Origin of the sequence: Funiculus sociatus GB2-C1, assembly GCF_039962115.1 — a bacterium.
Classification (GTDB): domain Bacteria; phylum Cyanobacteriota; class Cyanobacteriia; order Cyanobacteriales; family FACHB-T130; genus Funiculus; species Funiculus sociatus.
Map to the genome: position 1 here is coordinate 57672 of NZ_JAMPKJ010000011.1, position 57671 is coordinate 115342.

At 44.2% G+C, this 57671-nt stretch carries 41 protein-coding genes (2 of these 41 cut by a window edge); 11 read left to right on the forward strand and 30 right to left on the reverse strand.

What is annotated here, in order from left to right:
• Together NDI42_RS07985 and NDI42_RS07990 are read left to right on the forward strand one after the other, a co-directional pair.
• Positions 1–1199, forward strand: the 3' portion of a protein-coding gene (locus NDI42_RS07985; RefSeq protein ID WP_190456798.1) for a DUF2330 domain-containing protein. The gene continues 157 nt to the left of window position 1, outside the view; 1199 of the gene's 1356 nt are visible here — the last part of the coding sequence; its start codon lies off the left edge, out of view; its stop codon occupies positions 1197–1199.
• A gap of 322 nt (positions 1200–1521) precedes the next feature.
• On the forward strand, positions 1522–2856 hold the full coding sequence (locus NDI42_RS07990; RefSeq protein ID WP_190456800.1) for an endonuclease/exonuclease/phosphatase family protein: 1335 nt from the start codon (positions 1522–1524) through the stop codon (positions 2854–2856).
• Between the two features lie 114 nt (positions 2857–2970).
• On the opposite strand, the gene dtd is transcribed toward NDI42_RS07990, so the two are convergent.
• Positions 2971–3423: a D-aminoacyl-tRNA deacylase gene (gene dtd / locus NDI42_RS07995; RefSeq protein ID WP_190456802.1), complete on the reverse strand. Its 453-nt coding sequence runs from the start codon at positions 3421–3423 to the stop codon at positions 2971–2973.
• Positions 3424–3546: 123 nt separating this feature from the next.
• Positions 3547–4668 carry a CobW family GTP-binding protein gene (locus NDI42_RS08000; protein ID WP_190456804.1) on the reverse strand — a complete coding sequence of 374 codons (1122 nt, stop codon included), beginning with the start codon at positions 4666–4668 and terminating at the stop codon, positions 3547–3549.
• Between the two features lie 271 nt (positions 4669–4939).
• On the opposite strand from NDI42_RS08000, the gene cysS reads away from it, so the two are divergent.
• Complete coding sequence (cysS, locus tag NDI42_RS08005; RefSeq protein ID WP_190456806.1) at positions 4940–6424, forward strand: cysteine--tRNA ligase; 1485 nt, start codon at positions 4940–4942, stop codon at positions 6422–6424.
• 120 nt (positions 6425–6544) lie between these two features.
• Here cysS and NDI42_RS08010 read toward each other — a convergent pair whose 3' ends face one another.
• From NDI42_RS08010 to NDI42_RS08020, 3 genes are read right to left on the reverse strand one after another with little or no spacing between them, the layout of a single operon-like run.
• Positions 6545–7588 (reverse strand): glutathione S-transferase family protein, encoded by a 1044-nt coding sequence (locus tag NDI42_RS08010; protein ID WP_190456808.1) that lies wholly within the window; start codon positions 7586–7588, stop codon positions 6545–6547.
• A 36-nt stretch (positions 7589–7624) separates the two neighbouring features.
• Complete coding sequence (locus NDI42_RS08015) at positions 7625–9034, reverse strand: cytochrome P450 (protein ID WP_190456810.1); 1410 nt, start codon at positions 9032–9034, stop codon at positions 7625–7627.
• Positions 9035–9093: 59 nt separating this feature from the next.
• Positions 9094–10242, reverse strand: coding sequence for an aminotransferase class V-fold PLP-dependent enzyme (locus NDI42_RS08020; protein ID WP_190456881.1), 1149 nt, complete (start codon positions 10240–10242; stop codon positions 9094–9096).
• 181 nt (positions 10243–10423) lie between these two features.
• Here NDI42_RS08020 and NDI42_RS08025 point away from each other — a divergent pair, with 181 nt between their 5' ends.
• A complete protein-coding gene (locus NDI42_RS08025) occupies positions 10424–10555 on the forward strand; it encodes a hypothetical protein (RefSeq protein WP_277876854.1) in 132 nt (43 codons plus the stop codon).
• Here the strand turns inward: NDI42_RS08025 and NDI42_RS08030 are convergent, their stop codons facing one another.
• From NDI42_RS08030 to NDI42_RS08040, 3 genes are read right to left on the reverse strand one after another with little or no spacing between them, the layout of a single operon-like run.
• Entirely contained in the window at positions 10556–11488 is a 933-nt protein-coding gene (locus NDI42_RS08030; RefSeq protein ID WP_348231392.1) for an alpha/beta hydrolase family protein, read from the reverse strand.
• A gap of 52 nt (positions 11489–11540) precedes the next feature.
• Positions 11541–14426, reverse strand: coding sequence for a pentapeptide repeat-containing protein (locus NDI42_RS08035; RefSeq protein WP_190456814.1), 2886 nt, complete (start codon positions 14424–14426; stop codon positions 11541–11543).
• Between the two features lie 55 nt (positions 14427–14481).
• Entirely contained in the window at positions 14482–17043 is a 2562-nt protein-coding gene (locus NDI42_RS08040; RefSeq protein ID WP_190456817.1) for an HlyD family secretion protein, read from the reverse strand.
• 379 nt (positions 17044–17422) lie between these two features.
• Between NDI42_RS08040 and NDI42_RS08045 the strand changes: the two genes are divergently transcribed.
• Positions 17423–17551, forward strand: coding sequence for a hypothetical protein (locus tag NDI42_RS08045; protein ID WP_277876855.1), 129 nt, complete (start codon positions 17423–17425; stop codon positions 17549–17551).
• A gap of 42 nt (positions 17552–17593) precedes the next feature.
• Here the strand turns inward: NDI42_RS08045 and NDI42_RS08050 are convergent, their stop codons facing one another.
• The 18 genes from NDI42_RS08050 to NDI42_RS08135 form a co-directional block, all read right to left on the reverse strand.
• Positions 17594–18733 carry an aminotransferase class I/II-fold pyridoxal phosphate-dependent enzyme gene (locus tag NDI42_RS08050; protein ID WP_190456819.1) on the reverse strand — a complete coding sequence of 380 codons (1140 nt, stop codon included), beginning with the start codon at positions 18731–18733 and terminating at the stop codon, positions 17594–17596.
• A 6-nt stretch (positions 18734–18739) separates the two neighbouring features.
• Positions 18740–19375 carry an acetyltransferase gene (locus NDI42_RS08055; protein WP_190456821.1) on the reverse strand — a complete coding sequence of 212 codons (636 nt, stop codon included), beginning with the start codon at positions 19373–19375 and terminating at the stop codon, positions 18740–18742.
• A gap of 12 nt (positions 19376–19387) precedes the next feature.
• A complete protein-coding gene (locus NDI42_RS08060; RefSeq protein ID WP_190456823.1) occupies positions 19388–20041 on the reverse strand; it encodes a sugar transferase in 654 nt (217 codons plus the stop codon).
• Entirely contained in the window at positions 20038–21258 is a 1221-nt protein-coding gene (locus NDI42_RS08065) for a glycosyltransferase family 4 protein (RefSeq protein ID WP_190456826.1), read from the reverse strand. Before NDI42_RS08065 ends, NDI42_RS08060 begins: the two co-directional genes overlap by 4 nt.
• 66 nt (positions 21259–21324) lie before the next feature.
• Positions 21325–22200, reverse strand: a complete 876-nt coding sequence (locus NDI42_RS08070) for a class I SAM-dependent methyltransferase (RefSeq protein WP_190456827.1) — start codon at positions 22198–22200, stop codon at positions 21325–21327.
• Between the two features lie 136 nt (positions 22201–22336).
• Positions 22337–23554, reverse strand: a complete 1218-nt coding sequence (gene wecC / locus NDI42_RS08075; protein WP_190456830.1) for a UDP-N-acetyl-D-mannosamine dehydrogenase — start codon at positions 23552–23554, stop codon at positions 22337–22339.
• Positions 23555–23590: 36 nt separating this feature from the next.
• Positions 23591–24709, reverse strand: coding sequence for a non-hydrolyzing UDP-N-acetylglucosamine 2-epimerase (wecB, locus tag NDI42_RS08080; RefSeq protein WP_190456831.1), 1119 nt, complete (start codon positions 24707–24709; stop codon positions 23591–23593).
• The gene (asnB, locus tag NDI42_RS08085; protein WP_190456833.1) at positions 24706–26577 is read right to left on the reverse strand and encodes an asparagine synthase (glutamine-hydrolyzing); all 1872 of its coding nucleotides are present in this window, start codon (positions 26575–26577) and stop codon (positions 24706–24708) included. Before asnB (NDI42_RS08085) ends, wecB begins: the two co-directional genes overlap by 4 nt.
• Positions 26578–26580: 3 nt before the next feature.
• Entirely contained in the window at positions 26581–27684 is a 1104-nt protein-coding gene (locus NDI42_RS08090) for a glycosyltransferase family 4 protein (protein ID WP_190456834.1), read from the reverse strand.
• Positions 27685–27723: 39 nt separating this feature from the next.
• On the reverse strand, positions 27724–29148 hold the full coding sequence (locus NDI42_RS08095) for an oligosaccharide repeat unit polymerase (protein WP_190456836.1): 1425 nt from the start codon (positions 29146–29148) through the stop codon (positions 27724–27726).
• Positions 29149–29237: 89 nt separating this feature from the next.
• A complete protein-coding gene (locus NDI42_RS08100; protein ID WP_190456838.1) occupies positions 29238–30482 on the reverse strand; it encodes a glycosyltransferase family 4 protein in 1245 nt (414 codons plus the stop codon).
• 27 nt (positions 30483–30509) lie between these two features.
• Positions 30510–31955: a lipopolysaccharide biosynthesis protein gene (locus NDI42_RS08105; protein ID WP_190456840.1), complete on the reverse strand. Its 1446-nt coding sequence runs from the start codon at positions 31953–31955 to the stop codon at positions 30510–30512.
• Positions 31955–33859 carry an asparagine synthase (glutamine-hydrolyzing) gene (gene asnB / locus NDI42_RS08110; RefSeq protein ID WP_190456841.1) on the reverse strand — a complete coding sequence of 635 codons (1905 nt, stop codon included), beginning with the start codon at positions 33857–33859 and terminating at the stop codon, positions 31955–31957. Before asnB (NDI42_RS08110) ends, NDI42_RS08105 begins: the two co-directional genes overlap by 1 nt.
• A gap of 50 nt (positions 33860–33909) precedes the next feature.
• A complete protein-coding gene (locus NDI42_RS08115; protein ID WP_190456842.1) occupies positions 33910–35088 on the reverse strand; it encodes an aminotransferase class I/II-fold pyridoxal phosphate-dependent enzyme in 1179 nt (392 codons plus the stop codon).
• Positions 35085–36419, reverse strand: coding sequence for a hypothetical protein (locus NDI42_RS08120; RefSeq protein ID WP_190456844.1), 1335 nt, complete (start codon positions 36417–36419; stop codon positions 35085–35087). The genes NDI42_RS08115 and NDI42_RS08120 overlap by 4 nt, the downstream gene beginning before the upstream one ends.
• Complete coding sequence (locus tag NDI42_RS08125) at positions 36416–37000, reverse strand: acyltransferase (RefSeq protein ID WP_313931257.1); 585 nt, start codon at positions 36998–37000, stop codon at positions 36416–36418. Before NDI42_RS08125 ends, NDI42_RS08120 begins: the two co-directional genes overlap by 4 nt.
• On the reverse strand, positions 36993–37937 hold the full coding sequence (locus NDI42_RS08130; protein ID WP_190456849.1) for a Gfo/Idh/MocA family oxidoreductase: 945 nt from the start codon (positions 37935–37937) through the stop codon (positions 36993–36995). Before NDI42_RS08130 ends, NDI42_RS08125 begins: the two co-directional genes overlap by 8 nt.
• On the reverse strand, positions 37934–39262 hold the full coding sequence (locus tag NDI42_RS08135; RefSeq protein WP_190456851.1) for a nucleotide sugar dehydrogenase: 1329 nt from the start codon (positions 39260–39262) through the stop codon (positions 37934–37936). The genes NDI42_RS08130 and NDI42_RS08135 overlap by 4 nt, the downstream gene beginning before the upstream one ends.
• 74 nt (positions 39263–39336) lie before the next feature.
• On the opposite strand from NDI42_RS08135, the gene NDI42_RS08140 reads away from it, so the two are divergent.
• The 6 genes from NDI42_RS08140 (at position 39337) to NDI42_RS08165 (ending at position 45779) form a co-directional block, all read left to right on the forward strand.
• Positions 39337–40209 (forward strand): hypothetical protein, encoded by an 873-nt coding sequence (locus tag NDI42_RS08140; protein ID WP_190456853.1) that lies wholly within the window; start codon positions 39337–39339, stop codon positions 40207–40209.
• A gap of 52 nt (positions 40210–40261) precedes the next feature.
• Entirely contained in the window at positions 40262–42175 is a 1914-nt protein-coding gene (locus NDI42_RS08145) for a polysaccharide biosynthesis protein (RefSeq protein ID WP_190456855.1), read from the forward strand.
• Positions 42176–42420: 245 nt separating this feature from the next.
• Positions 42421–43425 carry a tetratricopeptide repeat protein gene (locus tag NDI42_RS08150; RefSeq protein ID WP_190456857.1) on the forward strand — a complete coding sequence of 335 codons (1005 nt, stop codon included), beginning with the start codon at positions 42421–42423 and terminating at the stop codon, positions 43423–43425.
• Between the two features lie 296 nt (positions 43426–43721).
• A complete protein-coding gene (locus tag NDI42_RS08155; protein WP_190456859.1) occupies positions 43722–44189 on the forward strand; it encodes an ABA4-like family protein in 468 nt (155 codons plus the stop codon).
• Positions 44190–44335: 146 nt separating this feature from the next.
• Complete coding sequence (locus tag NDI42_RS08160; protein ID WP_190421712.1) at positions 44336–45022, forward strand: ROK family protein; 687 nt, start codon at positions 44336–44338, stop codon at positions 45020–45022.
• Between the two features lie 49 nt (positions 45023–45071).
• Positions 45072–45779 (forward strand): Uma2 family endonuclease, encoded by a 708-nt coding sequence (locus NDI42_RS08165; RefSeq protein ID WP_190456861.1) that lies wholly within the window; start codon positions 45072–45074, stop codon positions 45777–45779.
• A 134-nt stretch (positions 45780–45913) separates the two neighbouring features.
• On the opposite strand, the gene NDI42_RS08170 is transcribed toward NDI42_RS08165, so the two are convergent.
• From NDI42_RS08170 to NDI42_RS08185, 4 genes are all read right to left on the reverse strand, one after another.
• Entirely contained in the window at positions 45914–47473 is a 1560-nt protein-coding gene (locus NDI42_RS08170) for a sensor histidine kinase (protein WP_190456863.1), read from the reverse strand.
• Between the two features lie 75 nt (positions 47474–47548).
• Entirely contained in the window at positions 47549–50716 is a 3168-nt protein-coding gene (locus NDI42_RS08175; protein ID WP_190456865.1) for a PAS domain-containing protein, read from the reverse strand.
• Positions 50717–51311: 595 nt separating this feature from the next.
• A complete protein-coding gene (locus NDI42_RS08180) occupies positions 51312–53144 on the reverse strand; it encodes a two-component system response regulator (protein ID WP_190456867.1) in 1833 nt (610 codons plus the stop codon).
• Between the two features lie 4 nt (positions 53145–53148).
• Positions 53149–57671, reverse strand: partial view of a PAS domain S-box protein gene (locus NDI42_RS08185; RefSeq protein WP_190456869.1) — the 3' portion only. The gene runs 2146 nt beyond the window's last position; 4523 of the gene's 6669 nt are visible here — the last part of the coding sequence; its start codon lies off the right edge, out of view; it ends in the stop codon at positions 53149–53151.

Genomic DNA, 57671 nt, shown 5'->3' on the forward strand with positions numbered 1-57671 from the left:
ATCGCACTGTTCTAACTATGGCGAATGACTATCAAGGAGATGTCAAAGACTTCGCCTTAGTTGTCCCCGTTCCCACGGTACTTAAAAAAGACCAAGTTCGCGTTGGCGAACCCAAAATTATCGAACGTTTAGATGCTTTTAGTGCGCCGCGACTCGTCGAATATTTTGACGAAGATCCGTGTAATCCTGTCATGTACTCTCCAAGACCTGTATCCAGAGCAGCGATGGAACCTGGCGCAGCAAGAGGAAATAGAGACGAAAGCACTTTAGGTGTCACCGTAGAAGAACGTTTTACAGTCGGAGAATATGACATTGTAATCCTCAGCGCCAGAGAATCTAATGGTTTAGAAACTTGGCTAAATCGCAACGGCTATCGCATTCCCAGAGGTGCCAAACAACTGCTGCAACCATACATCCGGCAAAACATGAAATTCTTCGTTGCTAAAGTCAACTTAGGAGAATTTGAAAAGTCTGGGACTCAATTCCTGCGACCTTTGATGATGGCTTATGAATCTCCTAAATTCATGTTGCCGATTCGTCTAGGCATGATTAATTCTACCAGCGAACAAGACTTAATTGTTTATCTCTTATCGCCAAAAGGTCAGGCAGAAGTTACCAACTACCGCACAGTCAAAGTTCCCTCGGATGCTGAAATACCAGTATACGTTAAAAACGACTTTGGCAATTTCTACAAATCGATGTTCAAAAACGCCTATAATAGAGAAAATCAAAAAGTTGCATTTCTCGAATATGCGTGGGATATGGGTAGCTGCGATCCGTGTTCTGCGGAACCATTAAATCCAGAAGAACTGAAGAAAGCTGGTGTATTTTGGCTAGATAATTACCCTTCGGATATCCAGCAGTCAGCGCCCTTCAGGAGAGGCATTGTTCCCTCCAGTAATGTTTTTATCACTCGTCTTCATGTCCGCTATACCCGCGATAAGTTTCCGGAAGATTTGATGTTCCAAGAAACATCAAACCGTCAAAACTTCCAGGGTCGCTATATCCTGCGCCATGCTTTTACAGGGGAAGTTAAATGTCAAGCAGGACAACAATATAAAAAGTCTTTGCCGGGACGATTTGAACAAGAAGCGCAGACTTTAGCGAAGCTTACAGGGTGGAATATTCAGGATATTCGGAAAAAAATGCCTGTGGCACAAAGCAATTCTAGACCTTGGTGGCAAAATATTTTCCCTTGACACCATGACTTACGCACTTGCCGTGAACTAAAGTTCCGGCTCAAAGCTCAAACCCATTAAAATGGGTTGGTTTGAGGTTTTTTAGTCAGTTTCAACTGACTTGGGCTTTTAGCCAGGAAATAAATTTCCTGGTTCCAAGTGCGTAAGTCCTAAACACTTAAAGTGTCATAAGTTTACATTTCTGTTAAATAAGCAGGTTTTTTATGAAGCTTCCGTGAAGATGAGGCATCTTAAAACCTGCTTATTACCTTCATAGGGTTGTCTTAACGTGCGATCGCTACTGTGTGAGGAATAACGAAAGCTAAGTACAAACACGGTTGCTATGAAGATCCAGAAAGCTCTAATTTCCCGGTTCGATCGCCTTGTATCCGGAGGATTACTGACAGCAGGGATATTGGGAGCGATCGCGTCTGGGTCAGCCCAAGCCACCACCCTCCGCTTTGCCACATTCAACGCCTCACTAAACCGCAACGCTGAGGGTCAACTAATTACCGATTTGTCAACCCCCGACAACGTACAGGCCAAGACCGTTGCCGAAATCATCCAACGAGTCAACCCTGACGTACTGTTAATCAACGAATTCGACTATGTAGAAGGCGGTAAAGCAGCCCAACTATTTCAAAATAACTACCTTTCAGTTAGCCAGAATGGTGCTTCCCCCGCTGAATATCAATATCGCTACGTTGCACCATCCAACACTGGCATACCTTCCGGATTTGACCTAGACAACAATGGCACAGTCGGCGGCCCAAACGATGCCTATGGCTTCGGATTCTTCCCCGGACAGTTTGGCATGGCACTGTACTCCAAGTACCCAATTTTAGAAGAAAGCATCCGCACCTTCCAAACCTTCCTGTGGAAAGATATGCCGGGAGCCTTACTTCCCAACAACCCAGCGACACCCGAACCCAATGACTGGTACTCGGAAGCAGAACTTGAGGTAGTTCGTCTCTCCTCTAAAAGTCATTGGGATATCCCAATTAACGTTAACGGAGAGATTGTTCACGCCCTCCTTAGCCATCCTACCCCGCCAGTATTTGACGGCCCCGAAGACCGCAACGGTAGGCGGAATTTTGACGAAATTCGCTTTTGGGCAGACTATATCACGCCCGGAGAAGGCGATTACATCTACGACGATCAGCGCACCTTTGGAGGACTGAGTGCTGATTCAAGCTTTGTTATCATGGGCGACCAAAATTCAGATCCCTTTGATGGCGATAGCTTACCCGGTGCGATACAGCAATTGCTGGATAATCCCCTTGTCAATACCAGTGTCACTCCCACCAGCGAAGGCGGCCCAGAACAGGCAATTTTGCAAGGCGGTGCTAATCTAACCCATAAAAGCAACCCAGCATTTGATACAGCTGACTTTGCTGATGGTACACCCGGTAATTTGCGCGTAGATTACGTTTTGCCATCGCAGGATTTAGAGATTGTTGATGCAGCTGTATTCTGGCCTAAGAGCAGCGATCGCCTGTTTCCTCTAGTGGGGACGTTCCCATTCCCCAGTTCCGATCATCGCTTGGTGTGGACTGATGTTAAGGTGGCTGATGATAGCGCTAGCATACCTGAACCTTCCGCTACTCTGGGGATTTTCAGCCTTGGCATTCTGGGGATAATTGGCAAATCCCGCCGTCGCCGCAAACCGATTGTTTGAGTTAGCGTAGCGTAGGTTGGCTTGTGCAACGAAATCCAACACTCATAACCATTGGTTAGGTTTCCACACGGTAATCCCAATCTACAAATATTCTTAAGTGAACCGTATTGTTCTCTAAGATGCTTCTCTTTCCAGCAGCAAAGTAACAGGGCCATCATTCTCAATTTCTACCTGCATCATCGCCCCAAATTCACCCGTTTCAACTCGCACACTTTGGCGCAACTTCTCAACAAACTGTTCGTAAAGCTTTTTGGCAACATCTGGTGCAGCTGAACGGTCGAAGGAAGGGCGGCGACCTTTGCGACAATCTCCGTAGAGGGTGAACTGGCTAATTACTAACAGTTCGCCCCCGATTTCTTGAATCGATTTTTCCCAGCGTCCCGTCCCATTTTGCTCATCTGGAAATAAGCGTAATTCCAAACATTTTCGCGCTATCCAATCAAGTTCTGCTTCGGTATCCGTATCGGCAATGGCTACGAGTAAGTTAAGCCCTCGCCCAATTTTGCCGATGACTTTACCTGCAACCTCAACTTGAGATGATTTAACTCGCTGAACGACAACGCGCATAATTAGTCATTAGTCATTACATCTGTAGGGACATGGCATTGCCATGTCCCTACCAAACGTTAGAACCGCAATGTATTCGACCCAAGAGAGAAACGCTATAAACTATTAGCAATTAGCTAATTACTATTTCCCGAACCCTTTGCCACGACTTGCAGAGGGGAGACAGACACATTTCTGGATTTGGTCGCGCAGGGTTTCTTTATCTAAATCCTGACCAATCAGCACCATCTGGGTTTTCGGTTGACCTTTCCAATCTTCATCGTCAATACTAAACCGCTTGCCACAGAGGTGGAAAATATGCCGTCTGGGGCTTTCGTCAAACCAAAGAATCCCTTTGGCACGGAAGACGGTAGAAGGTAATTGATTATCTAAGAAATTTTGAAACTTCTTGATAGCAAAAGGCTTGTCGCTTTCAAAAGAAATTGAGGTAAACCCGTCATTTTCCAGGTGGTGCGAGTGGTGGTGATGGTCGTGGTCGTGGTCATGAGTGCAAACATCATGTTCATGATCGCAAGCACTATGGTCGTGATGGTCGTGATGGTCGTGATGGTCATGGTGGTCGTGGTCGTGTTCCGATTCAACCTCTAAATACCTGTCAGACTCAAACAAACCGACGCTGAGAATCAAAGGCAATGACACCTGTGCGCGTGCGGTTCGCAGAATTCTGGCATCAGTTTTCATGTCCCGAATTCTAACTTCCAGCGAATCCAAGTCAGCTTCATCTACCAAATCTGCTTTGTTTAGTAGAATAATGTCACCATAGGTAATCTGGCTGGTGGCGGCTTCGCTGTTGAACAAATCGAGACTGAAATTTTCTGAATCTACCACCGTGATAATAGAATCCAGGCGGGTCATGTCTCGCAGTTCCGTCCCTAAAAAGGTGAGTGCAACTGGCAAAGGATCTGCGAGTCCGGTTGTTTCCACTACCAGATAATCTATTTTGTCTTCGCGTTCCAGAACTTTGTAAACTGCCTCAACCAAATCGTTATTAATGGTGCAGCAGATACAACCGTTACTCAACTCCACCATGTCTTCTCCGGTGGTGACAATCAGTTCATTGTCAATGCCGATTTCACCAAATTCATTGACCAGAACAGCGGTTTTCACGCCTTCCTGATTGCTTAAGATGTGGTTGAGGAGCGTGGTCTTGCCGCTGCCAAGGAAACCTGTAATGATCGTGACAGGCAAGCCGTGTTTCGGGGAATCGATTGCTGGGGATTGGTCAGGTTTAACTGCTGGTTGCATAACGCGACTGTCGAAAAGGTCAGAAAATGGAACTATGTAAAGATCGGCAGGGCATTAAATGCAGATATTTGCATCCCTGCTACCCACCTTTATTATGGCTTGTTACACGGCATGGAAAAGAACGAAGCTGATAAGATGCCGATGCCGTTTAACATGGAGGCAAGCGATCGCTGGTGTTAACCCTCCGATTTTACAGATGCGATGATATATTGCGTCTCTACGGCTACACAAACAAAGCTTGTCTGCGCTGACTATAATCAATCCAAAGTTTATGACCCTATCACTCTACAACACCCTAACCCGTCGTAAGGAATCCTTTGAACCCCTCAATCCCGGTAAAGTCGGGATGTACTACTGCGGCGTAACGGTGTACGATTACTGCCACTTGGGTCATGCTAGAGCTTGCATAGTTTGGGATGTGACGCGCCGCTATCTGCAATTTCTCGGCTATGATGTGCGCTACGTACAGAATTTTACTGATATTGATGACAAAATCCTCAATCGAGCCAGGCTTGAGGGTTCAACGATGGAGGAAGTCGCAGAACGCTATATCCAAGCTTATTTTGAGGATATGGCACGGCTGAATATCCAAGAAGCTGATGAATATCCCCGCGCTACTCACACAATAGATGGAATTAAGCGGCTGATTCACGAGTTGGAACAGAAAGATTTTGCTTATCCTTCGGCTGGCGATGTCTACTATGCAGTTCGTGAATTTCCGGAGTATGGGAAGCTTTCGGGACGCAAGTTAGAAGATATGCAGGCTGGCGCAAGTAATCGGGTTGAGGTGGAACCGGAAGCGTCTAAGAAAAAAGATCCGTTTGATTTTGCTTTGTGGAAGGCTGCTAAACCAGGGGAACCTGCGTGGGAGTCGCCTTGGGGTGATGGTCGTCCGGGATGGCATATTGAATGCTCGGCTATGGTGCGCGATCGCTTGGGCGAAACTATAGATATCCACGCTGGCGGTGCTGACTTAATTTTCCCCCACCACGAAAATGAAATTGCTCAATCAGAAGCAGTAACAGGCAAGCCTTTATCTCGTTACTGGTTGCACAATGGTATGGTAACGGTGAATGGCGAGAAGATGTCTAAGTCTCTGGGCAACTTTATCACCATTCGGGAGTTACTTGATCGTCCAGTTGACCCGATGGCAGTGCGGTTATTTGTTCTTACAGCACAGTACCGCAAACCTATCGACTTTACCGATGAAGCCATACAAGCTGCTACCAACGGTTGGAATACCTTAAAAGAAGGTCTGCTGTTTGGCTACCAGTACGGTAAACAGTTAGGTTGGAGAGTGGAACAACAAGAAAATCTTCCAATCCCCAGTCCCCAATCCCCAACCCCCAATCCCTTTGTTGAGAGATTCCAAACAGCAGTCGATGATGACTTAAATTTTCCTGGCGGTTTAACAGTATTGTTTGAACTGGCAAAGGAATTAGGCAAGCAAGGGCATATTTTAGTTCACCAGGGTAAAACTGAGACACCACCGGAAGAGTTACAAGTTCGGTGGCATACTTTGGTTGATTTGTCAACAGTTTTAGGCTTAGAAGTGGGGGCGCAAGACATAGCTTCGCTAGAGGATGAAACTGCTGGTGATATAAGCGATGCGGAGATTGAGGCGGAGATTGAAAAGCGACAGGAAGCGCGGAAAGCGAAGAATTTTGCTGAAAGCGATCGCATTCGCAACGAACTAGCTGCCCAAGGCATTACCCTAATTGATAGCCAAGAGGGTACGCGCTGGCATCGCAACTAAAGATTGGGAATTGGGGATTGGGGATTGGGGATTGGGGAAGAGGAAAAAATCTTACCTAGTCCCTAGTCCCTAGTCCCCTTGTCAATGTGTGATCAAAATAGTAAGTTTTAGTGACAATCCTCAAGTTGAAACAAATTGTGTTTTGGTTTTGCGATCGCGATCGTGTGGTTCAAAAAGACTTTTCATATCAGGCCCAGAGGGGATAATCCCGCCTGGATTGAGTGGAAATAGATTGCCGTAGTAATCCCGCTTCACAGCGTCTATATCACAGGTGTCAGCAACACCGGGAAGTTGATATAAATCACAAAGGTAGGCACCGAGATTTTCATAGTCTTTGATTCTCTTGCGGTTGCACTTGAACAGCCCGTAATACACAGCATCAAAGCGGAACAGCGTAGTAAATAAACGCACATCTGCTAGTGTCACGTTGTCGCCGCACACATATCGACTTGTCGCCAGCACTGCGTCAATCTCATTCAGGGCAACAAATAGCTCATCACAGGCTTTTTCATAAGCCGCCTGTGACTGAGCAAAGCCGCAACGGTACACGCCATTATTCACAGCATCGTAAATTTTGTCGTTCCAAAGGTCAATGGTTTCTTTGAGTTCTTCTGGGTAGAGATCCAGTTCGGGATGTTTACTAAACTCATTAAAGGCTGAGTTCAGCATCACGATAATCTCTGCACTCTCGTTGTTGACGATAGTTTTTGTTTGTTCGTCCCAGAGAACCGGAACCGTGCAACGTCCGCTATAGCCTGGTTGCGCCAACTGATACAACTCCGGTAAGGTGTGGCAACCCTCGTAGGGGTCGTCTAATACCCAAATGCCCGCATCAGAGGAAGGGGAAGCGATGGACACGCTGATCACATCTTCCAGTTTCTTAAGCGATCGCGCAACTAATGTACGATGCGCCCAAGGACAGCCCAACCCCACAAAAAGGCGGTAACGTCCTGCGGCTGGCTGGTATAAATTCCCTTCCTCAGTCCCGACAAAATTCCGAAACTGGCTCTTAGGGCGGACATACTCACCCGATTTTTGAGATGGGGCAAGCTGAGACATCATCAGATGCCAGATTGTCGTCCAGACGAACTTTCCGAGTTTAACAATTATTCCCGGAGGAAGGGACTTACTTTTTTTGTTAATTCCAACAGTGGTTTGTGACATGATCCTCAAGAACGTATCGGGAGAATAGAGAAAATCTTAAACTCGGTGTGTTATTTCAATTTGGTAATCATCCCTAATCTTCTTGAGAGGAAATTGCACAAATTTTGCATCACCTGTCAGCTTCCAATCAAACTTGTGCAGCAAATTAGAGGCAAATATCTTAGTAACAACCATCGCCAACTGCGCCCCTAAACAAGCGTGTACGCCGCCACCAAAGGGGATGAACTCATACATTTTACCTTCACTGCGAGGAGGCAGGAATCGCTCTGGAGCAAATACCTCCGGTTCGTGAAAGTATTCTGGCATGATATGTGCAATTCGCGGTTCTGCCATCACAGAGCAGCCCTGTTTATACAGCACCCCATCCAGTACCACCGACTTAGTGAGTCGGCGGTTGGCAGTAGAACTAGGAGGTAGTGTGCGTAGCGTTTCTTTGATGGTTGCCTCTAGGAATACCATCTGCTTCAGATGTTCGGGTAAGAAGGTGCTGATATTGCTTTGTTTGCCCATCACCTGAGTTTGTTCTTCCCGCAGCCGCTGTAGTACCTGTGGGTGGTGTCCAAGTTGGTATATCAGGGAAGCCACCAGCCCCGAAATTTCATAGTGTGAAGCCCACAACTGTAGCAGACACTGGTTTTCAATCAAGGCATCGGTAAAGACTCCATCCGGGTTTTCTTCCTGACTGGCTAGCATCATTGAGAGGAAGTCTACTGTGGGGTCAATGACTCCGCCCTGTGTCCGCCGTCGCCGTACAACTGCACGCATGAACTCAAGTAACTCGGCACGTGCTTTCCAGCCCCTACCGTAGGCTGTAAAGGGTGACTTCCACTTTAACAAGCCATAGAAACCATCAAAAAAGGTCTTGTACAACGCCTTTAGTTCGGCTTTGGAGGATACAGGTAGTCCCTCAAAAGTGGTTGGATCGGCGTCATTCAAGCTGACTCCCAACAGCAGGGGGACGAGTACATCAAAGCAAATATTCTCCACTGCTGGGTAGAGTGCTAGTCTACTGGGGGTGGGCCACTGGGAGATGCCTAGCGCGATCGCACTCTCAATCGCCGGCGCATATCTCTCAAGTACCTGACCAGTCAGTCCGGGACGCAGTGCGCTTTTGCGCTGGCGATGCAAATCGGGACGCTGAAACAGACTGTACTCGCCAAACATATCCATCGTGGTTGCTGGCAAGGCAATCTCTGTGTATTTCAAGTCCCCGTTAAATGTCATTTGAGTAGCTTTAGCTGAACCGACAAAGACAGTAGTGCCACCAAAGACACTGGTGTTAAAAATGGCACCGTACTTTTCTAGATTTTGGCGACAGAAGCGATCCGGATTGGCAATGTAATTTAATGTGTCTGACCACTTTGGCTTTCGCGGTGGCGCGATCGCATCTTTTGGTGGTGCTTGTCCTTCCTCTAGTACCAATACCTCGTCGATATCTTGGTTCATAACTATGCCAGCTGTGTCATGTTAGATGCTGTTGAGAATCTCTATAGGAACCACCTGCACTATTTGGCTAAAACCTGCCGCAGTGCTTCCAAAAGTCGATCTACACTCTCTGAACGACTGTTAAAGCCCATCAAACCCACACGCCAGACTTTACCAGCCAGTTCCCCTAATCCGCCCCCAATTTCTATATTGTGTTCCATCAGCAGCTGACGCGCGATCGCCTTCCCATCCAAACCCTCTGGAATGCAAACCGTAGTAAGCGTTGGCAAACGAAACTCTCGTTCAACGTGCATGGTGAGTCCTAAATCTTCTAACCCCTCCCAGAGATACTCAACATTCTTTTGGTGACGCATCCAGGAATTTTCTATTCCTTCTTCGGCAATCAAACGCAGCGCTTCTCGCAGCGCATAGTACAAGTTAATCGGGGCAGTGTGGTGATAAGTGCGTTCTTGGCCCCAATACTTACTCAACAACGTCATATCCAGATACCAGTTAGCCACCTTAGTGCGACGTTGTTGCATTTTATCAACCGCACGGGGACTCATTGTAAACGGCGAAGCACCGGGCGGACAACCTAACCCTTTCTGGCTGCAACTATAAGCTAGGTCAACCTTCCACTCATCCAGAAACAAGGGAACACCACCCAAACTGGTGACAGTATCCACCAACAGCAGACAGTCAAATTCACGACAGAGGTCGCCGACTCCTTCCAATGGTTGACGCGCCCCGGTGGATGTCTCAGCATTAACCAAAGCCAGGATAGCAGGGCGATGAGTTTCCAAGGCGCTGCGGAGTTCGTCTAGGGCGAACACCTGTCCCCAAGGCTTGGTAATGGTTCGCACATCGGCACCATAGCGTCCGGCCATATCAACAAGACGGTTGCCGAAGTAACCATTCACACCAATTAGAACCACATCACCCGGTTCAGTAACATTGGCGATAGTTGCTTCCATTGCGGCGGTTCCTGTACCGCTTACTGCAATGGTGAGTGGATTTTCCGTTTGCCAAACATAGCGCAGTAAGGTCTGGATTTCGTCCATCAGTCCCAGGAATGCTGGGTCGAGGTGTCCCACAGGAGGAGTATTCATCGCCTGAAGTACGGCGGGATGGGCATTTGAAGGCCCTGGCCCCAGTAGCAGACGAGTTGGTATTTTTAAAGGGGCGAGTTGCAGCCGAGCCGTGTTGTTAATGGAGGATGTTAGCATTATGTTAGCATTATTTATTCTTGGGTTAATCGAGCGAGCAATAACTTAGAGTTTAAAGTTAGCTGGCTGCAAGTAAGTAGATCAATCTAATTATTTGTAGGATTGCAGGATAGGTAGAGCTTTATCGTTACCCACCAAACCCTTACCAATATTGGGTTTCGCATCCCAGGGGACTCTCACTCGGATGACTGCTGACTATCGGCAAAAATTGCAGCAGCAAGTCGCCAATCTTCCAGCCGTCGGTAGTATCGGTTTATTTACACAAGGACTGGAACTTGTGCAGTTAGCATGGTTAAACGCAGCTAAATGTCATTAATCATCTTTCAAAAATTGAAGCCTTGCCGTTGCTGTAAATTTGGAGTGTTTTGGATTTTAGATATTCTCTGGCTGAATTATCCTGCTTGAGGTAAGCATCCCAGAAAGCAATACTTGCGCTCTGAAGGTAAGTATGAATATCATTTATAGCTTGCATTTCTAATTTGGATATTTCTGTGCTGCGTTTGTAATCATTATAGGAAGAGTGATCAGCATTTTGAATAAGAGTATGATATTTATTGCCTGGAGGCATATATTTAAAAGGTTCCAACCTCCACGATTTAGGTTTTCCTTTTCCTCCTGTTTCCTTAGTTCCACTTACTGTCATTACAGGCGCTTTAATTTCATTCCAAGAGCTTTTAGTTAAACCATAAGTACCACTTCCTTGAGAAGATATCCCTATAAAGGCGCAGGCGCGATCATCTTGAAAAGTGATGTTTGGCTGTTGAGGTATGTCCACTAACGCGCCAGCAATCAATATTGCTGTGTAAGCACCATAGGAATGACCAGAGACACCTATGTGGGAGTAGTCTATTTTTTGGGTTAATGGGGGAATATTGCCTTCTAGTTGCTTGAGGGAGTCGATGAGGAAGGATATGTCGGCAGCGCGATCGCGCCATTGTTGGGGGTCTTTACTGCTGTTCTCAAGTGCCTCACGTCCGCCACTCTGAAACACAGATTTGTCGCTGCCAAAATGAGTTGGATGGATGGAAATATAGCCATGACTAGCCCAAAAGCGCCCCAGGTAGGAAAAGGCATTTTTTGATCCCCCCGAACCATGCGAAAAAATAATGACAGGGAATAATCCTGATGCTTGAGGGTAGTAAATTTTAATCGGCACTTGGCGCAAAGCATTAGCGCTATTAGTGTATCGCTCAAGAATGAAATTATTTATGATTCCAACTGGATTTATGCCCAAAATATGCTTATGCAAGTTCAAGTAAGACACAATAAAACTGGAAAAAATAAATTGTAAATTGTTCTTATTACTCGTGGATTGTTCCGTCGGGCATGACTGCCCCTTCTAGTATGACCTGCTTTAAATCTACAGCTCTCAGGTTAGCATTAGTTAAATTTGATTTACTCAAGTCTGCTCCTTTCAAAATTGCCCCGCTTAAATCGGCTCCCCGAAGATTAGCTCCAGACAAATTAACTCCCAAAAGAATTGCTCCAGATAGCTTAGCACCGCACAGATTAGCTTTTGTTAAGTTAGCTTTTGTTAAATTCGCCCCACTCAAGTCTACAGCCTGTAAATTAGCTTTTTGAAGCGATACATTGGGAGCAATCAAGTATGCTCCTGAAGCCATCGGGTCAAAATCTTGGGGAAAGCGAGTAGCTGGGTTGTAGAGAACTTGCTGTAAGTTGGCTCCGATTAAATTAGCCCCAGTTAGGTCGGCGCGTCTCAGGTCAGCTCCGGTGAGATTAGCGTCGCACAGATTCGCATTTTCCAGCTTAGCCGCTTTAAGATTAGCCCTAGTGAGATTAGTTTTACTTAGGTTGGCTGCACTCAAAGATGCCCCACTCAGGTTAGCATTTGGCAAATCTAGCTGTTGCAAATCAACTCCCACAAGGGAAGTACAAGGAGCAATTAAGAACGCTCCGGCTTGATGTGGCTCAAAATCTTTAGGAAATCGCGTCTGCTGGTTGTAACAAGCTCCAACTAGGTTAGCTGTTGCTAAATCGCTACCACTTAAATCAGCATCAGTCAGATTTGCTTGAGCTAAATCAGTTTTTCGCAAAGAGGCTCCCACCAAGCAGGCGGCGCGAAGATTAGCTTTGCACAGCTTACTATTGTTGAGATTTGCTTGAGCTAAATTAGCTCCCACTAACTCAGAAAAAGGCGCGATTAAGTATGCTTTAGCAGTATTTGGCTCAAAATCGCTGGGAAACTGAGTTTCCTGGTCGTAGAGAACTTGGGCTAATTGTGCTTGTTGCAGGTTGGCTTGGCTGAGGTTGGCGCCTCTGAGGTCTGCTGCAATTAAACTCGCTCCTGCAAGGTTGGCGTGTTGCAGGTTAGCTTCCCTGAGATTGGTTTGATTTAATATTGTGGCGCTGAGGTTAGCGTGTTGCAGGTTTGCCTTGCTGAAGTTGGCTTGGGTTAAGTTAGAGGATGCAAGGTTGGCTTGTGGTAGATTGGCTGCTGGTAAGTCTACCCCTACTAAATGGACTTTAGGAGCGATTAAGTACGCTCCTGCTGAAATTGGATCGAAGTTTTCCGGGAACTCGGTGGTAGCATCGTAGAAAACTCCTTGAAGGTTGGTTCCCATTAGATTTGCTCCCCTTAGATTTGCCCCAGACAAATCGGCTTTACTCAGATTCGCCCCGCTCAAATCTACAGCCTGTAAATTAGCTTTTTGGAGCGATACATTGGGAGCAATCAAGTATGCTCCTGAAGCCGTCGGGTCAAAATCTTGGGGAAAGCGAGTAGCTGGGTTGTAGAGAACTTGCTGTAAGTTGGCTCCGATTAAATTAGCCCCAGTTAGGTCGGCGCGTCTCAGGTCAGCTCCGGTGAGATTAGCGTCGCACAGATTCGCATTTTCCAGCTTAGCCGCTTTAAGATTAGCCCTAGTGAGATTAGTTTTACTTAGGTTGGCTGCACTCAAAGATGCCCCACTCAGGTTAGCATTTGGCAAATCTAGCTGTTGCAAATCAACTCCCACAAGGGAAGTACAAGGAGCAATTAAGAACGCTCCGGCTTGATGTGGCTCAAAATCTTTAGGAAATCGCGTCTGCTGGTTGTAACAAGCTCCAACTAGGTTAGCTGTTGCTAAATCGCTACCACTTAAATCAGCATCAGTCAGATTTGCTTGAGCTAAATCAGTTTTTCGCAAAGAGGCTCCCACCAAGCAGGCGGCGCGAAGATTAGCTTTGCACAGCTTACTATTGTTGAGATTTGCTTGAGCTAAATTAGCTCCCACTAACTCAGAAAAAGGCGCGATTAAGTATGCTTTAGCAGTATTTGGCTCAAAATCGCTGGGAAACTGAGTTTCCTGGTCGTAGAGAACTTGGGCTAATTGTGCTTGTTGCAGGTTGGCTTGGCTGAGGTTGGCGCCTCTGAGGTCTGCTGCAATTAAACTCGCTCCTGCAAGGTTGGCGTGTTGCAGGTTAGCTTCCCTGAGATTGGTTTGATTTAATATTGTGGCGCTGAGGTTAGCGTGTTGCAGGTTTGCCTTGCTGAAGTTGGCTTGGGTTAAGTTAGAGGATGCAAGGTTGGCTTGTGGTAGATTGGCTGCTGGTAAGTCTACCCCTACTAAATGGACTTTAGGAGCGATTAAGTACGCTCCTGCTGAAATTGGATCGAAGTTTTCCGGGAACTCGGTGGTAGCATCGTAGAAAACTCCTTGAAGGTTTGTCTGTTGCAAGTTAACTTCTTGCAAAGAAGCTCCACTCAAATTTGCTCCCAGCAGACTTGCTTCTAATAAGAATGCCCCACTCAAAGAAGCCCCATTCAAATTTGCTCGATTCAAAGAAGCCCCATTCAAATTTGCTCGATTCAAAGAAGCCCCATTCAAATTTGCTCGATTCAAGTTTGTCTTAACTAAATTTGCTTCACTTAGATTTGCTCTACATAAATTGGCATTTCTTAGGTCTGCCCAACATAAGATTGTATCAGTCAAATTTGCTTCACTTAGGTCGGCTCTAACTAGATTCACCTCAATTAGAGCCGACCCACTCAAATTGCTCCCAGTTAATTTTGCTTCAGCCAAAATCGCCTGACATAGGGTTGCCTGATTCATAATTGCCTCAGTTAAATCAACTTTACTGAGGTCTGCATCATTTAGGTTGGTACCACTTAGATTGACCTTACGAAAATCCCGTTCGCCTAGAGAATATCGTTTCAGTACTGCGTTTCTACTGTTATATTCAGGCATTGTTTCTCAAAATCGCTGAAACTAAAAAATATGCGAGCGAAATTTGCCTGTTGTACTAAGGAAGCCAAGACCAAACTTCAACTTGGATGAAGCGGGCAATTGGACGAGTAAACGCCACAATGACTGGCTTTGTCCCTCCATTGACCTTGGCATAACCAGACATTCCGGTTTTCAAAAGTCTCTGGGAATCGGAATTGGGGATTTCTACATTAACCTTGACAACTTGTGTGGCGGGTTGGCTAGGTTCATCGGTAGCAATCGGTTCAATAGAAACTATTTTTCCCCATATAGGTTTATCGGGATATGCTAAAAGCTTAATTTCCACCTGATTGCCAACTGCAAATTCACCTATGTTATCTTCTGGAATCGATATCTGACCGATAAAGTTGCGATCGTTCTCAGCCACAGCAAACGTATCGCCTTCCTTTAGGTAAGTACCTAGTTTTTGCCCAAGATACGAAGTGGTTAAATGACCATCAATGGGCATTAGTAGCTTGGTCGTTTTTAGTTGCTCATTAGCATATTTCAATTGTTGTTGTACCCGATTCAGATTAGCGCGAGCAGCTTTAACATCCCGACGAGCAGCTTCTATTTCATCTGGAGGCGCTCCACTCAAAACTACCTGGAGATCGGCTTCTGATTTCTCTACATCTTTTTGCTTTCTGGCGATAATATCGCGCATTGCTTCTGTATTGATGCGGTCTGTTTCCGCCTGTTTTTGTGCCTCTTCCAGTAATTGTAAAGAATAAGCCCCTTGTTTATATAAACCTTCAAAACGTGCAGCTTGACGAGCGCTAAACTGGGCTTTGGTCATGGCAACTTCTAGCTGCCTTTTAGAAACTTCTACTTCTTGTTTAGCAACTTCTAGTTCTTTTTTTGCCACTTCTACTTCTTGTTTGCTGGGAGTATTTAGCAGTTGATTGACTTTATCTTGCTGCTTTTCCAGAACGGCTTGCTGTTCGTTTACTTGCTGCTGCAATGTTAAGATGCTGTTATTTAGATCGGTTGATTCCATTGTGGCAATTACGGTTCCGGATTTGATCAATTTACCGTTGCCGCCCTCAAAGAATACTTTGGTAATTTTTCCAGAAATTGGGGCTTGAATTTTTGCTTGTGCAGGAGGCATTAACTGAATGGGGCCACCTGGTTTGTAGGGGTAGGGCAAGAAAAGGACAATGCCTAAGCCAACAAGAAGTAAAATTTTGACTAAGTTATTTGTTTTGAAACGGGTTTTCTTGGCTATGTGTAAGTGTGCCTTTTCCGGTACATTTACTTCACGATCAACTACGGGAGAGGGATTCGGATTTTTGCCTTTTTGCGTCATCCTTGACCATTTTTTGCTCGTCCAATATAAGGTCATTGATGCGATCGCGCCGATAAAGATGAATCTGGTACTTCTACCGAAAATATCTGGGTAACTTAGTACTAGCCCTTTGGCAGTAGAAAAAACTACTTTTGTCATCAGGTAGAACCAAAAAGATATGATGACCAGCGCATATAGTAGTAAACTCCACTTCTGACCGGAGGATATTGTTGTTGGCAAGGAGCGACCCTGGATTGTAAACATAAAGGTTTGCAAAGCTCGCTGAAACAACTGGGGGGGAAGCTTAAAAAGAAGAACAAAAAATCTATAACCTTCACCCCAAATAGGAAGGATAAGTATCAAGAAGCCAAAAAGACCAGCTTGGGCAAAGAAAAGACCCATCAGCGGCAAGCTTGTTCCTGTTCCATGCGTGCAATACCAAATAAATGTTCCTATAACGAAAAAGAAAAGTCTGGCTAATAAGGGACTGGCAATTGTCCACAATTGCCCTCTACGGCTAAGCTGTCGATAGCCACGTCTATCGTTCTGAAAACGGGGAAGAATGCCAAATCTTAGCTGCAAGGCAAACTCTTTTACTGTTCCACCTAAAGCAGTACAAACTATGCCTTGAATTAGTCTACTGATTATGTTTATTGACATCATGTTAACCAGAATCTTAACAAAGTAAGCTTCCGGTACTGAAAATGTTTTTATGTCTTGCCAAATAGCATATTGTTCTTTAAAATAAATTAAAAGTGCTAAAGGTACGCCCGGAATAAGTAACCAAATTAAAGCTTTAAAAAACCATCCAAAAGGTCGTAAAAATTTCGCTACAAATGTGTATAATGGATCAGGATTAAAAAGTTTCCATCTAAATTCTTTAAGATGTTCTACTTTTTGGGTACGAGGCTTTTGGTTGACTTTTTCTTCTTGGCTTTTTTCTACTGATTCCTTTGAGATATCTGGTTGGACAAAATCGTCTGTTTCTTGGAATGAAACCAATGAAGAAGATGAAGAAAAAACTGGAGTGTCGCAGGGTTCTAATAAGCCATAGCTGGTTATCTGTTCGGCAAACTGATTAAAATCATTCTCTGTAATTGACAGATCGAAACGACTTTTAAAGGCGGCGATTATTTGAGATGTAGTAGAAATTCCATTTATAGATTGACAGAGAAAATATTCCTCTTCTCCAAACTCAAAAGTTTCTCCGGAAATGGGATCTTTGATAAGATGAATTTTGCTGTCTGTTTCTTTATTAGTAGTAAATGTAACGATCAGATCCTGTCGCAGCCGGGTTTGTGATACTTTATACATGGTAAAAAAGCCCTGAATTTCGCTTGCCTTGGGTTACTATGATTTGGACAAATGTTAAAAAGTTGCCGTGTTTTTTGGCAATGGTGCAAGTGCAAAGTAATTCTAAGAGCAACAGCAATGGGAGGTTTTAGCCATTGATAATGTAGTACCGAGGTAATGTTATGCCATGCTGCAAGCATCTTTTTTAGCATAACTTATGTTAATTACTGTATTAGTTTAAACAAGGTTATAATGTAAACTTCCAGATTTCAATGCGGCTCTTTTGTTGCTGTTGATGTTTTGAGCCTATAGAAACTAATATAGCTGGTATGGCTGGGGCGACTCATTGCTGATAGGAATTTTTGAGCGATCGCAAATAAACTTTACCTAAAATCATCGTATGCACCAGGCGAGAGGTGTTGAGCAGCGCAACAGCTACGGTTGCACCCAAGACGCTGCTACTAGCATCACTTATAAAAATTTTAGCAGGCGACCAGTTCCACTAGAAGACTTACTGCCAGCAGCGTAGTAGCTATCAACAAAAGCGCTAAAAGTGAGGATGGTATATAAACTAAATATTCTGGGAACGGCGAATATTAGCGATCGCGTCGATGACGCGCTGTAGGTCTTCAGTTGTTAAGTTGGAACCAGAAGGCAAGCAGAGACCACGCTCAAATAAACTTCCAGCGATCGCACCACCGATGCCTTCACAGCCAGCGAAGACGGGTTGCAGGTGCAAGGGTTTCCAAACGGGACGAGCTTCAATTTGCTCATTTGCTAGGGCTATGCGAATTTCTTCCCGGTCGGCACCAAAGGCACTTGGGTCAATTGTAAGGCAGGTGAGCCAGCGAGTAGCGCGTCCAAAGCCTGCTTCGGGCATAAATTCGATTCCGGGCAGGTTTCCCAAAGCTTGTTGGTAAACCTCAAAGTTGTGTCGTCTGGCTTGAACTCTGCTTTCCAAAACGCGCAATTGTCCGCGACCAATTCCTGCTAAAACGTTGCTGAGCCGATAGTTATAGCCAATTTCTGAATGTTGGTAATGAGGGGCGCGATCGCGGGCTTGGGTTGCCAGGAAACGGGCTTTTTCCACCAAGTTTGGGTCATTTGAAACCAACATACCGCCGCCAGAGGTGGTAATAATTTTATTACCGTTAAAGGAGTAGATACCAATGCGACCAAAGGTTCCCGGCGATCGCCCTTGGTAAGTGGCTCCCAAAGATTCGGCAGCATCTTCGATGAGTGGGATGGAGTAGCGATCGCACGCTTCTAAAATTGGAGCGATGTCGGCGCTTTGTCCGTAGAGATGGACAAGTACGACGGCTTTGGGCAATTTGCCGAGTTTAGCTCGGCGATCGAGTGCTTCCCGTAATAGATTGGCATTCATGTTCCAAGAAGTGTGATCGCTATCGATAAAGACGGGTTTTGCCCCCAGGTAGGTGATTGGGTTAGCAGTGGCAATAAAGGTGAGTGTGGAGCAAAAAACTTCATCGCCTGGCTCAATGCCAATTAATCTTAGAGCAAGATGCAGTGCAGCCGTTCCCGAACTCACAGCAGCAGCATAAGCAGCGCCGACGACTTCACAAAATTCTTCCTCAAAAGCGTCCACATGAGGGCCAACGGGTGCAATCCAGTTGGTGTCAAAAGCTTCTTTAACGAACTCCAGTTCGCGATCACCCATGTGAGGGGTGGAAAGGAGAATTGGTTTGATCATGTACCCTCAGTGTGAATAGTTTGTCTTAATAATTCTGGCTGGGCAACCGTAAGCTAAACAATCGGAAGGTAGAGATTGAATGACCACTGAGCCAGCGCCACAGGTTGTCTGAGTGCCAATTTCTACACTGGGAATTACGCTAGTGCCAACCCCCAAAAACACACCTGCACCTAACTTGACCTGGCCGCACAGAGAACAGCCTGGGGCAATGTGGCAGAAACCGCCAATTTGACAATCGTGGTCGATAGTGACTCCCGTGTTCACAATGGCGTGTTTGCCGATTTTGGTGTCGGTATTGATTGCCGCATTAGCCATCACCACAGTTCCAGGGGCAATGTCAACGCCGAGGGCAATCTGAGCTGAAGGATGGATCGCTGTTGTGAAGGAATGACCTTGACCCTCTAGCTTAAGAGCAATCTGCTGGCGGATGCTGTTATTGCCGATGGCAACGATCCACTGACAGCGATCGCATCTAATAGCAGCCAGTGTTTCTCTAGCTGAGTGAACAGGGATGCCATGAATTTGAGTAATTCCTGCTGGCGGGTTGTCATCGACTAGGGCTGTTACCTTTCGCCCCTGCCGCTGGAGGATATCTAGAATCACTTTGGCGTGTCCGCCACAACCGTAGAGATATATGTCCAAGGCGTGTCACCTCTACTCGGTTGAGGATGGGCTACCCTGAAACTCACTCATGGTGGCGTGATTCGGATGGGAGATACCTTCCCGCTTCAATACTTTGACAAGGGTTAGGAATAAAATCTTCAGATCAAGCCACAGGTTCCAGTGGTCAACATACCAAACGTCGAACTTAAATTTTTCCTCCCAGCTGAGGGTATTGCGACCGTTGACTTGCGCCCAACCAGTAATACCGGGTTTAACTTCGTGGCGCCGGGCTTGTTCGGGGCTGTAGCGGTCTAAGTATGACACTAGCAGGGGGCGGGGGCCAACAAAGCTCATGTCACCCTTGAGAACGTTCCACAGTTGGGGGAGTTCGTCCAGACTGGTTTGACGCAGGAATCGTCCGAACAATGTGAGGCGTTGTACGTCAGGAAGCAGATTTCCAGAATCGTCGCACTCATTGGTCATGGTGCAGAATTTGTAGAAGGTGAAAATGCGACCATTTTTACCAGGGCGGGGTTGGATAAAAAAAATCGGGCGACCCATGCGAGTGTAGATGGCGATCGCAATGATTATTAGCAGGGGAGAAAATAGGAGGAGAGCGATCGCTGCAACGAATCGGTCCAACATCGACTTAACCAGTCGGCTGGACTTGGTGAAATAATTGATAGAACTAGCTTTGACCTTCATCCCTGCAACACTTTTTCTAGATAATCAACGAACTGATTAGCTAAGGCTTCCCGACTGAAACTGGACTCTGCCAACTGACGAGCATTTTTGCCCCTAATGAGGGTTTCTTGTCGATTATCCGCCAACTGACTTAAGGCATTAGCAAAAGCTACAGCATCGTTAGGGGGGCAGGTAATACCACAGTAATGCCCATCGATCAATTCTGCTAGCCATCCAGGGTAATTGTTAAGGACTGGCAGCCCGCAGGCGATATAGTCAAAAAACTTATTGGGCGATGTGCCGTAGTAAAATGCAGGGACATTTGCCAAAATCATCAAACCTACATTTGCTGTTGCCATCACTTTTGCCAATTCCAACTTGGGCATTGGCTGAAAAAATAGACAGTTATCCAGTCCTTCTTCCGTGGCTCGTTGAATAAAATTGGGTTTTAGCTTGCCATCACCAATCAATACCAGCTTAATATCTGTCCGTCCTTTCTCTTTTAAAACCTTTCCTGCATCTAGCAAAGCATCTAAACCGTTGGCCTTGCCGTGGGCACCGCAAAACAGTGCTACAAAATCATCATCTCTAATTCCAAGTAAATTGCATTTAGCTTCTGGATTAGGTTTGAAAAGCTCAAGATCGCAACCGTTGGGAATCATGGTTACTTTAGCGCTAGGTTTTCTGCATACAATCCCCTTCACAATTCCAGGTGAAAGTCCAATACAGGCATCTGCTGTATGGTAAGCCAGCCATTCCAATATATCCAAGGCTTTCAGAAGCAGAGGATTAGTAATGACTCCCATTGCCTTAGGGAGTTCTGGCCATAAGTCTCGCACCTCAAACACAAATGGGCGATTCTTAAAGGCTTTCATAACGATCCCAGGAATTGCCACTGTCAGGGGAGTTGTGGTGGCAAATAAAAGGTTATACTCAGCGGTCAGTGCTAGTTTTATGCTTCCTAGAGCAAAGCGGAGAAATATCCAACTTCTTTTCAGCAAATTATCATAGTTGGAGTAAGGCAGGTAAAATTCTATTACTTCAATACCATCTACGATACCCTGACGTACGCCGTTAATGAAATCACTGGTAAGACCTGTATTTCCCATGTTATAGGAACCACAAACCATTGTTACCTGATGCCCTCGCGCAATTAAGCGTCGAGCCATTTCATAAGATCGAGTTCCGGTTGCTCCAGTAGGTGTGGTGAAATGTTGATGAAAATAAAGCACACGCATTTGAGTTAAGCCGCGCCTGGAACTAGGAGTATTTTAATCACTTTTTCTTAACCAGCAGTTGCTTGTCTAGGACATCTTTTCTAAAACAATAAACGAGGAGTATATCCTTTGACCAATACGCAGATCGTAGAGCTTAGCAAGGGTTGGCAGAGCTAGTGGTGTGGACACTAGCATCTTTTTAACTATATTGCGTACCTTGCTTCGTCCGGGTGCTTTGAAGGAAGCTGCCGAAAATACCTCTTGAGATAGCGGTAAGCGCTGCTGTTTTAAAATCTGAAAATTAAATTTTTTGCAGATATAATCTATTGTATTCATTCCTAAAAAATGTAAATGATCAGGAATTTCCCAATCAAAAATATCACCTTCTTTTACATTATTTTTCATTTCACCAACTTTAAGAATAAGTTTTCCTCCAGGTGACAAAATTGTCTGTAGCTTCCCAAATAAACTATCAAAATCGGGAATGTGAGATAAAACATTGAGCATCGTTATAGCATCAAAACTTGCAGTAGGATCAAACGACTCTACAGGCACTTGAAAAACATCACATCCTGCTTTTTCTCTAGCAAAAGCTGCCCTGTCTTGATTTAGTTCAATTCCTGCTCTATATAATTCAGGATAAACAGCACCAAGCTTTTCTAAAAAATGACCTGTGCCGCATCCAATGTCTAAGATGGACTTTGCTCCTTTTAGCTCCTGAGCAATCAAGTCAAAATACCTATTTTGAAATTGTACAGAAGCCTGATAATGATGTTCTGGGTTAAGAATATCAAGATGATCGTAATTATAAGTCTGCACCCGACCATGAACATCTTCTAGATTGGGATAAGGATCAATATAAAACAACTCGCAATTATTACAAGCCTGTAATTTATATCCTCTTTCCGAAAAACAATATTGACTATCTTGAGATTTACATAAAGGACAAACTGAACTATTCATAAATCCACCTCTTATTCAATCTAACTAACCGCTTGTTGCCTTATATCTTTTTTTAACCCAGATTAAAATACATTTCTCATATATGTAGGAACAGGACTCTCTTTAAATAGTAGATAAAATGTATCGATTGTAAGCTTCATTGCAAAATCCCCCGCGTATCAATCACAATCTTGTCCTTGATCCGTTCGCGATTAACATTCACAAATTGACTATGGTTTACCAGTAGAACAACTATATTAGCTGCGGACAGTGCTACTTCAAGGTTAGTTAGGGTGACAGACAACTTAGCTAGTGATTGAGGAAGTTGGCTTATATGGGGTTCAACGACAAGGATGCCACGAAATTGACTTTGCGCCAATTTTTGCACGATACTCACCGCCGGACTTTCCCGTAAGTCGTCAACGTCTGCTTTGAAAGTCAACCCTAAGCAGGCTATCATTGGTTCTTTAAATTGGCAAGCTTTCTCTTTTATTTTTGAAATTACATGATGCAATTTAGCATCATTGACCTCACGGGCTGTGCGGATTAAGCGAGCTTGTTCGGGGGCTGAATTGACAATAAACCACGGATCAACAGGAATGCAATGACCGCCTACGCCGGGACCTGGCTGGAGAATATTCACTCTCGGATGGTGGTTAGCCAGCTCAATGAGTTCCCAAACATTTATATTTAACTTTTCACAGATTAAAGAGAGTTCATTGGCAAAAGCAATATTCACATCACGGAATGCGTTCTCTGTTAGCTTTGCTAATTCTGCTGTACGTACTTCGGTACACAAAATCTTACCAGTCACAAACTGTCGATAAAAAGCCGCAGCCTTGTCCGCGGAAGCTTGATTAATTCCGCCAACGATCCGGTCATTGCTGACTAACTCCTTTAAAATTTGTCCGGGTAAAACGCGCTCCGGACAGTGGGCAAGGTAGAGCGAAGAGTGGACATCGAGATCAGGACGCAACAGCTCTAACCAATTTCCAATCTTTTCCGTTGTCCCTACAGGACTGGTTGATTCCAGAATCACCAGATTGTTGGGAGCGAGGTATGGTGCGATCGCTTCGGTAGCCGCTTCGATATAAGAAATATCTGGTATCCAGTTATCCTTTAAGGGTGTTGGTGTAGCTATGATATATACATCAGCAGGCAGGGGTTGCAGACTCGCCCTAAGATTGCCACTGCTTACAACCGACTTAACCAAAATGTCTAAATCTGGTTCGTGGATGTGAATTTCGCCGCGATTAATTGTTTCTACCACTTTAGGGTTTATATCCACCCCGTGAACTTTAAAGCCTTTACTAGCTAGTAAGCTAGATGTTGGCAGACCGATATAACCCAAACCCATTACGCAAACTTTTTCCATGAAATTTATTTGATATTTGGATTATTTTTTTCCTTGCTATGCCACCGAGAATGTGGATTGGAAAGATTCTTCTAATAACTTAAGAATCTTAGCACTAGCATCTCCCTGCCCATACAAAAGTTTAAAATCATCCCTATTTCTAATACCAATACTTTTTTGGGCACTCAGGATTTTATCTGGGTCGCTACCAACTAGAGTGTTGAAACCGTATTCAACCAGTTCTACCCATTCAGTCTCTTCACGCAATGTGATGCAGGGCTTATGAAAGAAATAGGCTTCTTTTTGTAACCCGCCACTATCGGTAAACACACCTTTACACTTGGAGAGCAAGGTTATCATGTCAAAATAACCCACTGGTTCTATCAGCCGAATGCGGGATAGATGCTGGTTCCCCAACAACTTCCGGGTACGAGGATGTAATGGCAACACCACAGGTGTAGTTTTAGAGATTGTTTCTAGCGCACCCATAATGTTACTCAGTCGAACTGGGTCATCTGTGTTTTCTGCGCGGTGGACTGTGGCTAAGTAAAAAGGCTCATTTAATTCATTAATGAGGCAGGCGATCGCATCTGTAGGCTTGGCAATTTGCCGATAAAACAGCGCTGCATCGTACATTACATCTCCCACATTGCTCACTAGCACCTGCCCCCGTTCTAAGATACCTTCATTCTTCAGGTTTTTAACGGCAGTCTCTGTAGGACAGAACAACCAACGAGAAATCTGGTCAGTCAGCACTCGGTTCACTTCTTCTGGCATCCGCATATTAAATGACCGCAGCCCTGCTTCTACGTGTGCCACAGGAATATGCAATTTAACTGCGGCTAAAGCGCCCGCCAGAGTCGAGTTAGTATCACCGTATACCAAAACTACATCAGGCTGTTCTTTTATAATTACCTCTTCAATCTTTTCTAAAATTCGCCCGGTCATCGCCCCCTGTGAAATGCCCCCAATACCGAGGTGATAGTCCGGGTTGGGAATCTGCATTTCTTCAAAGAACACGTCTGACAAGTTAGGGTCGTAGTGCTGACCTGTGTGAACTAAGATTTCATGAATAGGCGAGGTTATATGCTGCTGGTTGTAAAGGGCGATCGCACGAGACACAGATGCTGCTTTAATAAACTGAGGCCTTGCCCCAACCACAGTGACTACTTTCATGAAATATACCTCTCAAATTTTCTCAGCCAAATTTCTAATGCCAATGGATTAAAAATTTCTTTATACCAAACCGTACCTTGGCTGGCTTTTTGTTGACAGTAAGCTTGATATTTGGCTAATAAGTTCTTTCTTTCAACTAACTGATTTTTAAATATCAAGCTATCTTCAGCAAAATAATCCAAAACACCTTCTTTTAATTCGTTTTTAAGCCATTCACTTTGAGGATTGACAAATCCTTTTTTGTCTTTTCGCCAAACAATTTGTTTGGGCAGATAAGGTTCCATCGCCTTACGGAAAATATATTTTGTCCATCCGCTTTTCAATTTCATTTCCATAGAAACTGGAATTAATGCTTCTATCAGTCGATAATCTAAAAAGGGTACACGCATTTCTCTACTCCACGCCATTGACATCCGGTCTTCGTAGTGAACTAATGCTGGTACTGAAAAATTTTCAATATCTAATCTCTGCCTCTGCTGAACAGTCATTTCAGAAGCTAATCCTAGCATCTTGGGAACAAAATTTTTAAGATTTGCCCCACGAATATCCATTTCTGCTCCTCGCAAGTAACGGGGTAAATACCGTTTAGCTTCACTAAGAGAAAATTGTTTCAGAATAGTTCCTCGCTGCCAAAATGACCACAAAACTTCAACTGCTTTTAAGTGTTGACTGCAACGAGCTAAAGCTTGAATATAAAAGCCTAGATATTTTTGATAGCCGCAAAGCAGCTCATCAGCCCCTTGACCGCTCAAAATGACAGTAATACCCAAATCCTTAGCTTGCTTCATTAATAAATAATGGGCCACATTGGAAAAACTGCCTACTGGCTCGTCATTAAACCAGCAAACTTGCTCTAAGTAATCAAAAACCTCTTCCGGCTTAAAGTCCAGCACAATTTTATGAGTTTTACAACCTAAGTGGTTGCTCATAATATCAATAAAGGGAGACTCATCATATCGAGAATCTCTACTTACTGCTGAAAGTAAATTTAACTGTGCATCTTTTCCCAAGATACTCTGCATGATTGCTGCAATTGAAGAAGAATCAACTCCTCCAGAGAGTAAGACTCCTACAGGGACATCGCTTCTCAACCGCAGACGAACAGCATCAATAAAAATTTCTCTAACTTGCTCAACTAACTTATCTTCTGAAATATTTACTACTTTTTGAGTACCCAAATTCCAGTAGGATTTTATATCCATCCTCAGAACTTCAGTAGAAAGGTCTATCACTCCATAGCTTGCTGCTGGTATTTTCTCGATCCCCTCAAAAAAAGTTTCGTTAGAAGTTTCTAGCAGAGACTGGATGAGATATTCTCCAATAATTTGGTGATTCAAAGAGAACTTACGCCCTGTCATCTCAATAATTGTCTTAATTTCTGAGGCGAAGCACAAACTTTCATCTTGTAAAAAAAAATATAGAGGCTTAACACCAACTCTATCTCTAGACAAGACCAATCGATTATTTCGCCCATCCAACCAAGCAAAAGCCCACATCCCATTAAATCGCGCTAGAGCCTCATTTACCCCCCACTGCTCCAAAGCGGCTAACACAACTTCAGTATCTGATTCGCCTCTAAAATGATGTCCTAAATTCTCTAGTTCGCAACGAATTTCCCGGTAATTATAAACTTCACCGTTGTAAACAATCCAACTATTTCCATCTTTCGAGGTCATAGGTTGGCTTCCCGCCTCTGTCAAATCTAAGATAGACAGACGTTGATGTCCTAAGCCGACTTGCCATTGATTGATTTGATGTTGACAAATCCCGTAAGCATCCGGGCCACGGTGCTGCTGAAGCCTTTGCGCTTTTAGCAATAAATCTCTAATATTTTCTTCGTAGCTAATAACCCCTGTAATTCCACACATGGCTTATATCAAATCACTATAAAGCTTCAACAATGTCTCTGATTCTTTTTCCCAATTATATTTATCTTCTACTGCTTTGCGACCATTTTCGCCCATTCGTTTTGCTTCATCTGGGTGCTCGACCATCCACTGAATTGCCTCTGCGATCGCTCTGGGATTTAGGGGATCAACACAAATACCACAGTTATTGCCAGAAATAATCTCTTTCCATAAGGGGAAGTTAGAAGCAATTACTGGAATACCAGCAGACATATATTCAAACATTTTATTTGGCTGGGCATTAATATGATTAAGTTCTGGATGAAATAACACCAGCCCAGCCATTGATTTTGCTAAAGTTTCAGCAACTTCATTTCTGTTTAATTGCCCTAACTCTTTTATATTTGCCCAACCAGACATTGCTGCTGCCCGCTCTCTTTGATTGGCACTTAAGAATTTTCCACCCAAGAACAGCTTTGTATCCGTTTGCCCAATTGCCTCAACCATCTCAAAGATCCCACGGATATCAGCAATTCCGCCTATATAACAGACGGCGCGCTCTTTTTGCACTCCATCCATATGAGGCAAATACAGCTCTGAAAGTATTGGGTAGTTGTTTACATTGACTGCATAGCAACCCAATTTTGAGAAGCGATCGCAAATAAACGGTGTAGCAGTAACTATAGCAGTAAGCTGGTGGGCAGCAAAGTTTTCTATTCGCTCAGCCATCCAGCTAATTGTTAGGCGTAAAGATTCAGCAATCCAACTTTTACTCAAGATGTCTCTTGGTACATCTTCATGTACATCGTAAACAACTACTTTACCTTTTATTTTTAAAATCAATCCTAGAGGAATTAGTTCTGGATCGTGAAAGTGATAAATCTCTGCATCTTCATCCAAAGCTTTCTTAAAAACTTGCCATACCGTTTTTACCATACGTTCCCGACGGCTTTTTGGTCTAGATACCGCATTGATTTGCACTCCATCCACCAACTCATCCCTATCGTGAGGAACAATTAAAATTACTTCATAACCTGCTGTGAATAACGTTTTGCACTCTTTCAAAAAAATTCTGGTGTCAAAAGCAGAGTGAACTGATGTGAGATGAATAACTTTAGCTGTCTTCAAAATTATTTTCCCTTTAAATATATGAAAATTATAAAATTATTAACTCAATCTTTTTTCTTTAAATTCAGCTAAATTAATTTTTACTCTTACTGCTAGTGGAACCAGCAGCACTGTTAGCACAATTTCTAATCCCGTACCTAAAGGAGCTAGAAAGTCAGTAAACGATGTAGAAGTTAGCAGAATCATTTGGTATGAAAGCATTGATTGCAACACAACAGTGGGTGCTGACTTCGGCAATCGCAAAATTAGTACCTGTAGTCCTTGTAACGAAATTCCACAAATAATACTACCAATAACAATACCTGACCAGCCAAAATCTGCCCATAAGTAGCCAGGATAGGCAACATTTGAAGTACAGCTAGACATTGCATCCGGGTGCATGTACAAGCAGATGGTGTTGGCAACCGGAAAAGGGATATCAGTTATAAACTTATTAATGTAGGGCAGTGTATGGCCTAATAAGAAACTTTGGTGTTTTGGAAAATAGTCAAAGTAGTAAAATATTACCTGAGCTGGAACGTAAAAGATCCGATTTACTATAGCATTGACTACCAGCAACCCTTCAATATTGAATTGATAAACTGCGAAGATAACAAAAACTGGAAAAGCGAGGGCTATAAGTATTATGAACAACAGTTTGCTCACAGAAAGTGTTCGACCTCTTATCAACAACCAAGCATAAGCCAACATAATTGTCAGCGCTGCTACGGGAGATTTTTCCAGAGTTGATCCTGCATAAAATATGCTACCTAGAAGCGAAACTACAAAAAATATTTTCCACCACCAGCCTCGCAAACGCATTGCTAAGACCAGAAGCAGAAGGGTCGTGTATGGGAACAGTACATCACGCAGCGCACCATATACGTAGCGGATTCTGCCAGGAATGAGCTTGAGTGCATTTTCACGTGCTAGAGTAAGCTCTAAGGTTGTTTGACCACCAATAATTGCATCAATAATTGGCAGCCTACCAACCTGCTTGAGGTAAAGCACAAGTATAATAAAACATATTACCAATAGCACTATACTTGACATTTGAAGCTGACGAGGTAAGCGAATTGGTTTGGAGATCCAGTTATCCACATCTTTAGCGGATGAGGGAAACCAATAGTGCGTTAAAATAATCCCTGCCAGCGTTAAAATAAAACTGATATTAGTGGCAAATAAAAAGGTGTTTTGTGTGGTAGATGGGTGAGCTGCGTAGACAAAAGGTAATGGCAGCAAAACCATTAGGCTATAAGCAGATATAAATATTCCGGGAATCCTAAAGGTACTAATGTTGAAAAGGTGGGGATAGAGACACACTACCACTCCTGTTATTAACAATGTCAGCCATGCCACCAAACCGCTCTCTAGCAGATCGCTAGAAATGTTTGTTAATAGTTTGGTAGCTATTAGGCCTACGCTCCCTATTACAGCAAATACAAATAGACAAAAAAAGCGTAGAGGAATTCGTATCGTATCCATCCGGCAACTTTACGAGTAGGTGGTAGCCACAGTTAGTCAGTAGATTAGCATAATGCAGTCTGACATTGATAAAAGCAAAATAGTTTCTTTCAGGAATAACTACTTGCTAATTTTGAATATACATCCAGCAGCACTTGCTGATGCTGCTTCCAAGTATAATAATCGTCATAAACTTGCCATGCCCGCTGGCGATACTGCTCCAATGCACACCGGTCGCTAACGAGTTCGTCTATTGCTTTAGCAATAGCTTCTACAAAGTCAGTGTTGCAGACAATACCAAGCTTATGCCCAATTACAATATTGCGAAACTCGATCAAATCATTGCATATTAAAGCGAGTCCAGCTGCCATGTATTCAAATATTTTGTTAGGTAACGCAAATTCAGCTACCTGTTTTGAGTAGGGGATAATTCCAATATGGCATGCTGATGCTGCTTTACAAAGCTCGCTCATGGGGACTGGTGGTGCGAAAGTAATCTTGTTTTGTAGCCCCAGCGCCTCTACCTGTGCCCTCAACGCCAACTCTATATTTCCATAACCACGCAATGTTAAATGCACAGGTGCTTTCACTAGATTCATTGCTGTAATCAGGGATTCAATACCTCGTTGTGCAAGATAACCACCGTGGTAGAGCAGCTGGACTGGCTGGTCATCTGGCAGTGGTGTTGGTGGTTGTAATGGCACGTCTGCGGGTACATTCATCAGCACTGTGGGTAGTGTAATGCCGTAATGGATCGCCATCCGTTCGGCAATCGAGCGGTTAACTGCGAACACGTAGGCACATCGCGGGGTACCGATGCGCTCAATCCAGCGAATAATCGCGTTAATGATAAACTCATTGCGCCGCTCATTGTACCAGTATTCATGAGCATCATAGACCACAGGTTTCTTGAACCACCATCCTACAACCAGTGCTGGTAAGAGGGTATCAACATCATGGGCATGATAAACATCAGCTTGCTGTCGCCCAGCGGCAAAGACATACACCCATAGAACAGTTAATAGATGAATCAGAAGCTGCACTTGACGCAGCATGTTTATTAACCAACCACGCCAGCTGAGACGCGGCGACTGCTTTTGCGAGGTTGTATTATCAAACAGCCCTTGAGTCACCGGGCGTCCGCGTCTTGCTTTAAGTAAGCGACCCAAGCGCAGATGCCAAAGATCGAGCCGTTGCATCGCCACATTAGCAAAGATATCGGTTACGGGTTCAGTGCCAGTGCGACAGATACCAATTACCTGTACTGCATAGCCTGCTTGTGCCAGCGCTGTTGCCTCCTTCATCACGCGCGGGTCGTTGGTAATATCTGTTGTCACCAGCATACAAACGTGCATAGTGCGATCGCTTAATAATTTTCTAATTTATTTCTGCTTGAGTCGAGTATAGGAGCGTTGCCAAAGAATCTTGAGTTCGGGCTTGACAAAACTCAATAGTACAACACCACTAACAGCCACACAAACACCTCTCAACACTGCAATATATATACCTTCATACCAGAACAGGGCTGTCATCACCCCGTAAGCTAATAAAAGACAAACACTGACACTGCCGAGACGTTTGAGATTGTAAGGTAGCGGGTATAAGCGCTGGCTTACAAGTGCCACGCAGAGGGTAGCCAGACTATAGGAAATGGCGGTGGCAATCGAGGCACCAAAAGCTCCTAACTTAGGTATCAGCAGTATGTTGAGTGCTATGTTCAGTAGCGCAGCTAGAACAATAGTCCAGGTAATATGATGGGTTCGCTGTACAATTTCTAACCCGGTGCTGAATATATAGTATGCGCCATACACAGCCTGCGCGAGGATTAGCGGTGTCAGTAAGGCAGTAGCTTGAACATACGCTTTGGTCGCAAATATCTGTAAAAGCAATGGAGAGGCGGCAGCGATTAGCAAGCCAATCCAGCCAACGCCAACGAAATAGTAAACTGGCATGATGGCATAAATTGTGCGAGCATTCGGTTCTGTTTGCACACGCAACGCAAAGGGTCTCCAGCTGAGTTGAACGGCAAATGTAAATATTGCTACGCCAGCAGCAAGCCTATTAGCAATCCCATAAAGTCCTACCTCCTGAAGTGTGGATAGCTTTGCTAGGAAGAAGCGATCAGAGGAATTGAGAACCCAATACATACCGCTTACAGGCAGTAATGGCAATCCCAAACGTAATAGTGGCAGTGCTTGTGTGAATGTAGGGATTTGTAGATGTTGCTTCAAGACTAAGCCAGCGGACAAGAGGGTGATAACTAAATCAGCCAAAACTAATCCTGAAACCACTCCCAGAACACCGAGTTTCTGCACTGCTACCAACACAATACTGAAGCCTGCTACCAGTACTACTTGACAGACGGCTACCAAATTGTAGAAAAGTGGCTGTTGGCGTAGGCGTAAGTTGTCACGAAAAAGCGTGAATACGCTTGTCAGCCACATATCAAAGCACAAAAGGCGTAGTGCAGGTGTATACTCCTGGTTGCCTAGCAACCCATTGACCAGTGCTGGCGCAAGCAGCAGTCCACTCAAGGCACATATTCCAGCAAAGGAAGCGACGAGGACAATGCTCGTCATAACCAAGTCATGCTGCTGTTTTTTTGTTTCAGATTTAAAAAATAAAATTTGAACAGATGTATCTATACCCAGCATCAACAGGGGCTGAAACAATGCCACCGTTGTGAGCAATATATCTAGTACGCCATAGTCTTTAGGGGTGAGAAACCGCGTGTACAGGGGCAACAATAGTAGGGATGCCAAGCGATTAATAGCAATACCGAGGCTGTAGGTTGCATATTGCTTGATAAAGTCCCACATTGTTGACATTAATTGATGACATTTGTAGGAGGCCGATCGCGCAAAAGTTTGAGCCACAACTCTGTATTTAGCCAGCGCCAGACCAGATGCTCATCAGCAGATGCTAAACTTGCTGAACTTTGCAGGATTGCGTTAGCGGCTTGCCGATCGACCCAGCCACGTTGAATGATTTCCCCTTGACCTAAATACTGCTGAATTTTTGTCCAGTATTGACGCAACCAGCTATCTTCAGGTGTGCCAAAACCAATCTTGTTGCGTCGTTGGCTAATCTCTGTTGGCATCACATCTTTTAATGCCTGCCTTAGCAGCCATTTCATTTCCCCATTGCGAATTTTCATGGAATCGGGCAGACTTGCCATAAACTCCACTAATCGATAGTCCAAAAATGGCACTCTGGCTTCTATTGAGTGAGCCATTGAGCTGCGGTCTTCATATTTGAGCAATGCTGGCAAATTTGTAGCTATGAGATCGCGCTCAAGGTGCTGTCCCAATAAAGTAGGATGATCGGAATTTATTGTTTCTTGTATGTAAACTTGCGATCGCATCTGTTCTCCTAACCAGACTGGAAGCCCGCGTCGAGTGTAGAGTAGGCGAGACTGCCATGTCAGAGGAAGTGTACTATGAAATATTCTCAATATATGTTGCAGTTGCCAACGGTCAAGACTACCCGGCTTGTTGGTTAGTGACTGTCGTAATACAGGCAAGTTACCGCTTTGTAAAGCTCCCGCCACGAATGACCAGTAGTACGGCTGGTAGCCACACATTACCTCGTCGCCACCTTGCCCATCCAACATTACCACTACTCCGGCCTCACTGGCACGCCGCATCACACACCATTGGGCATAAAGACTGCTTCCTGCCACTGGTTCTTCCTGATGCCAGACCATTGTCTCTAAATCGGCAAATAATCCTTCCCCATCTGGATAAATGTAGTGCGACTGGGTTCCAGTTTGAGCAATAACTGGCTCAATCCATTGCCGTTCATCGCAGCGGGGGTCGCTGTAGCAAGCAGAGAACGCCTTCTGTTGCGCTCCAACGTTGGTGCGGTCAGGCTTGCTATCGTTGCCAAATAGGATTTGATTGGCAACGCAGACAATTGCTGAGCTATCTAACCCACCGCTGAGGCAAGTACCAACTGGCACATCGCTTTGCAGGCGCAGGCTGACGCTATCAAAAAATAGATGCCGAAACTTATCAATTGCCTCGGCATCGCTAATATCAGGATTGTATCGACTATGGTCAAGCTGCCAGTAGCGCTGGATACGGATGCCTTGGACATCCACCAGTAAGTAGTGCGCTGCTGGTAGCTGCTTGATGTTTGTAAAAAATGTCTCCTCCCCAAACTGCACTTTTTGAAACACTAAATAGGCGTACACCGCACCTTCGTTTGGCTGGCGCGGCGTTTGTGGGTCAGCAAAGAGGGCTTTGATTTCTGAGGCAAAGATGAAGCGCTGGGCATCCTGGTGATAATAGAAAGGTTTTATGCCAAAGCGATCGCGGGCGCAGAACAACCGCTGCTGGCGGCTATCCCACAGCGCCAAAGCCCACATCCCATTAAAGCGGCTAAGACAATCAATTCCCCACTGGCTGTAGGCGGCAAGAATTATTTCAGTGTCAGAACGCGAGCGAAATTCGTGGCCATAGCGTTTCAGCTCACAACGTAGCTCATCGTGATTATAGATTTCGCCGTTAAACACGAGCCAACAACTACCATCAGCACTCATCATCGGCTGATGACCTGCTGGGGATAAATCCAGAATCGCAAGACGGCGAAAGGCAAGACCAATACTACCATCAACAAAACATCCCTCGTCATCAGGACCTCGATGTTGTTGGATGTTCGCCATGTTGGCAAGTAGCGTCTGCTCAACTGGCTGCCGATCAAAACGGAGTATACCTGCAATACCACACATTAAAAATCATCTCGAAAAGACTGTGCCGCTCGCCTGGTTTTATTTTTGCCCTAAGAATCCTTCAGTATACACTTCAAAACATCGACAATCTGTTCTTGAAGTTCTACAGACATTTCTGGCCAGATTGGTAGAGATAGTACCTCTCCCGATGCCGACTCAGCTTGCGGTAATTTACAGCATTGAGTAGCGTAAATTGGCAGTTGATGCACCGATACTGGGTAGTAGATCATTGTGCTAATTCCTGCTTCAGCGAGGCGCTGCTGCAATGTGTCTCGCCTTCCTTCAAGAATCCTCACTGTGTACTGGTGATAAACATGATCGGCACAGGGAGTCTCCCCAGGAGTCACAATCCCCGAAATATTCTTCAACAGTTCATCATAGCGCTGTGCCACCTGCCGCCGCCCCTTATTCCATTCATCAATATGAGGCAACTTCACCCGCAAAATCGCGGCTTGCAGCGTATCCAGCCGACTGTTATACCCGACAACCTCGTTGTAATACTTCTTGCGACTTCCATGAACCCGCAGCATTCGAGCCGAGTCTGCTAAAGCATCATCATTCGTTGCAATCAACCCTCCATCCCCATAGGCCCCCAAATTTTTACTGGGGAAAAAGCTGTAAGCACCGATATCACCAATTGTCCCAGTTTGTTTACCCACATAAGCATCTGGCTCACAAGCGCGATCGCCTTGCGTTTCCAAAGGAGAATCGCACGTGCTGCAATTCCCGCCATAAACTGCCCCAAAACTTTGGGCACAATCTTCTACAACTTTTAAGTTGTATTTCTTAGCTAATTTCATAATTTTGCCCATCTCTATTGGTCGCCCATAGAGATGTACAAGCATAATTGCCTTAGTCTGCTCGGTAATCTTTTCCTCAATTAGGTCTGGGTTGATATTCAAAGTACGCTTGTCAATATCCACAAATATAGGTGTAGCACCGACATGGCTAATTGACTCAGCTGTAGCAAAAAAAGTAAAGGGTGTGGTGATTACCTCATCTCCAGAACCAATACCAAGCGCCCGTAGACTGATAAATAGGGCATCTGTACCGCTGTTAACAGCGATCGCGTGTTTCACCCCCAAGTATGCTGCCACTTCCTGCTCAAACAGCTTTACATCTGGCCCCATGATGAACTGACCAGACTCTAGTACGCGAGCGATCGCCTTATGAATCTCTTCTTTAAGGCTTTCATACTGAGGTTTTAGATCCAAAATGGGAGTCTTCACTGGTATTTTTCTCTTGGTAATTTACACGCCAACCGAGCAATCAGTTCTAAAATACCACTTTTATATTGGGCTTTCCCTTTGATAAAGGGATGCCTATCACGAGTAGTATCATGATTAAGATATAAAGATATTTCCCGGTCACTGAGCGGATAACGCGAACCGATAAAACAATATACTTTTTGCATAGATTCTTCTGCCAGAAAAGCCCACCAACCTATCAACATTGTGCCAGAAAGTTCGTAAGAGCTATAACCTAGTTTTGTTTTATCTGTGTGGTAGCCATAACGATATATTCCATTGTTACCATCCATAAAATTAGTTGTTCTAAAATTTGGAAAAGCTGATGATGGAGGAATTAAAACTTTTTGAAGGAATTGAGCAGCTAATCCGCGTCTCAGTTTCAACATATATCCAACTTTGTCTAGCTGTTTTTGAGCCTTAAACCCCCTTTGCAAGGAAACCAACCAGAGGGGCCATCTATGACTGTGCGAAGTATCTCCTGCAATGCCAGGTATCGGGTTTTTATCTAAATTTATAGCCTGATGATACCAGCCCGCGTAGGCATAATCAGGATGATCTTTCCAGACTCCAGGCTGGAATAACCACCGACTCGAATTAGCTCCAATAAACACGGCTTCTTGCTTTAAAGTTTTATATGCTACATCTAATATTTCATCTATAAATTTAGGACTATTATTCAATAGAACTGACTTTAAATCTGCTGCAATAGCAAATACAAACAACTCTTCATCTGTAAAAGATCGATAATAACTCTTTTCAACTGATTTAGTTGAAAGCTTCCACATTATTCGCTCTTTCATGCCTTTAGGAAACCTAAATTTATCCCATGCTGATGTAGGTTGATTCCATGTAACCTCTAATGAATTTAATACTTTTCTTAAAGTATCCTTATGAAAATGATTGTTTCTTTCTTCATACAAAACTAGATATTCAGATACTAAATACAAAAATTGTAACTTTGTTATTGAATCTAGACCATTAAAATTATCCGGAATATAGCTATTTGTAAAATGATTAAAGAAATGATTAAATCCATCAATTCCAGGGCAATAGTTTGAGGCGAAAGCTGAATGCAAAGGTACCATCAAAAAATGGCTGGCATCATATGCATCACGTTCTCGCCAGAGAGGTTCATTTAACATTGGCTGCATTACTTTTTCCCATAAAACAGCCTCTCGACTTGCTGTAGGTAACGCTGCACATTGACTAGATGATTTCTCTGTAAACCTTCTCTCTGCAAGTTGATTTCTAAAACCCAACAATAAAAGGAATAGTAGCAATATTGTGGATAGTAAAGACGCAATCTTCATTTCGATATTTTCCTTACTTCCATCTTCGATAACTGCTGATATTTTGTTTCTGTTGAATCAACAGCGTAACCAGCAGTATCAAACTCTAACACGTCACCATAGGCGCTCATCCAACCAGTGATTTTTGCAGGAACACCAGCTACTATTGCATAGGCAGGCACATCCTTCGTAACCACCGCACCTGCTGCTATAAAAGCATATTCATGTAAGGTCACTCCACAAACAATCGTGGCATTTGCTCCAATACTTGATCCACGCTTCACCAATGTCGTCACGTAATCATTGCTAGTATTACGGGGAAACTCACAGCGTGGCGTCTTGACATTCGTAAACACCATACTAGGCCCACAAAAAACGTAATCCTCCAGGATCACCCCCTCATATAGAGATACATTATTTTGAATTTTGCATCCGTTTCCCACGACGACATTGTTTGCCACAAAAACATTTTGTCCCAGAGAACAATTCTTCCCAAGCTTCGCTTTGCTTAGAATGTGACAAAAGTGCCAGATTTTTGTTCCCTGCCCAATTATCGCACCTTCATCTACATAGGCAGACTCATGAACAAAATAATCAGCCACGCAGCGCCTCCTGAACTTTCTCCAAAATTTCAACCACCGCCACCCCATTCCAGCCGTCTGAGCGTGGCCGCTTTCTTGTATCCAGACATTCTAGAAAGTGTTCGCACTCAATTTTCAACGGCTCAGATTTGGCAACTTCTACGCTCCAACTGCCCTCATCTCGATTGTTTAAGTTCGCATCAACGCTTTTATTGTGTATTGTAACTGTTTGCAAAACTTCGTCGTAAACTAGCATTTGTTTCTGGGCAATTACAACCGTGCTGCGTTGATTTAAAGGCCAGTACCAGGAGCAGTGAATGTGAGCCGTTTGGCTTCCCTCAAAGCTCAAATCTACGTGTACATTATCTTCAATACCTACCTGTAACATCGCGTGACCGTGCGCTTGCACCTGTTGAATTTGAGGATTACCTAATAGGTCTAAGATTACTGAGATATCATGAGGTGCAAACGACCACCAAACATTCTCCTCGGTGCGTACCTTACCAAGCTTCGCTCGTTGAGTCGCAATATGCAGGACAGATCCCGCTTTACCACTTGCCAAATAGTCTCGCATCCACGCGATCGCTGGTTGGTAAAGTAGTAGATGACCCACCATGAGAATGCGCGAATGCTCTTGGGCGTATTCTGCCAACGTTCGCGCCTGCTCTGTTTGCAGGGTCATGGGCTTTTCCACAAAAACATCTTTACCCGCTTTCAAGGCAGCGATCGCTAACTGGTAATGTGTTGGTGCTGGTGTCGCCAGCACAACTGCCTGAACATCGGTTCCTAGCACTTCCCGATAATCTGTGTAAGTTACTACATCTGGATATGTAGCGGCAACTTTATTCCGGAGGTCTGGGTTGACCTCAGCTACACCTGCCAATGCGTCCAGATCGTAAAAATTACGAACCAGATTCCGACCCCAGTTACCGGTTCCGACGACGATTACTCGACTCACAGTAGTGTCACCTTTTCTCTGTCACAGTTTAAATGCCGAGTTACACCCCGCGTATCCAGCACCGCTTGGGCTTTCTGAACCAGGTTGATGTAATCAATCCCGCTATGATCTGTTGCAATAATCACCAAGTCAGCTGCTGCTATATTTTCATCCGTTAGTTCTACAGAGTAAAGCTTTTGACCAGAAACTTGAATTTCAGGTACATAGGGGTCATGGTAAGTAATAGTTACTTTATCCTTTAACAAGCAACTCATGACAGCGATCGCAGGCGACTCTCGCCAATCACCGAGATTTTTCTTATAGGCAGCACCAATTGCTAGTACAGTAGCCCTAGCAGGCGCAATTCCTAAATCATTAAGGACTCGCCACGCTTTGTCTCTGACAAACTCCGGCATTCGGCGGTTAATTTCGCCTGCTAGAGCAATAAAATGCGTGTCAAAGTTAAATTCCTTAGCTTTCCACTCTAAGTAGTGCGGATCGATAGGAATGCAATGGCCTCCAACACCTGGTCCCGGATAAAACGGCATTATACCAAACGGCTTGGTGTTAGCAGCATCTAAAACTTCCCACACGTCGATACCCATGCGATCGCACAACATTGCCAACTCATTCACCAGGGCAATATTAACAGCGCGGAACGTGTTTTCAAACACCTTAACCAGCTCAGCTGCCTTAGCACTACTAACTGGTACCACCTGCTCAATCGTCTGCTCGTAGAACAACTTGGCAGCTTCCAAGGAATATGGGTCAGAAGCTCCCACAACCTTGTTTGTATTCTTGGTTGTGTAGCGCTGATTGCCAGGATCTACCCGTTCTGGAGAATGGGCAAGAAAAAAATCCTGACCCTGCTTCAAACCGCTAGTATGTTCTAAGACTGGTCGCATTACTTCATCTGTAGTACCTGGATAGGTGGTCGATTCCAATGTCACTAGCTGTCCCGATTTCAAGTGTTGGGCAATTCCTTGAGTAACATTCTCGATATAGCTTAGGTTCGGCGTTAAATTCTTCGTTAGCGGTGTGGGTACGCAGATAACGATTACATCCATTTCCGGTACTTTGTCAAAGTTCAAGACAGCCTGGAGTTTTCCACTGCTCACAACTTGTTTTAATTCTTCATCCTTGACATCATTAATGTAGTTATCAGCTATATTGACCCGTTCTGCTCTAATCGGATTCTGCTCGATTCCAAGCACCTGAAAGCCAACTTTGGCTTTTTCAACTGCAAAGGGTAGACCTACATATCCTAAACCCACAACACCAACAGTGGCTGTATGAGTTTTGATTTTTTCTTGCAAAGTTAGTAAGGTTTTAGGTTTGTCACTCATCTAGTTCAAATTTCATTCCGCTGCCACTCTATACTGTATACTAGCCGCGATACCAGGTACAGGAGGCGAACCGATTGGCTCAGTACACCGACCCCAGCCAAATACAGGATGAAGATAATCTTTCTCTGTTAGAGATTATCCGGTTTTTCCGTTTACACTGGAAGTTTTTGGGGCTGACGACGGTGGTATTGTCGAGCGCAGCCATAATCCTCTTCTTATTGAAGCCCCAGCAGTATCAAAAGCAGCTAACTCTTTCAGTTAAACAGCTTCCAGTTTCTGTCTCATCCTCCTTATCATTCCTAGGAAAGGATGTTAACCAAACTGGTATCCAAGCAGTGAAGTATTTACAAAACCAACAGTTAGATAAAATTACTGTCCAGCCAAGATTTGATGCCAGCACTCAGCAGGTTGACGTAACTCTGCAATCTAAAAATACTGATGCTTTAGCTCAATCTAGCTCTAAAATCACGAGCAAACTAAAGACCCAATTTCAAAACCAAATTGGCGAAGGTATAGAGGTTGGCTTGACCGTTACAGAACAAGAGTTAAAGAGAAACCAACAGGTTCTGGCTCAAATAAAGCAGCAAATTGCAGAGTTTTCCCCAACCTCTGGGACTTCCTCCCAGCAAATTCAAATCGCAGCAAGGCTAGATGCTTTGGAGCAACAACGGGCAAGGTTGGAAGTGGCGATCGTTGCTGGAGAAGTTGACAAAAAGTACCTAATGCAGGCTCAAAAAAATCTGGCTGAGTTTACTAATCAAGTGATGTCTGTCCAGATTGTATCGGAGTCAGATTTGCCACTAACACGATCCATATTGCCGGTGGTAGTGTTTGCGATCGTCGCCAGCTTTATGGTTGCTGTTGTTGCCTCTATTATCGGTGACCAGATCCCGCGTTTGCAGCATGAGCTGTCAAAGGCGAAAATTGACGGTAGCAAAGACGTTTAGGCAAGGTATATGATTAACGATTGCTGGCAACATTTCCTGGCATAAGTCTTCCATGTCTAAGCGCGTAAAGTTTCCCTCTGTGTATCGACTAGGACAACTCAGCCTGGATGGATTTGTTGCCTGGTTTGCTTGCAGCCTCGCGTTCGTGATTCGCTTTGACGGAGCAGTTGCAGACACTCACCAAACCTTGGCATGGATTCTGCCCCTAGTTGCCATTCCCAGTCGTCTAATTATCCAGGCGGGTTTTGGCCTGTACCAGCAAGTCTGGCGTCTATTTGGCCTCAAAGACGGCACCTCGCTTTTTCATGCCGTCACCGTCTATTCGCTGCTAGTTTTAGTCACTACCCGACTTCTGATTCCGCGCTTCATACCATTTAATGGAATTCCTCTGAGCGTTGCCATAATTGACTGGAGCTTCTGCTTTCTGGGAATGGCTGCCCTACGCCATGCTCGCCGATGGTCCGTCCATCGCACCCAAATGAGGTACTACTACCCTCGCTCCCGTCGATCAGAACGTCAGAGGGTGCTACTGGTGGGTGCGGGGATGGCTGGGAGCCAAATTGTCCAAGAAGCGCGACAAAATCCGCACCTGAATTTAGAAATCGTCGGATTTGTCGATGATGACCCGACTAAGGTGGGTCGCAAGGTGGAAGGGGTGCCAGTTCTGGGATCTTCTGAGCAGATGGTAGCGATCGCTTTAGCGCTAAATGTTCATGAAGTGTTGATTTCCATGCCTTCTGCCAGTGCTGCCAAAATCCGTAAACTGCTTAATTACGCTGTTGGCACTAATCTGAAACTCAAAGCTTTACCGGGACAGGCAGAAATTTTACGCGATCGCACTCTGACCCCGCAAGCCAGAGAAATCCAAATTCAGGATATCCTGGGACGACCGGAAATTCGGCTGGATCTGGCGACCGAGTTTTCCGTGCAGTTTCCGAGTGCGCGATCGCAATTTAAAAATCGTACCGTCCTCGTCACTGGTGCAGGTGGCACCATCGGCTCAGAGATTTGTCGCCAACTCTCTAGACTGGAACTTAAAAATTTATTGCTTCTAGGAAGAGGCGAAAACAGCATTTTTAATATCGAACAAGAATTAAAGCGAAACTTCCCCAATTTAGTTACCACCCCCTTAATTGGAGATATTCGCTCTTTTTCCCGAATGCAGGACATATTCAACACCTGGAAACCAGAAATTGTCTTCCATGCTGCCGCCCACAAACACGTACCCTTGATGCAACATAACCCCACAGAAGCCCTTGAAAATAACGCCCTTGGTTCTGCCCAATTAGCAGCTTTAGCTGATGCCTGCAAAGTAGAAACATTCGTCATGATTTCTACAGATAAAGCTGTTGACCCCTCTAACTTCATGGGCTTAAGTAAACGCTTAGCAGAACTCATGGTAAAAGCATATGCCGCCAAAAGTCACACCCGCTTTCTTGTCGTGCGATTTGGCAACGTTTTAGGCAGTCGCGGCAGCGTCGTGCCTATATTCCAACAGCAAATTGCCAGAGGCGGCCCCGTTACTGTCACCGACAAGTCAATGACCCGCTACTTTATGACCACTCCTGAAGCCGCGCAGTTGGTAATTCACAGCCTTGCCGTGGGAAAATCAGGGCAAACTTTAATCTTAGATATGGGTCAGCCAGTCAACATTTTTGAACTAGCCGAACAAATGATTCACTTGGCAGGTCTTACCCCAAATATTGATATTCCTATCTGCATCACTGGTTTGCGTCCAGGGGAAAAATTACATGAATCTTTAATAAATTCTCATGAAAAAGTCATGCTTACAGAACACCCCAAAATTTTGGCAGTTTTTAGTCACTTGCCGCCAGCAGAAGCAGCTTTATCAGAGGTCATAACTACTCTAAAAGAAGCAATAACAAATCGTTTACCTGCTGATGAACTGTGGGCAATGGCTCAAAAATGTATACTTACCCTAGAAGCCAAAATTTCTAAGATATAATTTTTTTACATTCATCAAAAATTTTTACATATAATTGAGTTTTATATAACAAGTATTGTCAATCATCCATGAGTGTAGTAAGCATTTAATAAAACTCGATCGCCACCAGCAAGGGCAGTGGCACCCCAAAAGACACATAAGATAAACTATCTACCAAGGGTCATGAAGAATGTCTCTCTAGAAGCTAACGGTAGAATTTTTTTCATTGCCCACTTGCACATCGCGCATTAGAGGAAGAACTTTCCATGACCAATTTCACTCCTAAAGTAAAGCGACTGAATACAGGCGGGCAGGATCAGGTAAAGCTTGGTGTTGCTCTGCAAAAACAAGGGCGGATGGATGAAGCTTTAGCACAATTTAAGTCAGTCTTGCAAGACAATCCGACATCAATGCGGGCTAATCTGGGTGCTGGAAATATTGAGTTCAAGCAAAAACATTACGATGAAGCTCTTGTCTATTATCAAGCAGCAATAAGATTAGATCCCTTGAAGCCGATGCCCATACTGAAAGCTGGGAAGGCTTATTTGAAGCAGCGGAATTGGGACAAAGCTTTGGAGCAGTTTAAAACCGTTGTTAGCCTTGACCCGAAAGCCATCCAAGCTTATACAGGTTTGGGTCAGGTGCTGGCGAGGCAAGGGAAGTATGAGCAAGCCATACAGGAGTTTCGTAAGGCTCTAAGTTTAGACCCCCAGATGCTAATGATTCGCATCCGCTTGGCTCAAGCTTATATTGACCAGGAGAAGCTTGCAGAAGCTGCTTCTGAGCTAAAAACTGCAATTAATATCAATCCCCAAAAGTGGATTAGTTATGCTGAATTGGGGCGCGTCTATTTGAAACAGAATAACTACGGTGCTGCTTCGGAGGTATTACGTCAAGCAGTTGAGCTGAACCCCGATGTACCATCTGGTGTCCGATTAAGCTTGGTAGAAGCTTTGATTCAAGAAAATAAACTGGAAGAGGCTGCTACGCTTCTTAGAGAAGTACCTCAGACCAAACAGCTTGCACCCCGTCAGCATAAGCTTTGGGGAGATATTTACCATCGTCAAGGTCTACACCGGGAGGCTACAGAGGCATACCGTGCTGCTACGCTCTTAGCCGCCGAGGGTGACGCTGATAGCGACATTATGGATAATCTAGAGGCACTGGAAGACCAAGATGATGATGGATGGGAGGAACTGGCAGAGTCTTATAAGTCATCAGCAGATAGCCTCGTCTCTGAAAATCGTAAAGGTCGGCGGCGGATGAGGTAAAAAGGAAAAAGGCCCAATGTGCAACTAAGATTAGCCCCTCTTACCTCCTCAAACTGGTTCGCTGGCGAACCAGAGATGAAGAAAAAGTTTTTTTTGACGGGGAAGATAAGGAAAACTTTTTACTCACGGGGGTAGGGGTATTTAACGAAGAGTGCAGCTGACGTGTTAATTCCTCCTTGCCCCCCTTGTTTAGGGGGGTGATATAACTGTTCTGATTGGGAAAGTTGCACATCGCGTCAAAAGGCAAAATAAAGAATTATTCAATTTTTCCTTTTTATTACCCATTAGCCATTGATATGATCATCGCTCAACTGTTTAACGTTGCTAATCTGTTTGTTCTGCCTTTCTGGGCGCTGATGATTCTGCTGCCCAACTGGGGCGTGACCAAGCGGGTTATGGAATCTTATCTCCCATTTGTGGCGTTAGCTGGTCTGTATATCTATCTGTTTGTAGCGTCAATTACGCCAGAATCTGCCGCCGCTTTGTCGAATCCTCAACTGGCTGACATTGCACAATTTTTTGCAGATGAAACAGCTGCTGCTACTGGGTGGATTCATTTTCTGGTGATGGATTTGTTCGTGGGTCGCTATATTTATTTGGAGGGTCAGCGGACTGGTATCTGGACAATCCATTCGCTGCTGCTATGTTTATTTGCAGGGCCGATGGGATTGCTTTCTCATATTTTGACTTACTGGGTGAGGCAGAAGTTTTTCTCACCAACCGTAACTGATGCAACTTCCTCGGCTCCGAACCCCCAAGCATAATACAATTTTGGATTTTGTGGGGGCGAAGGAGTCTCTGGGTTTCCGATAATTTGGGATTAACATCTAGCGGTGTAAAACCTTCATTTCAATGTTGTCACAAATCTAAAATCAAAAATTAAGTCACTACCCAATTGAGAGATAAATTTATGCGGACTCTAGCTGTTGACATTGGCGGCAGTGGCATCAAGGCAATAATTTTAGACGAAGATGGACAGCCGCTGACTGAACGGTCTCGTGTAGACACCCCAAACCCTCCTGTGCCAGAGGTTGTAATGGATGCGATCGCGACCCTTGTTAGCTCTCAAGGTGAGTTTGACCGCGTATCTGTGGGCTTTCCTGGCGTAGTTCGCTCTGGTGTCACTAAGACAGCCGTAAATTTGTCTCCAAATTGGATCGGGTTCGATCTAGCAACAGCACTATGCGATCGCTTAAAAACACCAGTAGCGGTGGTTAATGATGCCGATATGCAAGGTCTGGGGGCGATTTCAGGATCGGGTGTAGAACTAACGATCACTCTGGGAACAGGCTTTGGTTCGGCTTTGTTTGTGGAAGGATTACTGGTGCCAAACCTGGAACTTGGGCACCATCAGTTTCGCAAAGGGGAAACCTATGAGGAACAGTTGGGACGTGCCGCTTTAGATAAAGTCGGTGAGAAAAAATGGAATTCTCGTCTCGAAAAAGCGATCGCGTCTCTGCAAAATCTGTTTAACTATGATTACCTTTACATCGGCGGCGGTGAAGCCAAAAAAGTAACTCTCAACTTACCACTAAATGTCAAAATTGTTCCTAATGTAACTGGTTTATTGGGCGGAATTGCGTTGTGGCGAGATTAGATAGGGATGTTAAAAAATCTTACTTCTGACTCTATAACTACTGGCTACCATGTCTTTTGCACATGATTTAGAAATCTCGCAAGATGTACTGGAAGATGTTATATTTCCTCCAGGGGATTTAGATAGTGATGAACCGCCTTTGGAAAGTGAATTGCACCTGCGGCAAATGGTGCTGCTGATTCAATGTCTGGAATGGTGGTGGCGTGATCGCATGGATTTTTATGCCTGCGGTAATCTCACCATCTACTACAGTCCTCGCCAGCGCAAGTCTGAGCAGTTCCGAGGGCCAGATTTTTTTGTAGTGTTGGGTACCCAACGCAAACCGCGAAAAAGTTGGGTGGTTTGGGAAGAAGATGGCAAATATCCCAATGTAATTGTAGAAATTCTCTCTTCCAAAACTGCCGCAACTGATCGAGGCTTGAAAAAGCAAATTTACCAAGATATTTTCCGCACTCCTGACTATTTCGGGTTTAGTCCTGATAGCCTTGAATTTAAAGGGTTTCATTTATTAGATGGTCGCTACCAGGAACTTGAGCCTAAAGCTAATGGCTGGTTGTGGAGCCAGCAACTAGAGCTATATTTGGGCATTCACGAGTCAAGGTTACGTTTCTTTACGGCTGAAGGGCAGTTAATCCCAACTCCAGAGGAAATGGCACAACAGGAACGACAGCAGAAGGAACAAGCTGAGCAACAAGTGGCAGAAATGGAGGCGTTGTTAGTTCGCTATCGGGAACGCTTTGGTGAATTGCCTGCGTAAATTAAAAGGTTTGGTTTCAAGAGGGCGGCATATCTAACCCTTTATATCCAGCGATCGCTTTAGCCCTGTTGTCGCTCCTGAAGGGAATATCCCTGTCGCGAAGATATTCATTTTACATAACTTTATCTTGTGCCTTAACTTTGAAAAATTGGATTATCGTGAACTTCTATTAAAGCTGGTGCGAACCGAGGCGCGGCGTTACCTCTCGCTTTTGCATTAATCTCGATGGTAAACTCTGCGCCTTCCCCTAATTGAGAGTCACACTTGAGCCTCCCTTGATGTTTTTCGACAACAATTTGATAGCTAATAGATAGCCCTAGTCCGGTTCCTTTTCCTACTGGTTTTGTGGTAAAAAAGGGGTCAAAGAGATGCTCTTTCACGTAAGGTGTAATGCCTTTACCATTATCGGCAATCCGAATTACTATCAATTGGGAATTGGGAATTAGGGATTTGAGATTAGTTTCTTCCTGATATCTGACTTCTGTAGCGATCCGGATTTGCGGAGTGAAGGAAGAACCTTCATTTATTTTTTCTTCTAAAGCATCGATTGCATTGTTCAAAATATTCATAAATACCTGATTTAACTGACCTGGATAACAAGCTACTAAGGGCAATTTATCAAATTCTTTAATTACTTCAATTGCTGGCCTATTAGGCTGTTCTTTCAGGCGGTTTTCTAAAATCATCAAGGTACTTTCAATTCCAGAGTGTAAATCGGCTTCTTTAATTTCAGCTTCGTCAAGCCGCGAGAAGTTCCGCATAGAAACGACAATTTCTTTAATGCGGGTTGCTCCTGTTCTCATTGACCAGAGCAATTTGAGAAAGTCCCTTTTAAGAAAATCAAGGTCGAGGGCGGCAATTTCGTTTTGAATTTCGTTAGATGGCTGGGGGTAGTGGCTTTGATAGAGAGAAATTATTTTTAGTAAATTTGAGGCATATTCAATGGCAGGGGTGACATTGCCATAGATAAAACTTGTAGGATTGTTAATTTCGTGGGCGATGCCAGCAGCCAGTTGACCGAGGGATGCCATTTTTTCTTTTTGCACCAGCTGGACTTGGGCGCTTTTGAGTTCGTGCAGAGCAATTTCAAGCTCTTGAGATTTTTCTCTTTCTCGTGCTTCTGATTCTTGCAAAGCGGCTTCTGCTTGTTTGCGTTCGGCCATTTCAGTTTGAAGGATAGAAAGTGTTTTTGATAACTCGGCAGTGCGATCGCTTACCCGAATTTCTAAATCATCGTAGGCGTTGCGTAAGGCTTCTTCGGCTCGCTGACGTTCACCAATCTCGCTTTGGAGTTCCCGGTTAACTGCTTCTAATTGTTCTGGCGTTTTCAGAGCTAGAAATTGCGGCAGCAGCGTTACCATTTGTAGAGCTGTATAGCAGGAAACCAGAGCGGTAATGGCTTGCTCGACCCCTGTCAGCCAGTAAGTAGGATGCCAGAGAGTCCAAATTTCCATCAAGTGACCTGTTCCACAGAGAATGATGAAAGCTCCAAATAAAGCAAATATTCCTTGAAAGGGAATATCTTGCCGTTCGTGGATAAAATACAGGAGCATTGCCGGAATTGAAAAGTAAGCGATCGCAATAAACAAGTCCGAAAGGAGGTGAAGCCATACCAGTTTAGTTTGCCAAAGGTAACAGTGACCGTGAGGAATAAACTGAGTTGATGAAAATAACTCCTTTAAGAGTTCCCACATTTTTTTATTTTTTTTTATTTTCTATCTACTTTAGTTATAAAATAGCCATTTTTAAAATGCCAAGAGTAATTATACTTACCTCGGTAATAATGCTTTTGAATTTATCTCAATTATAAATTCTGTACCTTTTCCTAAATGAGAGTTACACCTAATTTTTCCTTGATGGTTTTCTACAACGATTTGATAACTAATTGATAGCCCCAATCCCGTGCTTTTACCTCCAGGCTTGGTTGTAAAAAATGGGTCAAATATATGTTTTCTTATATGAGGCAAAATACCTTTACCATTGTCAGTAATCCGAACAATAACTTTATTTTTTGAAACTTTTCTTTTATCAGTCTCAATTGGTTCAGCGTTGCTAACCAAGGATAGATGGTTGCTGACAATCTGTGTGCTAATCCAAATCTGGGGATTAAAAGATAAATCTTCTTTCATCCTTTCTTCCAGGGCATCAATGGCATTAGCCAAAATATTCATAAATACCTGATTTAACTGACCTGGATAGCAATCCACTAATGGCAACTTTCCGTAGTTTTTAATTACCTCAATAGCAGCTCTACTAGGCTGTTCTTTCAGGCGGTTTTCTAAAATCATCAATGTACTTTCAAGACCAGAATGCAGGTCAGCTTTCTTCATTTTGCCTTGGTCAATGCGAGAAAAATAGTGCAAGGCACAGATAATTTCTTTGATGCGATCTGCACCGCTTTTCATTGACGAAAGTAATTTCGGAAAATCTGTCTTCAAAAAATCGAGATCGAGGTTTTTAATCTCCGATGAAATTGCTGTAGGGGGTGTGGGATAATGCTGTTGATAAAGTTCAATTAGCCGAGTTAAGTTTTGGGCGTATTCATTAGCCGGAGTAATATTGCCGTAGATGAAGCTGATGGGGTTGTTGATTTCATGAGCAATACCAGCAACGAGTTGACCGAGGGATGCCATTTTTTCTTTTTGCACAAGGTGTACTTGGGCGTTTTGGAGTTCGTTCAGGGCAATTTCTAGGTCGGTTCGTTGGTGCCTTTCTCGTGCTTCCGATTCTCGCAAAGCAATTTCTACCTGTTTGCGATCGCTAATGTCTTTATGAGTACCTGTCATCCTCATCGGATTGCCGCTTTCATCCCGCTGTGTCACCTTGGCATGAGACAAAATCCACTTCCATTCTCCTGATTTAGATTGCATCCGAAATTCTATTTCATAGGCGGGAATGCTACCTTCCAGATAAGCGTTCAAAACTGCCATTGCTCTAGGCAAATCTTCTGGATGTATTAGATATTGCCAAGATTGAAAATTGTTTTCAACCTCCTCTACTGCATACCCCAAAATTCCCTTCCAATGCGCGTCGAAATAAACTTCGTGGGTGCGAATATTCCAATCCCACAAACCTAAAGCACTGCCTTCTAATGCCATCTGCAAGCGTTCTTCACCTAGCCGCAAAGCAGCTTCTACGTGTTTGCGCTGCCAAAACAAACTTAGCTGAGTCGCAACAGCCTTTACTAACTCAATCAAACGCAAATCTTGACCGGTTTTGTTTCGTTTAAAGAAAACTAAAACCGCCAACACTTGATTATCAACTACAATCGGCACGCCAAAACTAGCTTTTAATCCGGTACTTGCTGCAATTGAAGAACGTAGAAAAACTTCTTGGGTATCAGAAACATCTTCTATCCATTCCGGTTGCCCAGATGACCATATTCGCCCTGGCAATCCCACATTAGCAGCAAATGTTAATTGCTCACTGTGTTCCACAAATTCTTCTAGATCGCAATGTTGCAAGGCGACTACCGCTTCGCGATCGCATCCGTATCCACCCTGAGCATATTTTAAAACCGTGCCACCAAAAGCCGGAATCCATGCTTCTCCAATATCCCAGCCAATAGTCCTACTAATTAAGCGCAGACTTTCTGCTAAGGCATCCTGAAAATTTTCGCAATCATTAATAGCTTGGGTTGTTGCCAGCAGGAGTCGGATTTCATTTTCTGCTTGCTTTCGCGAGGTGATGTCTGTAGCAGTTCCTAATATCTGAAACGGTTTCCCATTAGAAGCTTGAGCGAACAACGTATCCCGGCTGACAAAAGTGCGCCATTCTCCATTGGCGTGCCTCATCCGGTACTCAATCTCAAAGATTTCACCCTCAGAGGCTAATTCTAATTCTCGGAAATGTTGAGGGAATCGGGCAAAATCTTCAGGGTGTATCAGCTTTTTAATAACTGCCTCTCCCATAGCTTGAATCTCTTCTGCTGTATAACCAAGAACTTTAGTAAATTCGCGATTTATATAAATATTCCGCTGTAATTCTAGGTCATAAATATATAAAATATTGGGAGTTGTCTCAGCAATTTGTTGAAGAAGAAAACGCTGGCTTTCCCGCAACACCAATTCCGATAACTTACTTTCTGTGACATCGCGGGCAACTCCGTGAATCAAACCTTCCTGTGCAAATGGGGTATATGTCCATGACAACCACTTATAAGACCCATCTTTACAGCAATAACGATTTTCAAACTTGACGCTCAAAGCGCCATTTTCTAGCTTTTGGAGTTCAACAAGAGTTGCTTTTCTGTCTTCTGGATGGACAAACTCGATAAATGGTATAGCAAGAAGTTCCTCTTGGGTGTAGCCCAAAATATTTGACCAAGCTGAGTTCAAACACTTGAAATAGCCATCGACAGCGATACATAATAGATCGAGAGATATAGCAGAAAATCGAGAGTATGCTGCATCATTGGAGCGCACGAACAACCTCGGCAAAGCAACATCACGGTGGACTGCTGCTTCCTCTAAAACAGAGTGATTATTTTGTTCGCGTTGTAGCCTAGCTTCTTGTCTTTTTTGACGCACAGATGCATAACGTAGAGAGCGAATTAGAAGTTGACTATCAAGGTTTCTTTTTACCAGATAATCTTGTACGCCAGCTTGAATAAATTGAAGCGCTAATTCTTCATCCTCTATGGTGGTGAGTACGACAATCGGAATGTTTAACTGATACTGTTGCATCCTGACAACGGTATCAAATCCTTGATTGTGGGAAAGGGAAATGTCTAATAAAATTACATCAAAGCTTTTTTTATTTAACAGAGCTAGTGGCGTGTCTATTCGCTCTAACTTGGTCGTAAAAATACGAAAATTAGCATAATCGCAGGTTCGTGATAATAATTCTTCAATGCGTTCTGTCTCGTCAGTATTGTCCCCAATCAAAAGAACTTTAAACCAAGTGGAGGCAGCGTTTGAGGTAAAACTTGATGACATTTTTATCATTATCAAAACAATTTAATTCTTAAAAATAACTGATTCTACTTATCTTTAAATTGTTTATTATTGGGTAGCATAAGGGTGAATACAGTTTAAAAACCCAAGTTCACTTTGAGATGCGATCGCTCTCGAAAGCTATTCGCGTCCTGGTTGACGGATCAATTCAACGACTATTTACTTATAATATTCGCTGAAATCCAGACAAATTAACATTTTTGGTAACAAAAAGCACACTAAATCGAAAACCCAGACTAGAGGAAACTTTCCCGATTTAGTCAGATCCTTGGAGTGTACACCCTCTTGGACAATTGTCAACTCCAGCGAAAGTGCCTGAAATTGTCCCATCCTTACTGGTGGGCGTGAAAGCACCTTAATAGGAAGTGCGATGAGGCTGGAACCTCCTTTAGAATAATTGTAGGTTAGTCCCGTGCTATGGGCTTAAGCGAAACCCAACAAATATAGCACTCCTAAATGATTTGTGAATGGGAGATACCCGACTTCTTTAAGAGGTCGGGTATCTGAAAGGCTGGCATCTCATAACTCTGGATCGGATTGCTATACTTTTAGGCGTTGGGCAACGCGCACCTCAACCCTACCTAAGCAGGTCTGTAATAAGTTGTACAGCTAATTTACTTTCTAAAGGTTTAGAAAATATATATCCTTGACCAAAATCACAGTTTAGCGCTTTCAGTTTAGCTAACTGTTCAGGAGTTTCTATTCCTTCGGCAACCACATCCATACCCATCGTATGAGCCATACTCATAATCGCTGGAATCAGCCCCATATCTTCTTGATTTTTATCCAGGCGATTGACAAAAGACTTATCTATTTTTAGGGTATTTATGGGAAACAGATGCAAGTAGCTCAGGGAAGAATAGCCCGTGCCAAAGTCATCAATACTTAACTGAATTTTCCTCTTTTTGAGTTCGTGGATAATCGCTTTTGCTGATTCGCTATTATCCATAATTGCACTTTCTGTAATTTCAAGCTTTAAGCTAAAAGGATTAAGTTTAGTTTCCTCCAATATTTCGTCAATTTGCTCAATTAAGTTAGGTTGGGAAAACTGGCGTACCGAAAGGTTTACGCTGATAGTTAAGGGTTCTTGAGTGAGTTTTTGTTCTTGCCAGATGCGTAGCTGCTGGCAAGCTTCCCGCAACACCCAAGCGCCGATAGGGGTAATTAAACCTGTTTCTTCGGCAACAGGAATAAACTCGGCTGGAGAAACTAACCCTCGTTGGGGATGATGCCAGCGGACTAGCGCTTCAAATCCAATAATTTTGCTTCTGGAAAGGGCTACAATTGGCTGATAATAAACTAAAAATTCTTGCTGATTTATCGCCTTTCGTAGGTCGGTTTCTAGCTGTAAAAGTTGAATTGCTCCTTGGTGCATGGCTGGATCAAAGACGTGATAGCGAGCTTTCCCTAATGCTTTGGCACGATACATGGCTGTATCTGCATCCCGCAGCAGATATTCTGGCTTTTCGTAGTCACTATTGCCTAGAGCAATGCCAATACTAGCGCTAATGAATACTTCATGTCTGGAGAGTTGAAAAGGGTGGGAAAGTTCTTTAAGAATTCGGTCAGCAACCAGTGAAGCAATGTTGATATCTTTGAGTTCTTCTAGGAGAATGGCAAACTCGTCGCCGCCTAAGTGTGCTAGAGTGTCAACCATGCTCAAGAAAGATTCGAGACGGCGAGCGAGGCTAGTGAGCAGTTCGTCTCCCACGAGATGACCGAGAGAATCGTTGACAATTTTGAAGCGATCGCAATCGAGAAACAGCACCGCAAACTGATAATCTGGTTGTTGTTTACTACGACTGAGCGCCTGTTCTAGACGCTCCATGAACAAAGCCCGGTTGGGCAAGCCAGTCAGAGGATCGTGCAAAGCCATATGCAGTAATTGATTCTGCACTCGCTTACGTTCAATAATTTCCTGCTTGAGTTCTTGATTTGCTACTTCTAGCTGACAGGTGCGTTCCTTAACCCTCATTTCAAGTTCTGCATTCAATTGCAGAATTTTTACTTGTGCCGCCCTTAAAGCCAGTTGATTCTCGACGCGAATTAAAACTTCTTCTATCTGAAACGGCTTAGTAATGTAATCTACTCCACCAACAGAAAAAGCTTTGACCTTATCAATTGTTTCATCAAGTGCGCTCAAAAAAATTACTGGGATTACGCGAGTAATCTCGTCAGATTTCAGTTTTTCACAGACCTCATAGCCATTCATCACAGGCATATTGATGTCGAGCAAAATTATATCCGGAAGTTTAGCCAACGCTGCCTTTAATGCTGTTTGTCCATTAGTCACACTGCGAACTTTATATCCCTGTTCGCTCAACAAGTCAGACAAAAGGCGTAAATTATTTGGTGTATCGTCAACAAGTAAAATGTTACCTTTATTGGTAAATTCTTGATCGCTATTCATTCTATTATTTATTAAATTCTTCAATTAAATTAGTAATTTGTTCAAACTGAAAGTTATCAACCAAATTGGAAAGAGCGCTTGACAAAGGAGTATTTGTAGCAGATATTTGCTCGGTAAGGCTTAAAATTAACTCCGCATCTGCCTCAATTGCTGCCTGATATAAAGCTTCGACCCACTCGGTAGGCATCTCTTGGAAAGATGAAGCATGAAGAATAAAGCATGAATCTGCTGCGCCTTCTGGGTTCTGCTGGTGAAACGTTTCTAATGATTCATAGATGTAACGCACCCCTAAATGTTGAGCCATTTTTTCAAAAATTACGACATCGCGGAAAGGCTTGCGGATGAAGTCATTGCAACCTGCTGACAAAATCAGGTTTCGCTGTTCTTCAAAAGCGCTAGCGGTTAAGGCAATAATCACCGTTGCATGGCCCTTCACATGACCTTTAATCCGTTTGATGGCTTCATACCCGTCCATTACAGGCATCCGCATATCCATCCAGATTAGGTGTGGTTCCCAACTCTCCCATAAAGTAATGGCATCTTGACCATTTTCCGCTTCGCGGACATCAAAGCCAATCGATGTGAGAAGTTTGACTAGCAGAATGCGATTTTCCAGACGATCTTCAACGACCAAGATGCGATATTCAGGTTGGTCAGGCGCTAAACCAATTACTTTAGGTTGTAGCTGTTTTGTCTGAATTTCAGTAGCATCAGCAAGGCTGATGTGAATATCAAATGCAAATACTGTTCCTTTACCTAGAGAACTGCTGACGGTGATATCTCCGCCCATAAGTTGCACAAATTTGCGGCTAATAGGTAAGCCTAATCCAGTTCCTTGTTGAGATTTCCGACCAGTTTCTGTTTGCCCAAAAGCTTCAAATAACTTGTTTATTTCTTCTGGGGCAATGCCGAGTCCAGTGTCTTCGACTTCAAAGCGGATTGTCTGTTGTTTATTGCTTGTTGGCGTTTGAATGTTGTCAGGTTGGAAGGTTGCCAAGTTAGAAGTTAATAATTCACTGACAACTAACACTCGCAGCACTACGCTACCTTGTTCAGTAAACTTGATGGCATTTCCCAGGAGATTTATCAAGACTTGCCGCAATTTACTCTCGTCAGAACGCACGTATTGGGGAATGTTTGAAGCGTAGCTTATTTCCAGTTCCAAGCCTTTAGATTTGACTTTTAACCGGAACATTTCTTCCAGATTTTCTAGCAGGTTAATTAAGTCAAAACTACTTTCATTAAAAGTAATTCTGCCTGCCTCGATTTTGGACATTTCTAGAATGTCGTTGATTAACTCTAGTAGATGTTCCCCACTGCGATTAATAATTCCTAGATATTCCTGTTGTTCGCCGGATAGGGATGAGTCGCGGGTCATTATTTGAGTAAATCCCAGAATGGCGTTTAGTGGCGTTCTCAGTTCGTGGCTCATAGAGGCGAGGAATTCGCTCTTGGCGCGATTAGCTGCATCGGCAGCATAGGCAGCCTGTTGCAGTGCAGCTTCTGCTTGCTTGCGTTGTGTGATGTTTAGTCCAGTTCCCCGGAAACCGATAATATTACCGTTATTGTCCAAAAGTGGAATGCCATTGACTTCCTCCCAAATAATTTCCTTTGTCGAGGTAATGTTACGATGTTCTAGTTTAAAGGTGCTTTTTGTCCTAGAAGCATGGCGCAATATTTGTTCAACTTTTTTGATATCTTCGTGTGCAACGAAATCAATCAGCTTATGCCCGATTAATTGTGAGGGTGGATATCCTTTAACGGATTTCACCCGGTCAGTGATGAAGGTGTAGATACCTTCAGAATCTATTTCCCAGAGGTATTCTCCAACTGCTTCTGACACATCGCGAAAACGCTGTTCGCTTTGCCGCAGCTTCTCTTCAGCTTGCTTGCGCTCGATGATTTCAGTTTTGGCTTGTTCAAAGAGGGTGGATTGCTGGATAGCGATCGCTAGTTGCACGGATAATTGTCTGAGAGATTCTATCTCTGAAGAATGCCACGCCCTAGAACCCCTACAGTGATGGGCAATTAGCAGTCCCCATAACTTATTTCCTTGCAAAATGGGAACTACCAGGTTAGCTCTAACCTGAAGCTGACTGAGGAAATCAATCTGGCACTGTTTTAAACCAGCTGCGTGAATATCCTCGATTGCGAGAATGCGACCTTGCTGGTAGGGGGCGACATAGCTTTCCCCAAAGCAGGGATCGTTAATATCGCTGCCCATTATAGCCATCCAATCTTCTCCCACTGACTCGACAGCGACAACGCCGCTCCAGCCTGGGTTAAAGCGGTAGATAATTGTCCGGTCGGTGGACAAAAACTGTCGCACTTCTTCGACTGCTGTTTTTAGGACTTCTTCCAGGTTAAGTGACTCGCGAATTCGCTCTTGCATAGCCATTACCAGGCGTTCCCGCGAGATTTGTTGCTGTAAGGCAATTTCTGCTTGTTTGCGATCGCTAATATCCCGGACTATGAACAGCACTTCCTCTTCTCCACTGGTTACAACCCGGACTTCTTCGTATTGCAGTTTACCTTCGATCAAAACTTGCTGTTCATAAATTTGGGGTTTCCCTGTATCCAGAGCTAGTTGCATATGTTGTACATAACGACTAGCAACTTCTGGGGGCAAATCTTTGAAGTTCATATTCTGGCAAAGGGTCGCTGCTTCTGATTGCCAGAGATTTTTCACTTCGTTGTTACAGATGAAGTCTAGGTAAATCGCATCGTTACTCATCCGAAACATCAAATCGGGAATAGCCCAAAGGATAGCGCGATTTTTGGCTTCGCTTTGGCGCAGTGCCACTTCTGCAAGTTGGCGTTCCCGGATTTGTTGCTGTAGCTGTTGATTTTGGCAGTCAAGGTAGGTGCGTTGTTGTTTTTCTTGTTCTAGGAGAGAAGCTTGAGCGATCGCAATCCCCAGTTGTGCCGCAACTGATTCGAGGAGGGATATATCCCCAAGTGTCCAAACGCGAAAGCGATCGCACTGATGCAAGCCAATCGCGCCGTTAGGTTCTCCCTGGTAAGAAGTCCGGACTACAAGCATTGACTTCAAACCAGCCTGACGGCAAAATGGCTCAGCAGCTTGTAACAGAGGGTCAGCATAAACATCCGGCGAAGAGATGGCGGCATCTTGTGCTAACATCCGCTCGCCGTGGGGGTTGCCGATTATGGGAATATTCTCATACAGCATTGATGGCACCCCGGTCGCTACAAACTCAGCTACTATGGGGATTCTCGGTTCCGGATCGGCGACGTAGGTATGAATTAGACAGCGATCGACGCTCAATAGATGAGAAATTTGATTGGCGGCCGTGCCAAAGATTTGAGAAGGATCTAAACTAGAGCGGATTTCCTCAGTGATTTGCTTGAGCATTAGAGTCCGGCTAAATTGTTTAGTCAGAGCTTCTATTGCTGTACGCTCTTGGGTAATGTCAGACTGAATTCCCACATAGTGAGTCAAGCGTCCGGTTGCGTCTCGCACTGGGGAAACGGAAAATTCATTCCAAAAAAGCGTGCCATCCTTGTGATAATTACGCAGAACCACGCGACATTCTCTTTCTTGGCGGATTGCCGCCCGCAGTTCCTCAAGAGCAGGTTGCTTTTTGTCAGTTCCTTGTAAAAATCGGCAGTTTTTGCCAATTGTTTCTGCTGCCGAATAACCTGTTATAGACTCAAAGGCTGGATTAACGAAAATAACTGGACAGTCGGGGAGTTGAGCATCGCTAAGGACAATGCCGTTGCTGGAGGCTGCGATCGCTCGTTCTAGCAGTCGCAAACGTTCTTCTGTCTGTTTGCGTTCTGTAATGTCTACCCAATAACCAACGCACTCAATGGGGTTGCCAGCTTCGTCTTTGACTAACTTTATCTGGTCGTATACCCAGCGATAAGTTCCGTCTTTATGCAAGAAGCGGTACTCGTGGTTGTAATATCCTTTTTCAAATAGGCGTGGTAATTCGGCAAAGACCCATTTTGCATCTTCTGGGTGGATATTTCTAGCCCAGAAATTTGAATCTTCTATAAATTCTCGCGCTTGGTAGCCAACAACAGCGCTGACGTTCTCGCTGACAAAAGTAGCTGCATAATCTCCTGAGATTTTGGAGCTATAAATAACTGCTGGGCTAGAAGTGAGCAGATGTTGCAGGCGTTCGGTTGCCAGAGTCAGCGCTCTTTCAGCGTGGATGCGATCGCTAATGTCTTTATTCGTCCCGGTCATCCGCAGGGGTACGCCTGATTCATCGCGCTCAAAAACCTTGCCCGAACCCCGAATCCACTTCCACTCACCGGATGAACAAAGCATCCGAAACTCAGCACTATAAACAGGAGTGGCACCTTCCAGATAAGCTTGTAGAGCTTCCATAACCTTTGGCAGATCCTCTGGATGCAGCAGCCGCTCCCAAGACTCGTAATTGTTTCCAATTTCTTCTACTTCATACCCCAACATTTTCTTCCACTGGGGGTCGAGATAGGTTTCTCCGGTGGCAATATTCCAATCCCACAAACCCAAGCCGCTGCCTTGTAAGGCTAGAT

Bases quoted from the DNA above. Each gene is read 5' to 3' on its own strand.
- NDI42_RS08175 (WP_190456865.1), bottom strand. From the start codon at position 50,716: ATGTCATCAAGTTTTACCTCAAACGCTGCCTCCACTTGGTTTAAAGTT.
- NDI42_RS08165 (WP_190456861.1), top strand. From the start codon at position 45,072: ATGTCTTTTGCACATGATTTAGAAATCTCGCAAGATGTACTGGAAGAT.
- NDI42_RS08050 (WP_190456819.1), bottom strand. From the start codon at position 18,733: ATGATCAAACCAATTCTCCTTTCCACCCCTCACATGGGTGATCGCGAA.
- dtd (WP_190456802.1), bottom strand. From the start codon at position 3,423: ATGCGCGTTGTCGTTCAGCGAGTTAAATCATCTCAAGTTGAGGTTGCA.
- NDI42_RS08160 (WP_190421712.1), top strand. From the start codon at position 44,336: ATGCGGACTCTAGCTGTTGACATTGGCGGCAGTGGCATCAAGGCAATA.
- asnB (WP_190456841.1), bottom strand. From the start codon at position 33,859: ATGTGTGGTATTGCAGGTATACTCCGTTTTGATCGGCAGCCAGTTGAG.
- cysS (WP_190456806.1), top strand. From the start codon at position 4,940: ATGACCCTATCACTCTACAACACCCTAACCCGTCGTAAGGAATCCTTT.
- NDI42_RS08120 (WP_190456844.1), bottom strand. From the start codon at position 36,419: ATGAAGATTGCGTCTTTACTATCCACAATATTGCTACTATTCCTTTTA.
- NDI42_RS08135 (WP_190456851.1), bottom strand. From the start codon at position 39,262: ATGAGTGACAAACCTAAAACCTTACTAACTTTGCAAGAAAAAATCAAA.
- NDI42_RS08070 (WP_190456827.1), bottom strand. From the start codon at position 22,200: ATGAATAGTTCAGTTTGTCCTTTATGTAAATCTCAAGATAGTCAATAT.
- NDI42_RS08015 (WP_190456810.1), bottom strand. From the start codon at position 9,034: ATGAACCAAGATATCGACGAGGTATTGGTACTAGAGGAAGGACAAGCA.
- NDI42_RS08010 (WP_190456808.1), bottom strand. From the start codon at position 7,588: ATGTCACAAACCACTGTTGGAATTAACAAAAAAAGTAAGTCCCTTCCT.
- NDI42_RS08155 (WP_190456859.1), top strand. From the start codon at position 43,722: ATGATCATCGCTCAACTGTTTAACGTTGCTAATCTGTTTGTTCTGCCT.
- NDI42_RS07990 (WP_190456800.1), top strand. From the start codon at position 1,522: ATGAAGATCCAGAAAGCTCTAATTTCCCGGTTCGATCGCCTTGTATCC.
- NDI42_RS08060 (WP_190456823.1), bottom strand. From the start codon at position 20,041: ATGAAGGTCAAAGCTAGTTCTATCAATTATTTCACCAAGTCCAGCCGA.
- NDI42_RS08105 (WP_190456840.1), bottom strand. From the start codon at position 31,955: ATGTCAACAATGTGGGACTTTATCAAGCAATATGCAACCTACAGCCTC.
- NDI42_RS08035 (WP_190456814.1), bottom strand. From the start codon at position 14,426: ATGCCTGAATATAACAGTAGAAACGCAGTACTGAAACGATATTCTCTA.
- NDI42_RS08095 (WP_190456836.1), bottom strand. From the start codon at position 29,148: ATGGATACGATACGAATTCCTCTACGCTTTTTTTGTCTATTTGTATTT.
- NDI42_RS08025 (WP_277876854.1), top strand. From the start codon at position 10,424: ATGACTGCTGACTATCGGCAAAAATTGCAGCAGCAAGTCGCCAATCTT.
- NDI42_RS08150 (WP_190456857.1), top strand. From the start codon at position 42,421: ATGACCAATTTCACTCCTAAAGTAAAGCGACTGAATACAGGCGGGCAG.
- NDI42_RS08180 (WP_190456867.1), bottom strand. From the start codon at position 53,144: ATGAATAGCGATCAAGAATTTACCAATAAAGGTAACATTTTACTTGTT.
- NDI42_RS08000 (WP_190456804.1), bottom strand. From the start codon at position 4,668: ATGCAACCAGCAGTTAAACCTGACCAATCCCCAGCAATCGATTCCCCG.
- wecC (WP_190456830.1), bottom strand. From the start codon at position 23,554: ATGGAAAAAGTTTGCGTAATGGGTTTGGGTTATATCGGTCTGCCAACA.
- NDI42_RS08065 (WP_190456826.1), bottom strand. From the start codon at position 21,258: ATGCGTGTGCTTTATTTTCATCAACATTTCACCACACCTACTGGAGCA.
- NDI42_RS08040 (WP_190456817.1), bottom strand. From the start codon at position 17,043: ATGTATAAAGTATCACAAACCCGGCTGCGACAGGATCTGATCGTTACA.
- NDI42_RS08045 (WP_277876855.1), top strand. From the start codon at position 17,423: ATGCACCAGGCGAGAGGTGTTGAGCAGCGCAACAGCTACGGTTGCACC.
- asnB (WP_190456833.1), bottom strand. From the start codon at position 26,577: ATGTGTGGAATTACAGGGGTTATTAGCTACGAAGAAAATATTAGAGAT.
- NDI42_RS08170 (WP_190456863.1), bottom strand. From the start codon at position 47,473: ATGTGGGAACTCTTAAAGGAGTTATTTTCATCAACTCAGTTTATTCCT.
- NDI42_RS08100 (WP_190456838.1), bottom strand. From the start codon at position 30,482: ATGCACGTTTGTATGCTGGTGACAACAGATATTACCAACGACCCGCGC.
- NDI42_RS08145 (WP_190456855.1), top strand. From the start codon at position 40,262: ATGTCTAAGCGCGTAAAGTTTCCCTCTGTGTATCGACTAGGACAACTC.
- wecB (WP_190456831.1), bottom strand. From the start codon at position 24,709: ATGAAAGTAGTCACTGTGGTTGGGGCAAGGCCTCAGTTTATTAAAGCA.